Genomic DNA, 57,671 nt, shown 5'->3' with positions numbered 1-57,671 from the left:
ACACTTGTTAAACCCTCCGTAGCCCACCCGCTTTTGAGCCGGTACGAACTACTGAATGCACCCCATAGTAAGGTATAATATTCTTTTTGGGCGAAAAAACAGTGGTCACAAGCAGAATTTTAGTTCCCCACACGAAACATATTTTTTCTCCACATGTGGTAACACCTTACGTGCTCAGGTGATAAAAATGGGAGGGCAAAGACAAATCGTTGACTTTTAACGGTAAAGAGAATAGTTTTGCCCCATCAAATGAAGATCAGCATCCGTGCGGACCTTGCGTTTGATACATGTACGAAAACAAGAAGAGTATAAAACTAGTTGTTGGCTCACAGCTGCTTTTCCCGGCAGCTGTGCTGAGTATCGGAGGGCTGCTTTATGCAGTCCGGTTGATACTCATGCTGCATAAAAGGCTAAACCCTATGCAGTAAAGCTTCATGCAAAACCCAAAGGCATGAAATTCCCATGGACAATTGTAGCTGTTTTGGCAGTGAACAGCCTGACCGCTACGCCCAAATCTGACCCCTTCTCCGAACGATCGGCCGACTTTAATGCTCGCTGGTCTTCAGAGATAGAGGACAAAGTGAAAGAGCGGATCGACCGCCTCACTATTCCCTTCGAAGCCAGGTACGATCTGGAAGTACGTAACCGCATCAAGGATTACGTCACAGATGGCTACCGTGATACAGAGCGTATGCTTGGCCGCACAACGGCTTTTTTCCCCATTTTTGAGCACTACCTGAGCTTGCACGGGCTTCCCCGTGAGCTCCGCTATCTGCCTGTAGTTGAAACAGAGCTGCAGACAGCGGCTTCCTCTCATGCAGGTGCTGCCGGACTGTGGCAATTCATTCGGCCTACCGCACGCTTGTACGACCTCGAAGTGAGCCATCAGGTAGATGAGCGTTACGATGTGTACCGGTCAACGGAAGCAGCCGTCTTAATGCTATCCCGCCTGCATAGCCACTACAAGGACTGGTCGCTCGTGCTTGCGGCCTACAATTGTGGGCCCGTACGGGTCAATGCAGCGATTAAGCAAGCCGGCAGCCGGGACTTCTACACGGTTGCCAACTTCCTTCCGGAGGAGACCCGTCACTATGTGCCAAGGTTTATTGCTGCGGCCTACATCACCAACTACTACAGCCACCATGGCCTAAAGCCAGATTCCCGTGGCGTTTTCAACCAGTCAATCAGTGGAATCAAGCTTTACGAGCGCTTCACTTTTGGAGAGATTGCACACGCTTCAGGCGTAGCAGTGAGTGATATTCGCAAGCTGAATCCGGCTTACCGGGGAAGCATTATCCCCAAGCGTGAAGATGGCCACTATCTGTTGCTACCAGCCGCAGGGATAAAGAACCTCAAACCGCTCATCGCAGCTCGTTCAGGCCAGTACGCTCCGGATTATCAGTTGCTCTACCCCAATACTTTCCACATGGACTACAAGGTACGCCCGGGGGAAACCATTGGCGATGTAGCAAAGCGGTTCAACATCACCGAAGCTCAAATCCGGCAATGGAACCAACTCAGAGAGACCGAGGTATTCGTACACCAGGAATTATCGCTTTACGTGACCAACGATGGCTCTGGCTACATTAAACCCTAAGGATTAAAACTTCGCATAAATAAGGTTTATTGATTAAAAGGCTCTCCCCTTTGGAGGGCCTTTTTTGTTCCCGCCAGCATTATGCTGCTGTAGCCTGCGCAGCAAATTCGAGGTCGCACCCTTGTACAGGCGGTTGTCTTTCAGGCTGTAGAGAACGTAGAAGTAGTGCATGTCGTCGGTTGAATGGGGCTGCAAACACGAAAGCCTCCACCGGATCCGGTGAAGGCTTTGTAGCGTGAGCCCGTACGGGCGACCTCAGCATTATGAATACAGCGCTCTAACCTGCTTGCTATCCAGGCAGATTGATCTGGCCCTCTTCATTTAGCAAGCCCGCCGATTTTAATAGCTCCCGCAAAGCAGCACCGCCCTCCAATGACTTCGACCAGCGCTCTCGTGATAACGCGGCCGATTGCTCTGCATATTCTTCGAAGTACAGCAATATTAACGGCCGGCGGTGCTTCGTTGAGCGGGTCCCGCCCGCATTATGCTGCTGCAGCCTGCGCAGCAAATTCGAGGTCGCACCCTTGTACAGGCGGTTGTCTTTCAGGCTGTAGAGGACGTAGAAGTAAAACATTAGAGAGGCGGTTTTGAAAATTGAAAAGGCATCTCATATTGAGATGCCTTTTGTAGCGTGAGAGTTTTTTGAATATCTATAATAGATAATAATCCACAATATATATATTACACATTAACAGCACAATAAATAATATCTTAACTAATTCAGCACGTGTAAACCTTGTTTCATTTAGGCATTTTGGAGTTTAGGCAGGTGTTTATATATTTGTTCTAAACATCGAATAAATGAAGCCATACCGCCCGAAAATACCAACCCCCCGTTACCAGATCATTAACCGCCGCCCAAACGGTCAATGTCTGATACAACTACGGTTTAACATCAACGGAAGGCGCACCCACTTTTCAACCTCTATCAATATTGAAACCAAGCACTGGAACCCCAAGCGCCAACGGGTAAAGCAAGTACGGGGCAAAGAAGATGTGCACCGGGATATAAACCAACGCCTGGAACGCTTTGCAGAAATCGCCCAGGAAATCTTTGTGGACTACGACTACGGCAGAGACCTAACCCCGGAGCTGTTCAAAGAACAAATGGCAATACGTTGTGGAAGGATTGAAGACCCCAACGCCAAAGCCACCAACCTATTTCAATTTGCAGAGCAGTTTATCAAGGCAGAGCAGACCAAGCCCAACGCCAAGCGGGGCACCTGGAAGAAATACCTGACGGTATTTAACCACCTCCGGGAATTTGCAGCCGAGCACGGCAAAGACACCCTGGGCTTTTCAGATATAGATTGGCAGTTCAGAAACGACTTTATCAACTGGCTTTACTCCCCGCCCCGGAGCCATTCCCAAAACAACGCTGCGAAGATATTAGCCGTCACCAAACAGTTTATGAGGGAAGCCGAAAAACGGGGCTTACACTCCAACCGCATTTATACCCAGAAAGACTTTGGGCTTCGCCGTGTCAAGACTAAAGGAAAAGTAAGGCTGACATTTGAAGAACTGGAAGCCCTGGCAGAACTCGACCTGACCGATACACCGCACCTGGAACGGGTAAGGGACTTGTTTTTGGCGGGCTGTTTCATAGGCACCCGCTTTTCTGACTGGTACAAGGTGAACCGGGAAAACATCATTGAGGAACCGGAAGGGCAGTTGATCCAGATCCTGACCCAAAAAGTACGAAATCGGGTTGTGGTGCCTGTCTTCCCCGTGCTGGCTGGCATACTGGAAAAGTACAACTATCAATTGCCGGAAATGGATATACATACCTTAAACCGGAATATAAAGACCGTTTGCAAAATCGCTTTGAAAGATAGCCGCTTTCAGCGGATTTACTCCGAAGGCGGAGACACCAAAGCGGAAATAGTGAAGAAATGGGAACGGGTGAGCAGCCACGCCGCCCGCCGGAGCTTTGCCAGTAATTTTTGGGAAGCTGGAATACCCGCCGCCCTGCTTATGCAGATCACCGGGCACACTACCGAAAAGCAGTTTTTTGAATACATAGACGTAAGTAAGGAACAAGCCGCCAGGCAATTTGCCAAAATGGCTTTGGAAGTGCTGAAAAAGCGCGAATAAATGAGGAAGTAAAAACCCGCACCGCTGGTGTTGAACTTTGGCGAGTCTTCCAGCGGGCGGGTATTGTTAAACAAATAACCGTTAAAGTTATGAAATCCTTACAGAGCGCCCCAAAGGAGCGCGCATTTTTCGACGTGTACGCACGTTTAGCCAGATCAATCAAGGCAAGCGGGCTATTTGCCCAGATCGTTTCAGGTCTTACGGAAGTTGGCGGAATATACGCCGCCGCTTATACTGCCCTGCTGCCTGTCTTCCCTACCCTTGCCCTTTACTTTGCCGCCGCCGTTGCCGTTATCGGCACCGCTATCATTGAGCTAGGTTTGCGAGTGCTGGCACCACAGACCGTTGACGCTATACTTTACCGCAGGTACAAAGGGCTTCATTTGGCAATGACCATAAGTATTTGGTTACTGACCGCCGTACTGTTTACCGCTTCCGGTCTGCTTTCCTTCCGCAACTCAAAGACGATAGTAAACGAGTTCACGCCGGAAGCTACGGAACAGACCACCGCCCAGGCTGACAGTATTTACCAAGCTGAAGCCGCCCGCCTGGCTTCCGCCTGGGCAAATGATAGCGCCCGTATTGTGGAACAGTACGCCGCCCAGATCACCGCCGCCCAGACCGCCGGAGCCGGGAAGGTCAACGCCGCCAAACGGGAGCTGTCCAACTGGTACAACCGGGAGCGCCGCACGGGTGACAGCTACGGCACCCAGAAAGACCGCGCCCGCCAACTGATAGCAGACCGGGAAGCGGAAGCCGCCGCCGCACTGGCAGGACTCAAAGCACAGGAAGCGGAAGCCCTTAGCACTGCCCGCAATGACTACAAAGCCGCACTAGGCACCGCCCAGGCTGACCGCCGCACCGCAGCGGGCGAAGTGAAGGCAGCAAACGAAGCCGCAGCGGGCGAACGTGCCGCCACCGTTGCCGCCTATGGGGGCGGGCTGGGCTGGTTTACTGTGGTTGCATTGATCGTATTTGCCGCTTCCGTTGTCCTGGAACGCATACACCGCAAGGGCAGCGGGATAACGGAAACAGTGGAGCTTTCCCAATACGATGTTAACCCGCCCGCATTGGTGGAAGCCTGGGAAGCCCTCCGGGAACGGGTACAATACGCCCTCCGGTCAAAGATCACCGCCTTTGCCGAAAAGACCCCCGCCGCACCACTGCCCGCCCGCCCTGCTGAATTATACGACCCTACGCAATTGGCAAACATCGTTATCAATTTGCAGGTGGAAGGGGAAGACGATGACAACACAATTTACATACAGCCAAAGCGCCGGCAGATAGGATTTAAGACCGCCGGCACAGACCCGGAAGCCGCCAATACTTCCCGTGCCCTTTATAACGCACGAACACCACACACGAAACACGAACCGGAAGCACCGGAGCCACACACGAAAAGCAGTTATGAAACGCCCGACCTACGGCACCTCAAACAGCGCCTGAAAGAGTACAAAAAGCGCCTGGGCAAACATCAGCAAAAAGCACTCCGGTATGAGAAGGAAGGCAAGCCCGTACCAAAGCGCACCGCCGCCGCCCTGGACAACAACGCCCAGTGGGTGGAACACTATGCCAATTTGATAAACCAGGCGGAAGCCACAAAGCGGAAGGCATGAAAGTGAAAATACAGACCGACCGTAAAGAGCTGAAGCAGGAAGGGCGGAACATCTTACGCGATATTCTGATAGGTTCCGCCGTGCTGCTTATTCTATTCATTCTCAAAACAGTATAACGATGTACGTATATATCCAGACCGAACCCACCCTTTTCACCGTTGGCTTTCATTCCCCCAATGGAGAATGGCACCCAGATAGTGACCACCCCACCCGGAAGGAAGCCGCCCAGCAAGTGGCGAAGCTGAACGGGAGCCACGAAGCCCCAACAATAAGTAAAGAGTTGTTACCGCCTTCCCTGTTGGTCCTCAATATTGACATTTGCGAAGATGAAAATTTCCAATGGTTGCGGGGAATTGTCGAAGCCACCAACGGAGACCTGAAGACGGTGGACCACCTCCGAAGGAAAGCCAATACAGCCCGCAATACAAAGCAACTGATCGAAGCGGAAAAAGAGCTGAAGACCTTTATCAAAGATCATTTTACCAACCTCTAAAATAACTGACCAATGACTGACCAATGTATTAGAGACCTGGAACGCGGGTTTGACAACCTGGACAAAATGCCCGCTTGCGAGTTGTACGACCTTATCACAGAGCTGCTTTACCTTCCTGGGCTAAAGGAACAATCAGGAATGGTGACAAACAAAACTTATCTAGTTACCGCACTGATAACTGACCTGACTGCAAAAGCCATTCTGAAAGCCCACTATGAAGGAATCGAATACGAAGAAAAAAGACGGGCAAGGGAAGAAATTTCAAAAAATCGTTAAGTCAATCGTATTTCGGGCTGAAACCCTTGCCAGTGCTGGGCGGAAGCCCGATTGACCCAAAAAACGCCTGTCCTGAAATTTAACAGGCAAACTTTTTGGCAACTTTCGGTAACTCAACAGTATTTCGGGCTGAAACCCTTGCCAATACTGGGCGGAAGCCCGATTGACCCCAAAAACGCTTGTCCTGAAATTTAACAGGCAAACTTTTTGGCAACTTTCGTTAGCGCGATCGTATTTCGGGCTGAAACCCTTACCAATACTGGGCGGAAGCCCGATTGACCAAAAAAACGCCTGTCCTGAAATTTAACAGGGGCTATATATCAAAGCCCTATAAACGCTTTTTATAGCCCTTTTTGATGCTCAAAACCTTGTCCTTTCAGGAAATACCAAACCCCAATATTTTTGAACTATCAATTTTTTAACAACAAAAACTCTTTATCCATGACCAAGCAATTAGTTATCAAAGACGCCACCTACGTAAAAGACGTGCTGATTAGTATGCGCACAAACAGCCTGATCAAAAAGGAGCTGGAAGCAGTGGCGAAGCGCAAAGGCATGAACCTGACGGACTACATCAATGCAATGATGATAGACAACCTGAAGCAGGAAGGAATTTCAATAACTGTGAACCATCAACTTTAACCATTAAACCCACTGTGAAAATGAACCGGATTATTGTACTAAGCGAGCAACAAGCCGCACAGATCGTAAAGGAAGCCGCACAAATAGCCGTTGCCGCTGCCCTCAATGAATGGGAACGCCTGGCGAACGAACAAACAGCCAGTGACCCTTTACTGACCAAAAAGGAAGCGGGGCAATTGCTTAGTGTTTCCCCTTCCACCGTTGACAAACTGTATTATGATGGCAAGCTGAAAGGCTACCGGATTGGTACGGGTGTACGTTTCAAACGTTCCGAAGTGTTAGCGTACATAGAGCGAAACAAAATTGAGAACTAAGCCTAAAAACGAAGCCTGCCCCCGTTGCACCAGGGGCAGGCTATTGATTTGTTTATCAGGTCTTTAACCTTCAAAACATGATGATGTCCACAATATACAGCAAAACAGAATCCCCCGCAAATAGCGAAGTAATAAAGGGCTTAGATCAAGCCATAAACACACACACAAGCCCAGACCCACCCCATCCAATCACCAAAGCCCAGGCGAACGACAAAGGCAAATACTTAGATCAACTCAAAGCCATTGAGGAAAGATTGAGGGAAGCCAGTAAGGCAGATATACAATTTGCCCCTGAAATCATAAGCTTTGGAGAACTTCCCATTATCAGGAAGTACACTATCAACACTATCCAGGGGCGGGAAGGGAGCCACAAAAGCCGCCTGGCTGAATTGCTGGTATCTCTTTTGCTCAAAAGGAGGGAAGTACACAAAGATCACTTTGTAGGCTTTGCCAAAAATCCAATGGAGCGCCCCGCCGTTGCCCTGGTTGATACCGAACGCAATTTAAAAGACGAACTCCCTTTTGCAATCCAAAGTATAAAGGGTAAAGCTGGATATAACAAAAAAGAAGACCCGGACAACTTCAAATACACCTCCCTAAAGCCATTTCCCAGGCAAGACAGGCTGGAAGTGCTCAAAACATGGATTTTACACATAAGGGAGACCACCAAACAACACCTGGTTATCTTATTGGACGTTGTGACCGATTGCGTAAGCAGTTTTAACAACGAACAGGAATCAATGAAGCTTTTTGACTTCATTGGCAATCTGTGCGAAGATCAGGAATGTACTTTCATTCTGATTATCCATGAGAACCCAGGGGGCATTGAAGCAAAGGCACGGGGGCACCTGGGCACGGAAGCAATGAATAAAGCCAGTACCGCTTTGCAGATCGGGTTTAAGAAGAAAAGCAACGGTGAGCCTTCCGAATTGATACAGGTCAAGTTTAGGAAGCTGAGAAGGGGGAAGCGCCCCGCACCCCTAAACCTTACGTTTTCACCCCAGGCTAACGGGCTTATAATCGCCCCGCCGGAGCTGGTAGCCGAAGTCAACCAGGAACATCAGGAAAAGGCACCTGTAACGGAAGTGAAAGACGAACTGTTTTGGGCATTGGGAAGGGCTGAGAATGGAGAAATCAGCCGCAACGATGCAACACAGGTAATTACCGAAGAAATCAATAAAGATAAAGCGCCTGACGCAAAGGATAGCACAAGTGACAAAACGGTAAAAAGAAGACTTATTGATTTGGAAAAAGAGCCGCCCGCCTGGCTGGAAGTCTTCACAGGTGCTAGAAACGCCAAAATGTACCGATTAGTGACCGATACAACCACTACTGAAACCACCGAGCGCGCGCCTGTAAATGAGTGACCCGACCCAACCCAACCCCTATATAGGTAGGTGGGTTGGGTCAGGTGGGTACGCGCGCCCCTATTTATTGACCCGCGAACCTTCCGAATATGACCACCGCACAACACCAATTTATCCTGGAACCATACAAAGGGAGCCGCACCCGGCACCGCTGCCCAGGCTGTGGCAAGCCCAGGGAGTTTACCCGGTATATTGATACCCAGACCGGGCAGCACGTAGCCGCGCACGTTGGCAAATGCAACCGGGAAAACAAATGTGGCTATCATTACACGCCCCGCCAATACTTCCTGGACAATCCCACGGAAGAAGCGCGCGCCTGGCTGCAATCAGATCAACACCTGAAGACCTACACACCACCACCACCGCCCCCAGTGGATTACATACCGCCCCGGTATTTGGAGCGCACCCGGCAACAATTGGAGCACAACAATTTTTACCGCTTCCTGGTCAAGCTGTTTGGCGAAGCCGAAGCCGCCCGCCTGGCTGACCTTTACAAGCTGGGCACCTCAAAGAAGTTTAAGAACCACGACGGGTACGCCGCTTTATTTTGGATGATCGACAAAGGCGGGAATATTTGCCGAGCTAAAGCAATGGCATACAACCCCGAAACAGGGAAGCGGATAAAGGCACCTGTCAACGCTGTGAAAGTATGGGGGAAGAACGGGTATTATAATTGCCCAAAGGATAGAAATCCCGTTGCCGATATTTCAAAACAGATATTGGGCAAAGACAACGCTAATACAAAAGCCTGTTTTTTCGGAGAGCACCTTTTGAGCGCCGCCCCTTCCGCCCCCGTTGCCATTGTGGAGAGCGAAAAAACCGCTATGATAATGGCATCTATTAAGCCAGATCAGGTCTGGATAAGCACAGGAGCAAAAAGCGGGGCAAAGTGGAAGACTGACCCCACCGTTTACCATGCCCTGGAAGGGCGGAAGGTAATACTATACCCAGACCTTAACGCAATTGAAGACTGGGAAGAAGCCGCCCGCAATATTGCCCACGTTTGCGCCCAGGTATCAGTTTTCAGAGAGCTGGAACAATACGCCACACCGGAGCAAATACAGGAAGGTGACGACATAGCAGATTTTTACATACCTGCACTATTGGAGCGCCGGAGCAGAGCCGCCCAGGCAGATCAGGAAGCCCAGGAAGGCTTTACCCTTCCGCCTGGCTGGCAGTGGGAAACCTTCCACTTTAAGCACGGCACACACCGCCAACTTATGGACAGTGACGGTTTGCCCGCTTCCTGGAACCTTGCCCCCCAAACAGATCAGGAGAAACAAGCCGTAGCAATTGCCCTGGGACAGTTAGACTATTTTTTGACCCACTAAATGATTTACAGTTATGAAACTAGGACTAGGTTTAGGAATCAACAAAATGAGAGGCAGACCACCACGGAAGCCGGAAGGGGAACCCCTGGCACTTCGCAGCGCGCCCACACCGGAGCCGGAAGCCCAGGCAATGAGCGCCGCCGCACCCGCACCAAACGAACCGCCAAAGCGTAAAGGTTTGATTTACAGGATATGGCAGCGCATTAAAGCCACTGTAAAACCTTGTCCTTTCAAATTGTGTGACAGTGTACGACATTTGTACCAACAACAACAAATTAAATATGGTAGGGGCACCAAGCCGGGAAGGCGGAAGGAAGTACGGGAAGATCAGTGTAAGGATTGAAGCCGCTGTAAAACGCGAGCTGAAACGCCTGGCTTTTGACTCCCGCCTGAGCCTGTCCGAATATGTCCAGCAAATGGTTTACCGGGAGCTGGCAGAGCACGGGCGGGATAACTACCACAAAACCGAAGATCATGGAACAGCAACTAATTGAACAGTTCAACAACTTGAACAGCGCCGCCCAGGAAGCATTGGTAAACTTCCTGAAGGCAGTAAATGAAGGCACCACCGGAGCAGAGACCCCGGAGCAAAAGAAAGCCCGCGCCGAATACGAAAAGACCATGCGGGATTGGCATAAAGGAACCCGCCCCACTGTATTCAGGGGCTAAAGATGAATGTATCGATAGACAGCGGGGGCGGTCCCTCTAATATTTAACCGCCCCTGCATTTATCCTAAATTCATTTGGGCCACAATTGCAAAACACGACAGGCGAAGTCGGGTATCTAACGCTATCAGCGGTTTTACTGCTTCGCTACAAACGGACACAAACAACACCTAAACACTTGATAAACAAGTGTTTAAAGGTTTTAAAATTTCTTTGTGTCAAAACTGAAAACCAAGTTATCAAATTACACTTATTTATAATTTATTAAATTTCGTAATATGAATGTTCTGGAACCCACCGTTTTTGAAATAAGGGAAGATCAAACAGACCGGGAAATAAAGGCTTTGCAGGAACGCCGCCGCCTAAATGCGGAAGCCCTGGAAGCCCTCCGGGAAGCCGTATGTAAGTTGTACCGGAAGGATAATGTACCTTATCCAGACATAGAGCAGTTTTTGTTATTCAGCCAGGTGCCAGGCAGTACGTTTTGGCTGGAACGTGACAAACTACGCACGAAGATCAAAACCGAAGCCTTTGGGCTTTGGCTGAAGCTGGAAGGCGGGAAGCATAAAATAAACCCGGAGTATGCGGAAGCTGCTTTGGGCTTTACTCCCGATGAAGTTACCGGACTGGTCAACGCCTGGGAAGCTGTTGACAAGTTAGCCACGCAAGACCCCCGCCGCTATTGGTCAGATACCGCCCAGCAATTTAAGCCCGTGCCCGTCAGCGCCCAGGAGCAAAACCAGATCGAACGCCGCAATACAATGATGGTGAGCAAACCAGAGCTGGCACAGATCATTAAGAAGCTGAGAACGGAAGTACAATTGATAAACCTGGCTAATGTCTACTATGACAAAATGATAACAAAAGCCAGACTGGCACAGAACCGCCCTGAGCTTATCCCCTTCCTGTCACACAGGGAGACCCAGAGCGCCAAAGGATTGAAGACCTACGAATATTTTTTGCAGGATAGTGTTTTAATGCAATCAGCGAACCCAGGCTATAAAGCATTTGACGAGCAATAAAGCGCACTTTATTTTTTCACAGAGGGTTTTAGAATGTGCTTGCCGTGCCCCCTTCATTGCGGGGCACGGTTTTTTTTTATTAATTTTTTTTTGGCTTTCTTTTTGGAGTTCACAAAAACAAAAAGCCCTGTAAATCAATGACTTACAAGGCTAAATTGTAGCGTGAGAGTGACTTGAACACTCGACCTCAGCATTATGAATGCTGCGCTCTAACCAGCTGAGCTACCACGCCATTTTTTCTCGTTGAGGCGGTCCTCTATTGCTGAACTATCGCTTCCCATACGTGAGAGGGACTTGAACTCTCGACCTCCCGTACGGGCGCTCTAACCAGCTGAGCTACCACGCCATTTTTTCTCGTTGAGGCGGTCCTCTATTGCTGAACTATCGCTTCCCATACGTGAGAGGGACTTGAACTCTCGACCTCCCGTACGGGCGCTCTAACCAGCTGAGCTACCACGTCATTTTTTCTCGTTGAGGCGGTTCTCTATTGCTGAACTATCGCTTCCCATACGTGAGAGAGCGACTTGAACTCTCGACCTCCCGTACGGGCGCTCTAACCAGCTGAGCTACCACGTCATATCAAATAAAAGCATCATTCTGCTTTTTGCGGTTGCAAAGATAAATTTTTAACTCTATTCCATGCAACCTTTTTGGCGAATATTTTTTCAAATAGGAAAAGTGTAAAATGACAGACGATCAAAAAATCAGTATACGCCCTGAGGTCCTAACTAAGGATATTGAAAGCACCCCTGCGGAGCACTTCCAAAATGCGACGCTCCGACCTGTGCTGAAACTACAGAATGAGCTGCTGCAGGCTGTTTTTCTACACATGATGGACAAGCGCAAAGTCAGTTTCCGACAGCAGTCCCCACAGGATCAGGCGGCACAAATTAAGCACAGCCTCAGCAAAGATAAGCGGCTGCGCTTTCAGCTGCTTGGTGTGGTAATTGGACAGTTCACCACAGCCGAATATACCGAGTTTCTTGCATTAGAACAGGAAGCCGTGCGACGGATATTCACCATGATGGCACAGCGGCTGAAGGACGGACTCATCAAAACCACTTAGGGCCCGCATCTTTCATTTCGCTTTCCCGGGGCGCAAAGAGTAGATTTAAGCCAAGACGCAGGTGACTGGCATTGCTGTCTTTGGGCTGGAAAACGGTCAGAATATTATCCGTGGCAGCAAGCAGTTGAACCGGCCCGGCTTTAAGGGTAGCATTCAGCCCCAGGTTATCAAAGCGGTTGTTGCGCCAGGAGTAAATCCCTCCGACATTTAGAAATGGCAAAACCTGCAAGTTAGAGGATAGGGCGGCGGCCGGGTAGGTGTTGCCACGATAGCTTTCGCTAAAAATAAGTCCCCCTACAGTCCAGTTTTCGCGCAGTCGCAACGTAGCGCTCAGGTAAAAACGGGTAGGCAGGGTGGTCCGAAAACCTTCTGAACCTTCCTCTATTTCATAAACGGTTTCAAGTGTATCCAGAACGGAACCGAAACTTGTACTATCATCAAAGATCCGCTGGGCAAAGTCAAGCCCCTCATATTCATAGGTGCCGTTAAGACTGTAATTGTTAACTTCCTCATCCCAGTCGATTCCGCCAATATCCAGCACACTAGCCGCCAGCTCAAGCTTGCCGAGTTTCACATGCGCTCCCAGGTCAAAAGCAAACCCGGTGTTGCCCGTAAACAGGCTCTCTGCAGAGAACGTCCCAAAATCGAAGTTGGTCTGAATGTCATCAAAGCCATCGTAAGTAAGAGAAGAAGCGCTGTTGACCTGATAATCAGCATTCAGCGTCAACTGGTAAACCTCGCTGTCCGTTCGAAGCCGGAGTTGATTCCGGCTACTGTTGATGCTGCCGGCACCTGAAAGGAGCTTAGCCCGTCCACCGATGACCACCGCATCACTGACTTCAACCATTGCCCCCACCGCAAATTCCTGATAGCCTAGCACATCTATATCGGGGGCGAACTCAATTTCTTCTCCTATAAACTGAGCATTGCCCTGCCAAATGAGCTGCGGCAAGGTCTTTGGGTAGTCCATAAATGCGTTGAAACGAAAGGTATGGGAAATGCTGAGCCCTAATGGCCCAAATCGCGCGCCCAGGCTTAGGGTTTCAATATCGAGGTTCTCGCGTATGGCATTGCGGTCCTCCATCCCGAGAATAGCCTGATCGACATTCAGCACCCGGTTCCCATTACCATCCTCAACGAAAAGCGTATTGTAAGTCAGGTTTTCCACCCAAAGGCTGTTGTAAACGCCTGGCAGCCCAATCACCATCTCATATTCCGGGAAAAATGCCGGATTCGTGCGGTTCGCCTGCCAGGTATGCCGCAAAAAGTGCGTACTCAAATCTTGCTGGGCTAGCAGTACAGCCGAAGGCAAAACGGCCAATGCCAAAACGCCCAAAAATAGCTTAATTCTCATGGTAGCTTTTGATTTCAAAGATTCAGGATTGGGTGTGCGGATGGTTGCAAGGGCAAGAACGGTATTTTCAACCGGAGAATTGTACAAATGGACCAGCCACTTGCCGACAAACAGTAGAATAGCTGCCGCTAAATCAACGGCGATAAAGACAGGCCCGATACTTACAGGGATTAAACACTAAACAGAAACCGTAGCTCCGGCACGGGCTCCTTTGACAAAGTACATATCGATCAGGCCTTTATTTTTAGCCTGTACTTTGCCCCGGTATTCACAGTCGAACTGGTATTTGATCAGGTTGTAAGTCGCCTCTGAAATGTTCACCCGACCGGCCTGCCCGTTGGTCTCCATGCGGGAAGCAGTGTTTACCGTATCGCCCCATATATCGTAAGCAAATTTATTCACACCCACCACACCTGCTACGGCAGGGCCCGTGTGTATGCCAATCCGAGCCTCGAAGTAGGGCTTGCCCAGGCGCATACGCTCCTGTTTTTGTTCCTCCAGGTACTCCTGCATTTCCAGTGCTGCCTTGATCATACTGCCCGGCATGGTTTTTCGGTTATCCAAACCGGAAGCACACATGTAGGCATCGCCTATCGTTTTTATTTTTTCGATTTCCGGATAGTTGCCGATGATAAAGTCGAAGCCCTTGAAACAGCGGTCGAGCTCTTCCACCAATTCTTCCGGTGAAAGCTGCTCAGAAATCCTGGAGAAGTTGATAAAGTCGCTGAAAAGCACAGTGACCTCATCGTACTTGCGGGTTTGCGCTTTGCCATACTCTCGCAGTTCCTCAGCAATGTTAGCAGGCAGGATGTTCAGCAGCAGTTCGTTGGACCGCTCCTTCTCCTGTTCGATCATGCGGTTCTTGTCCTTCAGCTGGCGTCGGTTTCGGCGGCTGATGAGGAAGAGTACCAGCAAAAGCAAAGTCAGTAGGATACCCGAACCGGCGAGGATCATAAGCTGGTTGCGCTGCTCTTTGTTGCGCTCCGCTTCGCGTTGACTACGCTCCGCCTCCATTATAGCCTTGTTCAATTCAATTTCCTGGGTTTTCAGCACGTTATCCTGCTCCAGTTTTTGCCTGGAAAGCTGTTTCACTTTGACTTCCTGAAGCTGAGCCAGAGAATCCGCTTTTGCCTTTGCAGCCGAGACATCAGCAAGGCGCTCCTCCTTTTTATTGACCTCTTGCTCCACTTGCTGTTTTTCCTGCACGAGGCGCTGCTGCTGCTGTTGCAACTGGTCACGGTCGGAAGACAGCAAGTCCTTCTCTTCTGAAAGACGGTCAATTTCAGCCTGCAGACGCTGCCGCTCCTGGTCCAGTGCCTTACGCTGCTGTTCATATTTGCGCTCCAGATCACTGATACTCGTACCGTTCTGACTGAAGTAATTGAACGCCTCTTCTACAATCTGGTAAGCCTTGCGATAGTTACGATCTTTTTCGGCGAGCCGGCTGCGGCGTTCCACGCTTTTGATAATGAGGTCAGAATCCCCGGCGTCCTTCGCCTTAGCTAAAGCAGTACGGTACCAAACCTCGGCGTTCCGCTCATCGCGATCGCGCTCATAGCCCCGCCCCACCAGGAAAGCGGCTTCTGCACCCATGCTCGAATTATTGATCTCCGTGGCTAAGCGGTGCGCCAGTTTAGCCTGCTCAATAGAAGCCTCCGTATTGCTGCGCAGGTAAGCCTCAGCCAGGTCGTAGTGCAGGTACATTTTTTCTTTGCTGCTACCCGCCTGCTCCAGCTGCTTTTTCAGGTCTTCAATAGAATCCTGACCAAAAGCAAACCCCACAAATAAGCAACAAGCAAAAATGATCAATAACCTCATAAAAAGAAAAGCAACTGTTTAGATACCGGCAAGTCTCCGGCTGATATCAGGTCAAATAGAGAAAACAAAAATACAAACTCCGCGCTAGAAAAGAAGGAAAACCGTATAATGATGAAAATCATAAAACTGCTATGACGGATGTCAACAGCCCTCAACGATGTTTTGCGCATATTAGCAGTGTAAAAGCCAATTGCCTCATTAATACGAAAAAACTAAAACAATGAACGTCCTAGATCCTGTCAAGAGTATCATGACAACCAAACTCATCACTGTAAGCACCGGTGATAAGCTAACCGCCGTGAAGGAAATTTTCGACAACAACCGCATCCACCATGTTCCGGTAGTCCGCTACAAGGAATTGGTGGGCATCATCAGCAAGACTGACTTCATGCATTTCCTGCGCGGCTTCAACCGCAACCAGGAAGACCGCTTTGTGAATGAAGCGCGCATGCGGGCCTACAACGTGGAAGACATTATGACTAAGGGGATTGCCAAGCTTTCTCCAGATGACCGCATCAACGTAGCACTGGAAGTTTTCCTGGAGAACCGCTTCCATGCCGTTCCCGTAGTCAGCGAAAATGGTGAGCTCGAAGGCATTCTAACCACCTTTGACATCATTAAAGCCATTGCCGCTACCAAAGTGACACCAGAAGAAATTCTGGAAAGCAAGAAACAACATTAGCAGTCATTACAGGGGCGCAACAGCTTTGTGCCCTCCTGCGCCCGCCTGAAGCTCACGCGGGCGCAGTGTTTTTTGACTGCTCCTTTATTGATTAAATGCCCTGCCTTATGAGAAAGATACTGGTTCCCACAGATTTTTCCGCCATCGCTGCTAATGCCTTCCAATTTGCACAGGTTGTTGCAGAACGGCAAAACGCGGAGGTAGACACCATGCACGCCTACCACCCTTCCTTCGACTACTCCAACCCCTATCTCGACATGCCCGCTGCCGAGTTTGACAGCATCAAACGGGAGCTGCTCGATCAGTTCATCGAAGGCAATACCCGGGATAGCGGTAGTAGTGTGGCAACGCTGCCTAAACCCATCCTGAATATTGGTTTCGCTTCTGAAGAAATCGTAAGGATGTCAAAAGGGTACGATCTGATTATCATGGGCACTACCGGGGAAGGCAACTTTTTGGAAAAAGCCTTTGGCAGTGTTTCCACCCACGTGGCACGCTTTGCCCACTGCCCGGTCCTGCTTGTTCCCGGTAACTGCAAGTGCGGCAACTTCGAGGAGGTGGTTTACGCCAGCAATTATCAGGCTGCAGATGAAGCAATGGTAAAAAAACTACTCACCATTACCGGCCCCGAAATCAACAATATCCACTTTGTACACATTGATAACGAAACCAAGTCGCCCTACCACGTAGAAGAAGTCTTGTACGAACAGGCTCAATTGTATGGCACTTCGACCATCGGCTTCAATTCAGTGGAGATCGAATGCCCCAATGTGCAGGAGGGTATTGTTCAGTATGCCAGCGATATTCGGGCAGACCTTATCGTCATGGGCACAATGCACCGCAACTTCCTGGAGCGGCTCTTCCATAAGAGTGTGACTCAGCAGGTTGTCTTCCACACCACGGTACCGTTACTGGTGATGCACTACGACGATTAAAGCCTTCATTTAGGCATCTTTTTGCAACTCAATAAGCGTAACTTCCGGTAGAATACCTACACGGCCAGGGTAGCCGAGGTAGCCTAAACCACGGTTGACGTACAGGAATTGCCGCCCGCTTTGGTACAGACCTGCCCATTGCGTGTAGACGTATTTGATGGGGCTCCACTTAATCCACCCGGGGATTTCCACCCCAAACTGCATACCATGGGTGTGCCCGGAAAAGGTAATGGCGATGTCCTGATAATCATTCGTGACTTCCCCTTCCCAATGCGAGGGGTCATGCGACAGCAGCAACTTGAGGTCAGCCATGCCAAGCCCTTCGGTGGCCTGCTTCAGATCGCCGTATTTGGGGAAGCGCGGATGTGTCGAATAATTTTCCACACCGATAACTGCTACTTTGGCACCGTTCACCTCCAGGGTACGGTGTTCGTTCAGCAGGAGGTCCCAGCCGATACGGCGGTGGGTATCTTTCAGTAAATCCATATTGGCTACTTTCTCTGAATCAGTACCCCATCGCACGTAGTCTCCATAGTCATGATTGCCTAGAACCGAATAGGCTCCGTAGCGGGCGTTGATTTTGTCAAACACATCCACAAAGGGCTGGGCTTCCTCTGCTTTATTGTTCACCAGGTCGCCCGTAAAGAAGACCAGGTCCGGCTGCTGTGCATTGATTAGGTCTACGGCGTTACGGACCGGTTCCTTGTGCAGGAAGCTGCCGGAGTGTATATCTGAAATCTGTACAATTTTGAGCCCCTGCAGCGCATCCGGCAAACCAGGAATACGGACTTTCTCCGTAAAGAGGCGGTAGCGGTAAGGATTGCGCACCATACCATATATAAGACTAAAGAAGGGTACTGCACCAAGCATCAGCCCCAGCTGAGCCAGGAAGCGGGAGCGGCCGGCGCTAAACTCCACACCACTGCCCAACTGAGTTGCCAACCAGCCAATGAGCCGCCGAAGGTCATCGACCACCATTACAGCAGCAACCAGCATTTTGGAAATGTAAACAATGAAAAACAAGGTGCGAACGACAGTTACCGTTGATTTTGGCCAGTTTTCAAACCACCCTGCATCACTGCCCAGCATCCAGGTCAGCAAAAGCACTGGCACCGCCCAGTAAATACCGTATAGCAGGTACCGCAGGCTCGGCTGCCAGCTGTGGGCGAGCGTGCGCACAGCCATAAAGGCATAACCATCAAAAACAAGTAACAAAATGAGCAGGATAAGAAGGCGCATAAACTCCGTATTTCTATGTACAAAGAGGGCAACTTTGATATTGTTTCAGCAAACTGATGAATGTCATGATTTTTTCGGCCACTCTTTGATTTTAGTCAGTGCCCGGCACCTTAATTTGCTTTTCATTAGCAAAAAACAGCCACCCTATACTAAAGTGTAAACGGGGGCCGTTAATAAGCGGAAATAAGGGCAAAAAAATTAGATTTCGATTCTTCCCCCCCTGCCTATTTTTATATCGAAATTTAATTTTGCTAAAAATTAAACCCACTGAATTCCATCTTTTGTTTAATTAAATTTTTCAACAAGATTTAAATAAAGGTTAAATCAAAATAAAATTCTGCCTATTGACTTGACTCCTACACCATTTGCACCTACATTTGCGGCAACAAAACCGCAAAAAGCTAAAAACGAGAATCCGATGAAAAATCTAACCCTTATTTGCACCCTGGTGTTGGCAAGCCTCACTACCCTTTCTGCTCAACTTTCCTTTAAGCCTGGCGATATAGAACTGGCGGCTGGTGTTGGCGTAATTTCCACTTATGCTAAAGACGGCGCGACCACTATCGCTCCTCCGGTCAATCTGCGCATGGACGTCCGCCTGTCTCCCAACTTCAGCCTGGGTGCCTATGCTGCTTATGCCTCCTTTGAGCGCAACGGCCGTATCCTTCCTACCGGTGCGGTACAAGACATTTCCAATGAATCTTTCCAGGCCGGCCTTCGTGCAACTGCGCACGGGCAGGTAGGCGAAAAGTTTAACATCTACGGTGGCGGAATGCTCGGCTACGATATGGCAACCGTAGAAGAATCCATCGACGGGCAGCCTAAGAGCAAAGGCGACGAGCCTTCCTTTATCCGTCCGGAAGCTAATAACAACGCTCTGATCTACAGCGCTTTTATCGGTGCGACTTATTACCCTAAAAGCAACCTGGGCTTCTTTGGCGAGGTTGGCTATGGCAACAGCCTGCTGAACGTAGGCGTTAGTTTCCGTCTGTAGGAACTTTGCGCTGGCATTCCGGGTTTTTAAATGACCCTTTGCTAACAAAACTCCTGCAAGCAACAATAACTATGGAACTGAAGCATATTCCAAAACTGAAATTCACCGACGGGCAGTCTTTTTTTCTAATCGCCGGCCCTTGCGCCATCGAAGGAGAAGATATGGCTTTCGAAATTGCCGGGCGGGTCAATGCCATTTGCGAAAGACTGGAAATTCCTTACATTTTCAAGGGCTCCTACCGCAAAGCCAATCGCTCCCGCATCGATTCCTTTACTGGGATTGGTGACGAAAAAGCACTTGGCATCCTGAAAGCCGTTGGTGAAAAGTTCCAAATTCCGGTCACTACAGACATCCACTCTGAGCCGGAAGCAGCTTTGGCTGCCCAGTATGTGGATGTGCTTCAGATCCCGGCTTTCCTTTGCCGCCAAACCAGCCTGCTGGTCGCAGCGGCTGAGACCGGTAAAGTGGTTAACATTAAAAAAGGCCAGTTTCTGAGCCCCGATGCTATGCAATTTGCTGCTGATAAAGTGCGGGGCGCTGGCAACGAGCGGGTCCTTCTCACGGAACGGGGCACCACTTTTGGCTATCAGGACCTGATCGTTGATTTCCGGGGTATTCCGACTATGCAATCCCTTGGCGCTCCTGTCGTTTTAGACTGTACGCACTCCCTGCAACAGCCCAATCAGACTTCCGGAGTAACCGGAGGCCGCCCGGCTATGATTAGCACCATCGCCAAAGCGGGTATCGCTGCCGGTGTAGACGGCTTGTTCATAGAAACGCACCCCACTCCATCTACTGCGAAGTCTGATGGCGCCAATATGCTACCGCTAGATCAACTCGAGCCTTTGCTTGAACGGCTGGTCAATATCCGAAAAGCTATCATTTAAAACCATCTGGCAGGCAGCGTTCTTGACATAAGCCGGGTCTGTATTGTAAAGCAGTGATTACACTTCGCTGTTGAACGCGATTGCGCTCACAATGAAAATCACAAAATAATACACTACCCAAGCCTTGTTTTTAACAAAAAAATTGTGTATTTTACTCTTAAACCCAAACCAAAAGGAGGAACTATGAGAAAAAGCAATATCTACAATTCCACACTGACCATCCTCCTCCTGTTCGCCACCACCACCCTGATTGGGCAACAGGTGGAGAAGACGTTGGTCAAATCCTTTAATTTAGGCGGGCTGCAAACCGTATCCCTGAATGTTGATGCTCCGGTAGAGGTCGTTGACTGGGATCAGCCCTTCATGCGCGTACAAATGCACATTGAGCTCGACCGAGGCTCGGAAGCCTTGTTGAAGTCACTCGTACGTGCGGGGCGGTACAACCTGAACGCCGACGAAGCCGAAGGTACTTTCAATATCGTAGCGCCCAATCTGGGCCGGGAAATCACAATTGGCGGGCAACCTCTGAATGACCGGATTTCTTTTGTCATAAAGAAGCCGCGCAATGTAGCTTTTTCGCCATTACAGAGTGAAGAAATAACTGAAGAGACTGCCTCCTCACTGTAAACTCAGGCCGAGCAACTTTTGAAAAGAGTTGAACGTTATAAAAGGTGTGCTGCCGAAAAACCGGAGCACACCTTTTATTTTTGCCAGAGTGATGTTCATATTACCTTTGGCGCTCAAATTTGCAGAATCAATGAGAATCGGTTGGATAATAATAGGGCTGCTCCTCTTGGGCAGTCAGGCTCAGGCACAGCTCAAAAAGACCCTTCACAAGGTTTTTGAAGTACCGGAAACCGCCAACCTGTTGGTGTTCAATATCTATGAAGGCGACTCCTACGATGTGATCCCCTGGGCTGGCAATACTATAATGACGGAAACACAGGTGGAGATGTCCAAGGCTTCCCGTGGCGTGTTTGACTTCTTCCTGGAAGAAGGCCGCTATGATTTCATCACTGCCCCTCAGAGCGACAGCCTGATCATCAGCAGCAAGGACTTGCTTCGCCGGGTGATTAAACTGGAAGATGTGGAAGCTGAGGAGAAGGTGCACAGCCGGATTTTCATCCCCGATTACTTTGTGCAGCAGTCTACCACTGTCTGGGAAAAGCCGGAAGCACACCAGGAGCAGCAGCCCCAGCGCAAAAAACTCAACCGGGAAAAAATGGACGTGGACAAGCAGCTGCACGAGGCGGTACAGCCCAGCCCTGCCGATTCCACCAATACAAGCACTGCACCCCGCACGCAGAACGACGACAATGGTTAAAGAATCAGAACTTAAGCTGAGCCCCTCTGAAGCTCAGGACGAATCAATCATACGCAGCCGGGCTATACAAAAATGCCGCCTGCCTGCAGATACCGTTGAAGAGATACGCCTGCTCAGGCGGTCAATCGATGCGCGGGGTAAGCGGCCAGCTATCCGGTTGCGCGTAGCTGTCTATGCGGGCGAGCGCTATCAGCCGGAACCCGCTATCCTCGACCGCTTTCGGATGGTGGATGAAGCTCCGGAAGTCATTATAGTGGGTGCAGGGCCTGCAGGCTACTTCGCTGCACTTGAGCTTATCGAGCTGGGATTGAAGCCTATCGTATTTGACCGGGGAAAAGATGTCCGTGCGCGGCGCCGGGACCTCCGTGCTATTCAGCAATTCGGTGAGGTAAACCCTGACTCCAATTACTGCTTCGGAGAAGGTGGTGCAGGCACCTATTCGGACGGCAAGCTGTATACCCGTTCTCATAAACGAGGTAATATCGAAAAAGCCATGCGCCTGCTGGTGGAACATGGTGCCAAATCCGATATTCTGATTGATGCTCACCCGCATATTGGTTCCAACAAACTCCCTAAGATTGTCGGCAATATTCGCTCCACTATCGAGCACTATGGCGGGCAGGTACACTTTGACAGCAACGTCACCGATTTCCTCATTGAAGACGGTGCCATCAAAGGCGTAACCGTCAACAATAATTCAGAGCACACCGCAGAAGCTGTCATTCTGGCAACAGGGCACTCTGCGCGGGACATTTACTACCTGCTTCATCAAAAGGGAGTCAGGCTTGAGGCCAAACCTTACGCCCTTGGCGTGAGAATTGAGCATCCCCAGCCACTAATCGACCAGATACAGTACAATCAGCGGCAGCGAGAGGCAGCACTGCCGGCTTCCAGCTACCGGCTGGCCTGCCAGGTGGGCGACCGGGGCGTCTTCTCCTTCTGCATGTGCCCCGGAGGACTGGTGGTCCCGGCAGCAACGGCACCCGGAGAGATCGTCGTCAATGGGATGTCTATGTCCAAACGGGACTCCCCCTATGCCAACTCGGGAACGGTAGTCGCCGTGGAACTGGAAGACCTCGCGCCTTTCCGGCAGCACGGTATTTTCGCCGGGCTGGCTTTCCAGCAAAGCGTTGAGCAAGCCCTTTTCAACCACGGCGATGGCAGCCAAAAAGCCCCGGCACAGCGCCTGACTGATTTTGTAAAGGGCAAAGTGTCCGGTAATCTGAATGGCTCTTCCTATATACCCGGGCTCTATGCTGCCCCACTCCATGAATTGCTGCCACCCTCCATTGCAGATAAATTGCGGCAAGCCGTACAGATTTTCGGTCAGAAAATGAAAGGGTACTACTCTGAAGAAGCGAACGTGATTGGTACAGAAAGCCGGACAAGCTCGCCTATCAGAATCCCCCGGGACCGCGACACTTACATGCATAGCGAAGTCAGGGGGTTTTTCCCTGCCGGTGAAGGTGCAGGCTACGCAGGCGGGATCATCTCTGCAGCAATGGATGGCCAGAATGTAGCCCGTGCTGTAAAAAAATTCCTGGTCCCTGTACTGCGGTAAGCTCATTCATCCCCTAAAATACCCTACCTTGCGGCCGCTAAAAAATAACAGCCGATGAAAGATATTCTGGATTTACTGGGCAGAGGACTATTGGCCTTTATTTTTTTATATGAGGCCTACGACTCCATTTTCTACTACGAAGCCACCAAACAGAAGATGACGGCCTATGGCCTGGAATGGCATCAGGACCTCCAACTGTTGGGCGCCATCGTTTTGCTCACGCTGGGCGGCACCCTGCTGCTTATTGGCTACCGGACAGGCCTCGCGATGTTCATGCTCCTTTGTTACTGGATCCCTGTCACCTTTATTGTACATGCTTTTTGGCTGGACCCGGAACCAGAACGCCGGCTGGAATCTATCATGTTTATGAAAAATATTGCCATCGTGGGCGGGCTCCTCATGGTCTGGGCAAACGGTGTTGGCAAATACAGCATCAAACGATTGTTTGCCACTACTCATGTGCCTGGAAACTGATCGCTCACACTTCAAAACCTAAGACTGCCGGCTTTCACCCGTGACAGGAGCCTCTTTCCGGGAGGTACCCTGTGCGCCAATTTCAGCGCTTTCTTCTGCTCATTTCAAACCTGACTTGATTTTTATTCCGAAATTATCCTATATTGAGTGGGTCTTTATACAACGCAATAGAAAGATTGGTACGCCCTGTAATTGAGGAAACGTTGCACAAAGCATTTAGCCGATTCATTAAAGCCATAGTAATAACCGATGTACATTTAACCACATTATGACCGCTTAAAAAAAATTACCGTATAATCAGCTATACCTAACATCAACCAGCCTTATTAAGCCAGCCTTCTGTTGACCGCCCATATTTAAAGGCCTCCAATAACTCAAGACTGATGCAATAAGAAGCTTTTCGCACCATATGTGCGCCCGGTATACGAGGGTAGTAAGCCCTGATTTTCATTTTCAACCTTTTCCTAATCACTTTTTCAACTTTTTTGTGATGAATATTTTTGTTGCTAAGCTTAATTTTGATACAGACAGTGACGGTCTGCGCACTGCTTTTGAAGCTTACGGAGAGGTGGACTCCGCCAAAGTCATTAATGATCACTTTACCGGTAAATCCCGGGGCTTTGGCTTTGTAGAAATGCCAGATGACGAGCAGGCTATGAGTGCAATCGAAGCGCTTAACGAGTCTGACCTGGACGGCAACACAATTGTAGTGAAAAAAGCAGAGCCTCGCGAAAAACGTGGTGGTGGCGGACGCGGCGGTTTCGGCGGCGGCGGCGGTGGCCGTGGCCGGGGTGGCTACGGCGGGCGCAGAGATGACTACGGTGGCGGACGCGACCGTGGTGGCTACGGTGGAGGTGGCGGCGGTGGCCGCAGAAATGACTATGGCGGCGGGCGCGATCGCGGCGGCTACGGTGGCGGGCGCAGAGATGATTACGGTGGAGGGCGCGACCGCCGGGACCGCGATGACTACAGTGGCGGACGGCGCGACGATTACCGAAAGGACAATGACCGGGATAACAATAACCGGTATTAATAGATTTTATTAAAGTAAATTTTGTATGCCCCTGAATTGCCTTTTTCGCCAGCTCTGCATCACGTCCTCACCTTCGTAGCTAAGGCTACGAGGTTCCGGGTGCTCTTTGATCTGGCAAAAAATCCTAATCCATGGTCTATACAAAACCTACATTAATAAAATCTAATGAAAATTGCGATAAGCAGGTGAATTCATAAACTTGCTTACCCTTAATAATCCATTTTGGGGGGTGCCTTCCGGGGCATCCCCATTTTTTTGTCCGGTATACCATATGAAAAAGCCAGGCGCACATTCTGTACGCCCGGCATCATCATGAAACACTATATTTATCGTTTGGCACAGGCCCGAATCCTTAGTCTGCCAATATCATCATGCGCTTTGTTCCCACATGCGTTCCGGCCTGCAAGGTGTACTGCAATATACCTTCGGGTAAGCCCGCTTTATTTAGCGTGACCGCATTGTACCCCTTTTGGCCATCCTGCTCGATCGTCTTGACCACACGCCCCGCTATATCACTGATGGTCAGTAAATAGCGTACTGCCTCAGGCAATTCAAAGCCAATTACGGTTTCGTCGCGGAAGGGGTTAGGGTAGTTTTGGTGCAGCTCAAACCGGTTATTGGCATTAGCTCCGTTTATGCGGCCGTAAAACTCAAGCCCGAACTCATACAAGTCACCACGCTCGCTGTAGGCTTCCGCAATGGTCACCCGGGAATTTGTCCGCATTACTTCACTGAGAATCAGGTTTGACTTTGCCCGCAGCTTGATGGAGAATAAGACGTCATTCGGCCCAAAATAGTCGGCCAGTTCATCTTCTGACTTATTCCAGCTCAGGGTAACCATACCGTGGCTCGTGAAGGAGGTACCGATATACTTCGAGTCCATACGGCCCGGGATGACATCCATAAGCTCTACCGCCTCTTCTTCGAAGAAAAGCGTACCCTGGTAACCACCTACTGACTGGATATCCTCGGATGTGATATAGATGGTGTGCTCATCGCCGGCTTCCAATCGACGGTCTTCCAGGTTGAGGACGAAGACCCCGTCAAAGTCTCGCTCATCAATACCTACCAGGTTGTTAGGCTGGGCATCGCCATTGACATCCCCAATCTTAATTGCTACGAAGTTGGCATTAGCAATGCCTGCCTGAGGGATATCATTGATGTTCAGCACCTCGGGGAACTGCTCTGCCCAGGGGTTGGATGGATTGGGGAAGATGTAATCTGCCTCTACAAACCGCCAGCTGCTGTTGTTGGTCAGTTCCACTTCGTCGCCCAAGATGAGCTTGCGCAGTACGATCATGTCAAGTGTGGACACATTGCCCGAGTTGTTGACGTCTGCTGCAATAATCTGGTAAGGCGTACTAAAGGGCTGAATACCCAGAATATGCTTATTCATAAGTAGGAGGTCGAAGGTGGAAACGCCATTCAGGTCATCGCCATCCCGTGACGGGGTGACAGTGTAGTCCTGCCCCGGTGTGAGCCCTTCAAAGGTAAAGGAACCATCTGCACCCGTCACCAGCCATCCGCCGTTCTGTCCGCTCAGGTTAATTTCCACTTCCTCCACATGGGCGCCTGCCGGTGTTTCAATACTGCCCGCTGCGGCAGCAGTAGGCTGAGCACCGCTGCAATAATTAGCATTATCCTGCACAAAGAGGAAGGTTTCACAGCTTGTGCTGTTGCCAACAGGATCCCATGCATAGACTTCCACCATAACGAGACCAGTGTCTGCACAGCTGAAATAGATGCCGGTGCTATCTATGTTAGGCTGATCGCCCAGGCGGTTGATAGAATAAGTGACTTCGCCGGAGCAGTCTGTAAGATCCCCGATCACAAAGTCATCTGCCCATACATCACCGATACCGCTATCTGCCACGCCATCACCATCAGAGTCGTAGGCATCAAGCTCTACTGCCAGTCCGTTCAGGCAAGACAATGTAGGTGTTGCACAATCAACCACTTCAAAAGGCAGGCTCTGTACCGTGCTATTGCCACAACCATCGCTTACCTGCACCTCAAAGCGGTGGCTACCGATTGGAAAGGACCCGGTGATTTCATAGCTCGGGAAGTTGGCTACTACCATATCGGTTAGTGTAAGCTCCATATCCAAAGAACCATTGTTTCCGGCATCCAGGAATACACGTACTTCCAGGATATCGTTATTGGCCGTACCCATCACGCAATCGTCGCTGACGCTGAAGGTGTAGTCCACCTGGCCTTCACAGGTCTCGTTGTCCAGGCTACAGAAAGGAGAAGCCGGTGTAAAGTTGATCGTTGGTGCAGCTTCGTCAAACACAGAGATAATCTGTGTGTACTGGTAGAAACCGCCATCGTAGTCTGCCCGCTGCCAGTAGTCGTCAAAGCCCTGGCAAAGGTTTTCGCTGGCAAGTGGATTATTGTTAGGCTCCGTTTCGTCATTATCGCGGTCGATGTAGGTAAAGCCATCCGGGCGGTGAAGGACAAACACGGCTTCCTCTCCATTCTCCGTATCGCAGTCCGGATCACGGCTCACGATGAAAGGATCGCTTACGCCATCGTACTGGCACCAGTTCATTACCCGCCAGGTACGGTAGATTTTGTAGCACTCCCCGTTGGTAGGTTCAAAAATTTCATCTTCTGAACTAACGGCAAGCATATCGCAACCCAAAGCACTATAAGTAACGGTATCAGCCTGAGTAGCCCCGCAAACCGCGGCATTGTCTGCCGGGAAGCGAATTTCATAATTGTGCACCTGTTCTACTGTGATCAGCTGCTGGCAGTCACCGGTGCTCACGTTACCAAATCCATCTGTGGCAGTGAAACGGCGTAGAATGGTGCCGGCATTGCAGTTCATGTTTACAATTGGTGTCAGTTCCGTAGTGATGGCACCGCAGTTATCGTTGGCGGTCGCCGTGCCAAACAGCTGCTCAAGCGCTACAGGGTTTTCTACGTCAAAAGCCAGTGGCAGGTCTGTACAATCAACGGTAACATCAGCCGGAGCAATACAGTCAGGCACAGCAAGTTCCCCTGGTACCACCTGCACCATGCAGGTATTGATGTTGCCATTGACATCCACAACCCGTAATTCTACCATGACAGGCTGCCCGGCATCGCAGCAGAAGAAGTCTACGTAGGGGCCAAAGTTGGAAAAATCGTTCCCACAGCTGGCGGTTTGATTGTTGTAGCCATTGCGGCGGACTGCCAGGTTCTCTACACCGCAGTTGTCCCATGAGCCATTGTTGATATCTTCGGCGTAGACACGGCCGTAGTCCTGCCCACCAATGGAAACGACTGTATTCTGATCACAAACTGCCGTCGGCGCTACATTGTCTTCCACTACGAAAGGGAAGAACCGCGTTGTGCTGTTGCCACAGCCATCCGTTACGATGTAGCGGAAGAAATAGTCTCCAATGGGTATGCCAGAGACTACACGGCTCGGAGCATTCCACCCGATGACTCGCACCACTACGGTATCTGTTTCTGTACCGATCAATTGACCGTTGCTGTTAAATGTGCTGTCGATATCTTCCCGCACAATAGCGGTATGCACTTCATAGTCGGAGCAGTTCTCCTCCACTACGGGGAGTGGCGCCTCAAAGGCGGCCTCACAGCTGAAGGGGCTGTTAGAGAAGACCGGCATATCAATTTCGCCATCTCCGTTGTAGTCGATATCCGGTGCGGTTACGATAGGTGCGGAAAAGTCGCCGACCTTGATCCACTGCTGATAGGTATAGAGCGTGCTCATGTCGCACCAGTCAAATATTTGCCAGGTGCGGGCAAACTTATAAGCGCCTGCACAGAGTGGAATCTGGGCCCCATCCTGAAAAGTAGCTGCTACATCGCAGAAGGCATAATTGAGCTCTACCACCCCAAAAACAGTATTGATATAAGGGTAGCCTGTGACTGTCGGCGAGGGGTAGCCGTTAGGCAGTGTCGCGTAAGTTGCCTGGCAATCAATAGGCAGGTTGTTGGTTGGCAGGTTGACATCCACTTCAGGATCAGGGCGTTGCAGGGTAATGGTTTGCACCGCAGTAGAACTGTTACCCGCTGCATCAGTCGCAGTGAAGGTCCTGGTAATCACCGTGACGCCACAGTCGCCTCCAATATGGCTGTAGGTATCTTCGAAAGAAAGCGCCACATCCCCGCAGTTATCTTCAATAACCGGTGAACCGGTGTACTGAAGGCTGTTCGGGTTATTGAGCAGGGAGTCCAGGTCTTCACAAAACAACGGTTGATTGTACGTCACGGGAGCAAGGACAAATGGTGAGAACGTCACGGTTTCTACCATCGCTGAGTTGAAAGTGGTGTCGAAAAGCCCGGCTTGACCTGGTCCGTCAGCAAGGATAGTATAGGTGTAGTTACCGGTTTGTGCCGGCTGCTGAGAACTTGTGAGCAGGGTATAGGTGGTACCTTCAGTCAGCAGTATATTTAAAGCAATATAAGGAATGCCCGTGCCGGTCGTACCTTGCAAATTTGTGCCCTCCGCGACAATATTGTGACAAGGGTTAGAAGCACTGTAGCTCCCCTCAAAAAGCGCCATGGCTACGAGCCCGTCTGCAAAGTCGGAAGTCACCAGGAAAGTATAAAACCCGGTTGCGTCCACTTCCACCGTTTGCAGGTTGTAGTAACGGGTACTATTGCCGCTCAAGCCATCCAGGCAAATGTAAGTGGGCGCATTGAGCGTAGGCATGGTATTTGCCAGGCTCCCTTGCAGCACAAATCCATTAGTGCTAATGACAGCCTCATCGGTATCAGCAGGGGCAGTAAGTTCGGGCGCTTTGTTATCAATGCCTTTAACATAGCCCCAGCAGGGGATAAAGCCGTTACCAACATCCACACCAGGTGCGAGTTCAATTTCATAAGAGAATAAGCCATGACCATCGAGAATCCCCCCGTTGGAAGGGTCCACGTCGTCGATGCTAATGCTAAAGTCCGCATCCGTGAGGCAGCCAAAGTTGCCGTCGAGCAGCATATCTGGCGTAATCAGGCGCTGGCACTGCGCGTCTGTAACTACGTTGATCTGATCATTGCACGCCAGATTAACCAGCTGAGCAGTGTCTTGTGTAATTCCAATACTGAAGGACTCCTGCCGTGTATTGCCGTACTCATCGGTAGCAATAATATTCACGGTGTAAAGGCCCGGGTTGATATTGGCACAGTAGGTATCGCCTACCGTATTGGTCACTGGAAATAAAGAACCTCCGGAGCCAATAAGCTGAATAAAGGGGGGGACCTCATCAGAGCAGTCATCCACTGCCTTCACCTGGAAACACACTTCAGTCAGGCTTTCTGCACAGGCATTTAAATGCTGTTGCAGGTTTTGATTAGGATAAATGATGATGGGGGCAATCGTATCTGGCTTGTTGGTTACATTGAGCCGGGTGAATGCCTCTGTGGTATTGCCCGCTCCATCGTTATAAATAACCAGTAGTTCTGCGCTGTCTAAATCTGGCGTCAGCAATATCGGGTAGACAAAATTCCCCTGCTCCGAAAGGTCGGCATCAAAATCAAGGGGATTGCCGTTGAGGGTAGTGGTAAGATCATCGCTGCTGATGACTTCATCGCAATCATCAGTAACCTGCACCTGCATGTTGATCCAAAGAGAATCCTGGCAGTAAGGCAATGCGTAGGTGAAGTTACCGGGTAAGGCAATCTCCGCCGGAAGATCTGCTTCCTGCACAACTTCCAGCAGGATGTTGCTCACTTCCACGCCCTGATAAGATACATTGACACCGTAGAACCCAGGGTCCAGAAACCCGGAAAGCTCAAAGTAGGCAAAGCCGCTTTGCACATTGGTATACCCTACATTCAAAGACGCACCTGTTACTTCAATATCGGGCTGCACGTTAGTGCCGGGCGTGATGTTGCAGTCAAAAATATTACCGGAGAAGATGACAAATGCATCCGTCTCACAGGCTGTTACCGTATACTGTGTATTGCCGCTTACGTCCACGATCGGCGCCGGGCTGTCTCCCTGTACCACTGTAATATCAAAGCTGTAGATAGCCGTATTGCCATAATCATCAAAGGCTTCATAGCCGACAGTGTAGGTGCCAGGGTTCAGATAAGAACCAGAGGCAGGGCCCTGCGTTTGAATGATTTCGGCATCTATATCGCAATCATCAATAGCGATGACTGACCAGTTGACGGGCACTTCATTATCACAGGAAGGGGTCTGTACCAACAGGCCGTCAGGGCCCTGAAAGACCGGAGGCCGGTTGTCTACAATCTCGATTTCGAATTCAGCCGTAACCTGATTGCCATCCTGATCAGACGAAGTGATGGTGAGTATATTAGTACCAATGGCAGCGAACCCCTCCAACACATAGGCATCGCCGGTATTAATCAGGCTGACACTGCCCCCTGGAAATACAGCTGTATTATTGGTAAAGGTTTGAATGGTAGCACTCACCTGAGCATTGTTGCAGTTATCGCTGGTAGTAATCAACCACAAGAACTGTAAGCCACAATTGCCCTCCGGCAAGTTGAAGGTAGAGGTAGCTGGTGGTGTAATACCGATATTGGAGGTAATATCAAGCGATGGCATCTCGTCATCTGTAGAGGCAATAGAGAAATCTACGCTTATGCCATCCACACAGCTGCTGTTCAGGTTGCACGTACCTGGGTCAACTAACGTTAGCGTCGCCGTATAGCTTCCTACGGCCAGGTTACTAAAAGTAACGAAGTTACTGCTCGTTGTACTCTGCGTCACTCCATTAACCGTGATGCTGTAAACAGCACCGCAGCTTTGATCATTGACCACGAGCATGGCCATACCATCCGTTGCCTCCGGGCAGGATGTCCCTTCTGAGCCGGCAACGCTCAACACCGGCAGCAGGTTTTGAATCTCACCACCCTCAATAATGCCCTGAATGGAAGCCGCAGTGCTGTTATCGCACTCTGAGGTCACTGCGAAGGTGTAATCCGTGCCGGGTGTAAGTGAGCCGGGAGCTACCGTAAAGAAGGTATCCGTCATATTCGCAAAATCAAGGACAGGATTACCCTGATTCATAATATCGGCAGAATAGGTATTCGCACCAGGAGCTGATGCCCAACTTATTGTCACCGACCCGTTGCAATTGTACTGTACCGGGTTCAGTACAGGTGCCGAGCAAGTAGGCATCTGGTAAGCTTCCGTACCATGATCAGTGGCCCGGGCCTGGTTGATTGCGAATAGCATAATCGCCAGTAACAGGCTCATCAGAAGCGCAGGCTGTGGGGGGTACTGCTTTTTTCGAAGGTTAAACAAGTTGTGCATGGTTAATTGATTTTGACAATACGGTTTACAGGCAATACCGGGTCAGTTGACCGGTTTGCTATCAATCGGTTAATGAATAATGGCCCTTCCGGGCAATGAAGACGGTCTGGGAGGGGGGGGACTGAAGACCGCTGAAGAGGGCTGTAAAATGCCCTGCACGGAATATAATTCAACAACCGTGCCAAAAACGCACCTTTGGGGTTTTCTCTAACCTATTGCTAGGAATTTTGCACCATAAACAATATCTTACCCATCAACCTGTTTGCTGATTTGCCCATGGATACCTCTTTTAGAATATTCGTCGTAGAAGACGACCCAACATATATGCGCATGCTCCGGTACTTTCTGGAGCTCAACCCTGATCATGAAGTGCACGTCTTCGATACGGGTGCCGCTTGCCTGGACAAACTGAACCTCAACCCCCACCTTATTTCTCTTGACTACTCTCTGCCTGATATGACGGGCGAGGAAGTACTCGAACGCATCAAGCATTATGACCAGAATATACCGGTGGTTATTTTGTCTGGACAACAAGATGTTGAAACGGCGGTCAAGCTCATCCGCAATGAAGGAGCCTACGACTACATAACGAAGAGTGAGGATTTCCGGGCCCGGCTTGAAAATGACATCAAACAGATCAAGCAAAAGATCGACCTTGAAGAGGAAGTTGATCAGTTGCGCCGTGAGGTAGTAGCCAAGTACGAATTCAGCAAGTCTGTTATCGGTGCGAGCCCAGCTATGCAGCGGGTATTCCGGTTGATGGAAAAAGCCGTTCGGACCAATATTACCGTTTCTATCCACGGAGAAACCGGTACGGGCAAGGAGGTCGTTGCCAAGAGTATTCATTACAACTCAACACGCCGGGACGGCAGTTTTGTGGCTGTTAATATGGGAGCCATTCCCCGAGACCTTTTGGAAAGTGAACTTTTTGGCTACGAAAAAGGGGCCTTCACCGGTGCTGTGACACGGAAAAAGGGACAGTTCGAACTTTCGGATAAAGGCACATTATTTCTGGATGAGATTGGCGAGGTGGGCCTCAACCTCCAAGCTAAGCTGCTCCGGGCTATTCAGGAGCGGGAGATCGTACGGGTAGGAGGGGAAGAACCGATCCCCTTTGATGCCCGGATCATTATTGCCACTCATAAAGACCTGGGCGAAGAAGTCAAAGCCGGACGGTTCCGGGAGGACCTCTACTACCGTCTTCTGGGGCTGACTATTGAGTTGCCTCCGCTCAGAGACCGCGGCAACGATGTCTTTCTGCTGGCCAATTCCTTTTTAAAGGAATTCAGCAAACAAAATGGGCTGAGCAGCCTTTTACTGACCAAAGAAGCCAAGAATAAACTACTGGGATACAGCTTCCCGGGAAATGTACGGGAACTTCGCGCGGTTATCGAGCTCGCCGCTGTGATGGCAGATGAATCTGAAGGCATACTTGCTGATGATATTCAGTTTAGAAGTATCCGGAAAGAAGATGCTTTCCTGACTGAAGAGTTAACCCTGGAGGAATACAAACGGTTGATCATTCATCACTTTCTGAAAAAATATGAAAATGATGTCATTAAGGTCGCCGAAAAACTCGATATTGGTAAATCAACGATTTATCGCATGCTAAAGGAAGAGAAAGAAGAGGTCGAACAGGCTGGATAAACCGCCAATCGAGCAATCAGGTCATCAGATATGCACCAAATAGAAAGAACCGAGCTGGAGCGTTTCTTTGAGCTCTCGCTCGCGATAGGAACATCACTCCATGCTCAGGAGAATGCCAGATTTTTCCTGAGTAAGCTCGTTGAGTCCACCAGCCTTACTTTTGCGGGGCTGTGGCTGCGCTCCCCTTCTGGTGCCTATCAACTCGAATTTGCCTACCCGGAGCAGGCCGATCACACTTCGGCAGTCGTATCAGAAGACCATTCGACCCCAAAAACACTAGAAGACCGCCCCTTTTTCACTAAAGTGTTGTCCAAAAAAACCGAGGAAGAGCCTTTCGTATACAGCGCCCACCTGGGGAAAGGCGCCTACGGGTACTTCCAATTACCTGTTTTCAGCTTTGTGCAGATTTTCGAAGCTGACAGAGAGCGGCCATTCGAATTAAATTCTATGCAGGAGCTTTCCAAACTAATCGTAAAGTTCGGGATTTCCATGGATGCCTGCATGGTCCATGCCCGCCTGAGGGAACAGCAACAATTAGTCAGTCAGGTGCAGGGGCAGCTCGAAAAAAGCGTTGCCCAGTACAGTGACCTGTTCGAGAACATGTCTGACTCACTGGTCATTCTCAACAAGACCGACCACATCGAAAAAACCAACCGGTCGGCACAGGCTTTACTGGATATTGCGGCAGATCAGAGCGGCACAGCGCCTTCCCGGTACAAGCTAACCAATTTCATCCACCCTGACGACCGGGACAAGTTTGAATATTTTTTGCAAAAGTTACTTGACTTCGAGTCCGACCGCAACTTCAGGTGCCGCATCCTAACCTCTGGCCAACTGGAAAGGTATGTTACTTTTAATTCCACCCTCATACGCGATATAAATGGCCACCGGGCAGGATCGCGCCACATTGTACGCGATATTACCAGTCAATACGCATATGAAAACCGGCTCAGCCAACTCAACACACAGCTTAGTGCGCTTGTGGCCAACCTTCAGGCCGCCATACTTTTTGAAGATACCGAACGTAAGACCTTGCTTGTAAACAGAGTGTTCTGTGAGTTATTTAAGATACCTTATGCCCCGGAAGATCTGATAGGGGTGGATGCCACCATACTGCTTCAGGAAGTGGCTCTGCAACATACAGAGCCGGAAGCCTTCCAAAACTGGACCAGCCAGACACTCAAAGCGGGGGTATTGTCTACGGATCAGAAGTTTACCATGCCCGATGGGCAAATTCTCTGTTTCGATGCTATTCCTGTCCATTCCGGAACGGAGCACCTTGGCTTATTGTGGCAATGCCATGACATCACAGCCCGCGAAACGGCTAAAACCCGCCTTCAGGAAAGTGAGGAGCGCTACCGGGGCATCCTTGAAAATATGGAGCTGGGCCTGCTGGAGTTGAATGAACAAGGGCTCATCACACGAGCGTTTGACCGTTTCTGCACCATGTTAGGCTATGAAGAGTCCGAACTTACCGGCAGGAAACCTGAAGATATCTTTGTGGCCTCTCCGGAAATTTACCGCGATGAACTGTACCGGGCAGAACGGGCAGCTTCAGAAGCTGTTATCTATGAGCAACAGTTTATGCGCAAGGACGGCAGCACCATCTGGGCGATAGTCAGCAGTACGCCTATCCTTGACCGGCGGGGCCAACTGAAGGGCTACATCGGTATACATTACGATATTACAGAGCGCAAACAACTGGAAGAACGGCTACAAGCTGCAAAAAACCGGGCAGAAAAAGCCATACAGGCCGAACGGCAGTTTTTGGCTAACATGAGCCATGAAATCCGGACACCTATGAATGCCGTAATCGGTATGACGCACTTACTGCTCAATACGCAGCCTACCCCGGAGCAGCGGGACTACCTGGATTCGCTCAAATTTTCAGCAGACAGCCTGCTGTCCCTTATCGACAATATACCGGACCTCTCCAAAATTAAAGCCAGCCAGCTCAGCCTCGAATCAAGCCCCTTCAGCCTTCGCCGTATTCTGAACAACCTCAAGCAGAGCTTCCAACTTAAGGTGAAGAATAAACCAGTAAGCGTCAATCTGGACCTCGATGAGCAGATAGACCGGCAGCTTATTGGTGACCCTACCCGCCTGAGCCAGGTTTTCACCAACCTGCTCGGCAACGCCATTAAATTTACCAGCCGGGGCACCATTGGCATCAAAGCCCGGCTTACAAAGCGCACAGATACGCACATGAGCCTGCAGTTTACAGTATTCGATACCGGTATAGGTATCGCCAAAGAAAAGCTGGAGCTCATTTTTCAGAACTTTAAGCAAGCAGACTCGGATATTACCCGTAAGTACGGAGGTACCGGGCTGGGGCTCTCCATAGTCAAACAACTTGTTGAGCTCATGGGAGGCAAAATTTGGGTAGAAAGCGAGCCAGGCAAAGGTACCGCTTTCATCTTTAACCTATCGATGCCCATGTCTGAACAGTCAGACGAAGGTCAGGAGGCAACCCCGATTGGGCAGGCTGTCCATCAGGGCCTGCTCCGTTCTCTTTGGGTACTCCTTGTGGAAGACAACCCTATGAACCAAAAGCTGGCCAGCCATATCCTAAAAGACTGGGGGTGCCACTTTATGATTGCGAATGATGGGGAAGAGGCTCTGGAAAAAACCAGGCAACAACACTTTGACATCATCCTGATGGACATTCACATGCCCAAACTTGACGGTTGCCAGGCTACTGCTCAAATCAGGGCTGAAGAAGGCAACCCCAATCAGCACTCCCTCATTATCGGGCTAACCGCAGCGGCCCTGCTGGACGAAAAGCAGCGCGCTATCGAGGCTGGCATGAACGAGTTTATCACCAAACCCTTTTCTCCGGCTGCACTATCAAAACTTATCCTTAACAGCTTACAACTGAGCCATTCAACTAGCAAAAAGCAATTAGCTATGAATACAGAGCATGATAATAGCCAGGCCCCTGTCAAAGTCGACCTCACTTACCTGCATGAATTCAGCGGAGGAGACGAAAACTTCGTCAAAGAGATCGTTGAAACCTTTATTCAGGAAGCACCGGAAAACATCGCCAAATTATCAAAAGGGCTGATACAGGAAGACTGGGATACGGTATACAGAATGGCTCATCAGTTAAAACCTAACTATATGATGCTTGGCATGTCTGCGCAGCAGGAAACTGCGCTCTCTATTGAAAAAATAGCCAAGACAGCACCGGCAAAAGACCAAATAGACCAGCAGATCAATCAACTTGTGACAGATACGGAAAAGGCTATACCGCTGCTCAGAGAAAAACTTTCAAAGTTGCAGGCATAAAAAAAGCTAGCCACCATTTCTGATTCTCAATTAAAACTTTTTAACCCTCGAGTTAATATTCGCTCTCTTATGAATGAAATCAGTACCTGGCGGCTAGCTACAAATACACCTAAAAACCCATTTATCTTGATCGCAGCACTTTTGCAGCGTAATAATCAACAGTTTGGAGAGCGTTATGGGGAGGAAGCCTCTGTTGTGATTCCCCATTATAATTGCGAAGCTTCCTCCAACATAACTTAAATGAACGTTGCCTGATTTTCAGACAGATTCGCTCTCATTACCGGTTTGAACTACAGCATAAGCTATGCCAAAAGACACAAACACCTGTAATACAATTATTTAATTCCAAACCCTCGCTCCAGGTTATCCCAATTTGAGACTAATTATTCAAAATGGGAAAAAATCCCCTTTTGAGATATCTTGCCCGGACTACGGAACAAGGCTGCCATTACATATTTTTCACATTTTAGAACAACCCAATTCTTCGTTTCTTTACCGACATCTTGTTCAAAACAAGAGATAAAGATTTAAATGTGTTGGGAGAATTGTAGCCCTCCGAGCCACGTTGCTCAGAGGGCTTTTTTTATGATGCAGCGTGCTTATCGGCAGACCACTTCGCCAGATAGCCAAAGCCAAGGGTAGTAAAGAAAGAAAACATGGCGTACACTAAGGTGGGTTCAGCCATCTGTTCGTCACCAATCATCACGGTTGCCACTAACAGCGCCAGCGTAGTGTTTTGCAACCCCACCTCAATACCGATCGTAATGGCATCATAAGCACTTTCTTTCACGATACGATTGGCGGTCCAGTAGCTCATAAACATCGTAAACAAGTGGAAACCAAGCATGACCGGGGCGAGCACAGCGATATCTGCCCAACTGATTTGGCTCCCTCCGCTTTCTTCGCCTCCAAAGAATTTAATGGCAAAAACAGCTGCCAGCAAAAGGGTGGTCACCACTTTCACTGGCTGCTTAAAGTGCTCTGCAAGTACCGGGAACTGCCTGTGGAATATAAGCCCCAGTGAAACGGGCAGAAGCACGATCAGCAGTACATTTAAAGACGTCTCTGTAACCGAAAGACTGAACGAGGCTGAGGTATGCATAAACACTTCTGCCCCGAGGTTGACCCCCACCGGGATGGTCACCAAAATCAGCAGGCTGTTGATCGCGGTCAGGCTTATAGAAAGAGCGGTCTTAAGCTCCAGTAAATAGGAGATAAAATTAGAGGTTGCCCCGCCTGGGCAAAGCGACAAAATAATGATGCCCAATTTCCAGGTATTGCTAACGGGCAACAACAGACAGACCAGAAAAGCCACAGCTGGCAGAAACAGCATTTGCAAACTCAATCCCAACGCTACCAGTTTGGGCCGGGCTACAATCTCTTTGAAGTCTGAAAGCTCCAGAGAAGTCCCAACGCCAAACATCGTGAGCGCTAACACCACCGGAATAAGGATATCTATAAAGGCCATATTCGTTTGAAAATATGCAAAAGGCAGGTCAATCTGCTATCTTCGTGCAAAGAAAGATAAAAGTTGAAAATTCAAAATTAAAAATTGGACGAGGCAAAGAAAACAGAACGCTGGCGGCTTATTCTGGGAAAACAGTCAGACCCTTCCGTTTCCGTCCCGTTGTCAGGGAACGCGAAGGGCATGGACAAAGTTCTGGAAGCCCTTTACGATAGTGACCGTAAGGGCGGCCTCGGCAGCTCTGCCCCAAATGTCAATCGCTGGCTGGGAGATATCCGCCGTTACTTCCCCACTCCTGTGGTCCAACTCATGCAGCGCGATGCTCTACAGCGCCTGGGCCTGGAACGCATGCTACTGGAGCCGGAATTACTCGAAGCGATTGAGCCTGATGTGGAACTCGTTGGCACTCTGCTGAGCCTGAACAAGCAGATGACTGATGAAACCAGAGCTTCAGCAAGAATCGTAATCAGAAAAATTGTACAACAACTGGAAAAACGCCTGGAGTTTCCACTTAAGCGGGCCATCCGGGGCAGCCTTGACCGGGCGACCCCCAACCGGCGTCCCCGCCTCAACGAAATCAACTGGCACCGCACGATCCGCACCAACCTGAAACATTATCAGCCGGACTATAAAACGATTATCCCTGAGCAGCTGCACGGGTATGGACGAAAGCGGTCACGGCTGAAGGATGTTTTTATCCTGGCTGACCAAAGTGGCTCTATGGCTGCTTCTGTGGTTTACGCAAGTATCCTGAGCTGTATTATGGCTTCTGTATCGGCCCTTCAAACCCGTTTTATTGCCTTCGACACCTCGGTTGCAGACCTTTCTGAGCACCTGCAGGACCCGGTGGATTTGCTGTTCGCCACTCAACTGGGCGGTGGCACCGACATTGCCAAAGCCGTAGCCTACGCCCGCCCGCTTATCCGCCGCCCCAACGATACCATACTTGTGCTTATTAGCGATCTGTACGAGGGGGGGCGCCCGGAAAAGCTCCTTGCCCATGCAGCCCAAATCAAGGCAGCCGGCACTCAGTTTATTGCATTGCTTGCCCTGAATGACAAGGGCGCCCCTGCCTACAGCAAGGATATCGCGGCGCAGTTAGCCGTGCTCAATATACCCTGCTTCGCCTGCACGCCAGAACAGTTCCCGGGCATGATGGCCGCGGCTATTCAGCAGCGCCCTATCACAGACTGGCTCGCTCAGGAAAACATCCCTGTCAAGAACTAATCAATCAGGTGCTCTACCAGGTCATCTTCCTTTTCTGCAAGCAGTTCCGTAACATCAGCGAATGCGGCATAATTGGCACACATCAGCACAGGGAATGCCACTAATACGCCCACAAAGAACACCAGAAAACCCAGACCGACCAGCAGCCCGAGGACCAGGAAAAAGAGAAAGAACAGCCCCCACTTTTTGCTAATGACTTTCCGGCTGGTTTCCATAGCATCCCAAAACTCCATCCCGTAAAACACAATAAAGTGATAAGCCCAGGAATAAGCTATACCAAAATAAACAGCCGGCGCCAGCAACAGGAAAGACCAGAAGGGAAAAGCCGGGGGTTCAACGGTAGCCAGGGGATTATCAATAGCATTCCATACCCATTCAAAGGTGCCCGTCAGATACCAAACGACAAGCATCGGGATGAAGGAAGCGAAAATGATCAGGTTCGTCACTAAAGCGGCTAGTGCGAGTTGCCCTACATAATCGAACCCCTTGAAAAAAATGCCAAATTCCAGTGGTTCATCCCGATGGAGCTTGTGGGCAGCAAGGTAGCCTCCTACCAAAAGGGCAGGTGTAAGAACCAGATTAGAAAGCAGGGACCCTATAAAGGGGACAAGGCTGGCAACAACAATGATCATGCCTGCCAGAAAGGCAAAGCCGATAAAGTTGCCCGCACTTTTCTGGAAGAGCGTAAAGCCCCGGCTGATATAACCGCTAAGGTCAAAGTGGTAGCCTTCCTCAATGACCGCATTGATACGATTGCGCTGTGATTCCGTCATAGATTTAATAATTAATTGGAAATAAGTTAAAGGATTTGATGTGCTCTGAAGCCTGTGAAGCTTTTGAGCGAAATGACTTCCCAGTTTTTCAGCACGCTGAGTACCTCCGCTTCCTGCCGGGCAGCAATAGCGACTAATAATTCCGGGGCCGTATCCCAGTTAAAAGCGTAGTACTCCGGCTTGCCCCCGGAATCCCGAACGGTAGCGGCCTGAGCTGCGTTGCCCCAAACTTCAAAGCCAAGGTTCTGCTCCAGGCACAGTTGCTGAAGTAGCTTGATATCGTCCTCCCCAGCACTAAGCAAAGTACAGGAATAAGCTCCGTAATGCCCGCATTTCTTCAGCCCCAGCTCATCATATATAGGCAATCGGTACATGCCGCTGCTGTGGTAACCGCGTACTACATTATCGATCAGCACCAGGTCTCCGTAACGGCGCCCGGATGCAGGCTGAGGGATGGAGCGGATATATCCAAGGCAAGGGCTGACCCTTTGGGCCCACATCACCTCAAACTGATTTTGGAATTGAAGCCTCACAGAAACCGGCTTCAGGGAATATTGCTTCTGAGGGCTCCAGCCAAATTTATCCCAGACCCTGCGTGCCTGTTTTAATTTTCCGATGGCCGTTGCAGCCAGTCCAACGTCCCACCATGCCTGCCGGTTGGACACATCAAGAGTAACAGCTCTTTTGTTGTAGTACAACGTGGGCTTCCATTCTCTGCGGTACTTGTACAGTTGTCCCAGCCGTAAATAGGGCTGCTCCCACTGGGGGGCTTCCCGGGCCACCAACTTGTAAAGTTTGACTGCGTTGTAGGGATCAGACCCTGCCTCATACTGCTGTGCCTGTTCGAATAACGCTCTATGTTGTTCTGTTGGTTGATTGCTCATCCTTGCTCCTCGGTCCTTTCCGAATAAAATAGTTGTTAACAGCCCGGCAATGTGGTTATTTTTCCTCAACCTCCGCTGGTGCCATACATTTCAAAGATTAATATAAGGCATACCTTGTTTGATTACAAATTTATCTGATCCGAAGCTCGGCCTAAAAGGAGCTTGAATCCGTTGGTATACGCCTCAACTATCTTGGTTTCTCAGGCGTTCTCAAGCCAATACCAATCTGTAAATCAACCATGCCAACGAAGAAATTCAAAACCAATATTAACTGTGGCAACTGCGTGAAAGCCGTCACTGGTTTTTTAGGCGATGTCCCCGGTATAGACCACTGGGAAGTAGACACCAGCAACCCGGACAAAATCCTTTCGGTCAGCGGCTCAGATTTTGACGAAGCGGCGGTGGTTGAAGCGGTTGAAGATGCCGGTTTTGACATCCACCCGGCGGAGGTAACAAACTGATTATCATTTTTTAACGATGAGTTGATGTGTTTCCGGAACCAATCCTGCATCTTTGCCTGTTGAGAAGCTAATTTGTTCATTTTTAAAATCAACCTCATGGCAGAATGGATCTCGTCTCTCGGATATATTGGAGCTTTCCTGGGTGCAGTACTTGAGGGAGAAGTAGCTTTTCTGACTGCTATACAGGCCACCCGGCTGGGCTACCTCAACTTCTATTATGTATTACTGGCTGTATTCCTGGGTGCTCAAGCTGTAGACTGGTCGCTCTATCTGGCTGGCCGCAAGGGGGGGCAGACCGCTATTGACCGGCGCCCTAAGCTGCAGCCTCGCTTCAATCAGATGGCAACTGCGGTTGAACAGCGTTCTACACTGTTATTGCTGGTTTACCGGTTCATGTATGGCTTTCGGATTGTCTTGCCTACGCTTTTCGGTGTAGCTAAAGTTCCAGTTATCCGCTTTGCGCTTTTCAGCTTCATCAGTACACTGCTTTGGGTGCTAATTGTGGGCAACCTGGGGTTCTTTTTTTCAGAACCGCTGCTTCATGGACTGGCAACGCTCAAGTCTTACCTGCCGGCAATGCTATTGCTCCTCACAGGCGGGGGAGCCTTCCTATTCTTTCGTTATCAAAGCAAACTGTGAACAGATTGCTTTAGAACGCCTATCTTTATCCTGTACAGGCCATAAAGAAACGGGCTAAGGTATAAAAATGAGGTTCCGTTTTTTGCTGTAAAGGCTGGGTGCCTTCCTATGGAAATGCCCAGATCGCGATGTATAGCTTAATTGATCTTCCGGGGAAGTTTTGGCCTGGCAAAAACCTCTAATATTCACTCATGCGGGAGTTGTTACCAGACACGTTCAGCAGGCAAACGGCGTACCGGGTCAAAATCTACCTGGCAGCAATACTACTCCTGTTGGTAAAAACAGGTCCGGGGCAAGGCTTCCAAAGTGCAATGGGGAGCATAAGTTACCGCGATGGCATAGAAGGGCACAACCCTCACACCAGCATGATCAGTTCCGACGGAAGGCTCTGGATTTACACCGAAAAGCAGCTCAATGGCTACGATGGCTACAGAATCAGTGCATTCTTAGATGAACAGCCACCGGTTGTTTCCAGATTCAACAACCTGCTATTCGAAGCGCCAGATGGGGTCATCTGGGCGGGTAGCTATAAGCTTGCAAGGCGAGCGCAGGTTGATTTTTGTGGCGAACTTGCCCTTAAGGTCATCAGCCAGGATGGAAAGCAACATGATTTTCAGGAGTACTACCGGAATAGCCTGCCTTTTTCCACCAGCGACATCATCAATATCTGCAGTGATGGCCGCCCCGGATCCCCTGTTTATCTCTGCACTCTTAAAGGAAAAGTTTACCGGTACGACGAGTCTGGCTTCCACGAAATACCTATGCCACCCTTATCCGGACAGCTGATCAACACGGTCTATCCCAATACAGATGGCTCCTACTGGATAGGAAGCAGTGGCCGCCTGTCACAAGTCAGCCCGGATGGGAAAATAACAGCTACCTACTCTGTTCCGATATCTCCCTTGCGGATCTCCAAGGCCGGGCCTCAAGTGTATTCCTTATATTTTTGGCCCGAAATTATCTATAACGGCCAAGCGATCCGGCAACTATTACTGCTGCCGGGGCAGGGTATTCAGCCCCACCTGACTGTTAACAAGGAGACGAAAGTTGACATCACTAATGCTATTTGCATTAAATGGCAGGAAGAAGAGAGCATCTGGCACATCGTTAGCACAGATGACTGGCGGGTATTCGACAAAACAGCGAGCCAGCCATTCTCATTCAAAAAGGCCTATCCGGAAGAAGCCAGAGGGTTTCTCGTCAACAACCTGCCCCAGGAGCTTTATTTTGACCAGGCAGGGGTGGCCTATGCTACGATGTACTCCAAAATACTGGCCCTTAAGGTTTTCAAACTGCCATTCCGGCAACTGCTCACAGAAGACGACGAGCTGAACAGTATGCGGGCTATTCTTTCTTATCGCGCAGATACTGTCCTGCTCAGTAGTTATTCCGGTCTGGCAGGCTACAACCCTATCACTGAAGAAATTTTCTGGATTCGGAAAGCCGAAGATGAGGTTTGGCTGGACGCCATCAAGCTGAGCCCGGATACCCTACTGACCTGCAGCCACCTTTCAGTTCTTAAACGCTGCAACAGTAGCGGAGACGTTTTCCAAACCATTCCTAAGGCTGATCCGGGCCGGTCATTCCTGACCATCTATACTTTATTTGAAAACTCATCAGGACAAATTTGGCTGGGGACATCAGCCGGGCTTGCAGCCTATCAAAAGGGAGAGGATCATTACCGGTTTTACACCGAAATTAATACAACCGGAGCGCTGGGGAGGTCCTCGGTGCGGCACATTACGGAGCATGACAACCGTCTGTGGCTGGCAACCGACAAGGGCCTTTACAGTGTAGATACAGCAACCCAGGCTGTGGTGCATCATTTTGAAGCCGATACCACCATTTCCCTGAATTACCTGTATTGGTCCTCACCGGATACCTGCTGGATGGCGACAAATGGCAGCGGCCTGTGGCGCTGGACGCCCTCCAGCCAATTGGTAAAAAAATACAACCGCAACACCATGGGCCTGCCCAATGATGTCCACCATGCGGTATACCCTGACCGCTCCGGCCGCCTTTGGGTGCCCTCCAATGACGGGCTGATCTGGCTTATGCCCTCTACCGGCGAGTTTGGCACTTTCACCCGCCAAAGTGGATTGCCCGACAATGAGTTCAACTACAATTCCCATCTTCAACTTGAGGACGGGCGCCTCATTCTGGGAGGTGTAGCGGGGGCTGTGGTATTCCACCCGGACAGTATTCTGGTTGACCTGGATCGAAATGCCTCCCTTAATGTGGTCTACTTCGGTGTGCCCGACAAGAAGACCGGTCTGCTCGTGGACCGGACAGCAACCTGGTCTCAAAGCCACCGAATTGAGCTTTCCCCCCTGACCAATATGGCCTGCCACCTAAAAGTGCATGTGGCTTCCTACCTCCCGCTTGAGGACCATCAGTATGATTACCGCATCGATGGGCAGCATGACAACTGGATTCCCATGAGCAGTAACGAGCTGGTCATTAGCGGCCTGCCATACGGCGAATATCAGCTGCGCATACGGGGCCGGACCAACACCTATGCCCATAACTCTGAAGAGCTGCGCATTCCGCTGCTTGTACGGAAACCCTATTACGAAAAATGGTATTTCTGGCTCCTGATTGCGCTCGGTACCACAGGGATTGGCTTCCTTGTATTCAGATTTAGGTTAAGGCAGCTGAGGCACTCAGAAAAACGGCTGCGCCAGGAAGTAGAACGCCGGACCCAAACCATCAATCAGGACCGGCAGACCATTCTGAGGCAAAACACAGAGCTCGAGCAATTGAATAAAGGGAAGGACAAGGTAATGTCCATCATCGGACATGAAATCAAAGGCAACCTGTTTTTTATTGGCAGCGCAACCCGGCAAATTTTGCAGACCATTAGGGTTGAAGACTACGATAGTGCAGAGGCGCTCAGCCGAAATATACACCATGCTGCACTCCGCATGGAAGGTGCTATCGAGAATCTCACGCGCTGGGCTACCCTACAAAGTGGCAAGATGGTCATCCAGAGAGATAAAGTCCGCCTGAGGCCACTCCTCGAACGCTTAATCCGGGAACAACAACCCGTAGCAGAGCGCAAAGGCATTGAGCTTTCACTGGATATTTCTGGCGACCCCACCGCTCTGGCCGATTTCAATGCCATGAATATTTGCCTGCAAAACCTCCTCCGCAATGCTCTTAAATTTACAGATCAGAGCGGCAGCATCCGGGTAAGTTGCTTCACGCGGGACCAACGTGCCTGCCTCGAAGTAAAAGACTCTGGTATAGGCATGGAACAGGAAATCATAAACCGGGTATTTTCAAGTACGCTGCAGGAAAGCCGGGTGGGCACATCCGGGGAAGTCGGCACTGGCCTGGGGCTGAATATCACCAAAGAGCTGATTGGGCTGCAATCGGGCGAGCTCGCCTTTGAAAGCAAAACCGGGCAGGGGACTACAGTCATCGTCACCCTTCCGTTGTATGAAGAGGAAAACTAAGAATTGACTACTTTCTCGATGAGTTCCCGCCGGCTGCTTACCCCGATCTTTTGATAGAGGCCTTTAACGTAGTGACGGACGGTATTTATGGAAATATGGTTATCGTCAGCGATTTCCTGATAGCTTTTCTCTTGCAACAACCCGTCCAAGACTTCGATTTCCCGCTTGACCAGGATGATGTTCAGGTTTTTGGATAATTCGCCAATATTAACCTGATGGTGTGGAAGTTTACGGTTTTGAAAGGCTTTAAGCAGATTGGCAGAAATGCTCGGCTCCAGAAAGGCTCCCCCCGCATAGGTAAGTTTTACCACCTCCGCTAAGTCTGGCTGAGGGTCAGTACGCTTCACAAAATAACCATCCGCTCCGGCTTCCACAGCTTTAGCCAACAGCTTAGGGTTATCGTGCCCCGTAACCATGATAACTTTAGCATCTTTCGTCAGCCGTTTGATCTTTGGCAAGTGAACAATGCTCTTCTCGCCACGGAGATCGAGGTCCAGAAGAATAATGTCCAGCTCAAGTTGTTCTTCAAACAACTGATCAAAAAAGCCTTCCACCGATGTAGACAGCAACGTACATCGGATGCCGTGAGCAGACAATTCCAACAGCATTTTCATTTGCTGTAGCAGCAACTCCTGATCATCAATAATAGCCGTTCGGATTACCTGACTCAATAATAACAGTGTTTTATCTGCTTAAAGTAGCTACTGATAAACGAAGAAAATGTAAAAAAGGATTAAAACAGCCTCTTTGCCGGGGCAAGCTTACATTTTTTCTACATGATAAGCATCCTGCTTTATCCCCTGAATTTACTTAATTTCCTTTTTCTATCGGAGAAAATATGCACAGTTTCCGGAAGCAGGCACGCCTGCTTCCTTTTAAAACCAGATGAACCTGCGCTTATTGAGTTGGATTTTGAAAAAGGGATTCGTCTTTGCTCCGAAGTCAATTGCCATCTGATTATTACCGCTGACATTAAAGTCCAAAATGACTGGCCGACCGGCGTGTTGCCGCACCAGACCATTAAACAAATGCGGCAGCGCGCCCACTGCTTTACCTTCGGGAGACACCACCGGCATGAAGCTTATGACTTTACCATGGCTGTATAGAAAAAAATTAACAGCCAGTGGATTCGCGTCCGTGTCGAGTACAGAAGAGGCAAACCCCCACCCCCGGTGCAAAGCGTTGTACATAACCCGCTGCATACCGTGAAATACCTCTTCCGATTGTTGACGGCGGGGGCGGTACTTTTTATAAAAACCGGCAATCTGTTCAGGTTTCATACTTGAGGTCAGCACCAGCCCGGCGTCTTCTGCCAGCTGCAACTTTTCCATGAGCGGCCGGCTGTAGCCATCGGTGATTTCTTCATAAGCACGGTTCAGGAATAACTGATAGTTGGTCTGCTTTTCTACTTTGAACCTACTCCCATCAGGTATAGGGTTTTGCTCATTGAGATAAATAGAGATGTGCTGATACTGTTCAGGAATAGCTGCCAGAAAACGCTCAACCCGGGGTTTTGACAAAACATGGATAGAATAGATACCAAGTTCCCGTATCAGCGCGGGCTGATGCAATTCCTTTCCGGAAATACGCCCGAGCCGCCAAACCAAAGGAAAGACCGATTCATAATCACCCTCCACCAGAGCGTCCCAGTCTTTAGCAATATGATCCAGGTACCACATATACCCGAAAATATTGCCGTTGGTCGCATAATGAACGCAGCTGTTCCACTTCACTTTGTCGATTTCCCCCCTAGGTACAAATTTGATCTCCATGCTTGTTTTTGATCCGTAATAAACCGGAGTGATGTCACACCCAGTATTTTAATTTTGTAAATAACCCGAATAAATCATTCGATGTTTTTGACTTTTATTGTAAATGAAGCTACTTTTACTCCCTAAACAAACAAAAATCATTTTCAGGCAAATTTATGCCTGTCAACTTTTGTTACTTTTTTGCTTTTCAAAGAGCTTGTCTATCTAAGCCCCACACTAACTAACTATCTTCCCAAACGAATAGAACGCGCAATTACAGCCCAACAACTTATGGTTTGTGAAATTATGGCGTAGCCAGTTTTCCAACTCGCAAGGCAACACCTGTCGTAAACGAAGGTGACGCCTGTACAAAAAACCAGGGGCAAAGGGGCTCCTTCTCTAATGCCAGTATTTTGCTTTTGTATGCAAATTACGGGGCGAAGCGAAGTGGAAACAGCAAGTCATTAAGCATACCATACAATTGACGCAAAGCGGGATTTCTGATTGCAGGCAATAAAACACAAAACATATTCGGGTAGCCTTTAGCCTACCCTTCACATGGTTAAGAGTTCTACAGCTTACTTACTCTTTCTTGAATTTTAAAAAATTCTTAGCCATGAGTATTACCCCCCAACGACTGGCCTTCCGGCCTGCACGTAACGTTAAAGAATTGGAATCCTTATTCCGGTTGCGTTACCAGGGCTATCTGGAAAGTCAGTGCGCCAGCCTCGTCACCGATAATCAACACGGTTTCGAGCTAGATGTTTATGATCATTACGCTCATCATATCGGGCTCTTTCAGGAAGGGCATTTCAATGCTCAACCTATTGGCTACCTCAGGCTGGTGCAGGAACATGCAGGTCCATTTTCAGACCGCATAGAAGCCATAGCCAGCCATTACGATATAGCGTGCCCGCTTCCTGAAGAAGGCCCTGGCCTTCCATTGCTCAGCAACTGTCCGGAAAAATCCACCATTAGTGAACACATGAACCTGCTACGGCCGGAGCGCAACGGCATAGTAGAGGCCAGTCGTTTTGTTTTCGCCCCCGAGGCTCGTTCGGGCGGCTATACAAAGTTCTTTGTCGAAGCCGCCATTGCCCGTATGCTGTACCATCACCGCTACAGCGGCATCATGCTGGCCTGCCACCCCCGCCATGCCGCCCTCTATCGGAGGTATGGCTTCAGGCAAATTGTGGATGGCAGCCAGAATGACTACAATGGCTTAGCCGCCAGCATCCTCAGCATGCAAATTTCTGACATCCGGTCTGCACTCCAATCAAAAATTCGGGATATGGGACTGGCTCAGCAGCGGCACGACGGCCTGCTGTTGCACCCTGAAACCAAAGCCTGGTATGCGTCTGTACCGGCCTCTAAAGAACGTCTTGTTGCCTAAACCTTCTAAAATTTTCAATCATGGGAAAGATCAAAAACACCGTCCTTTTTTTACTCTTAGCTTACTTCCTCCCGCTGGCATTACGCCCGTCATTGCTGCTGGACTACAGAATATTATTTCTGATGCTTGCCGCCGTCACCGTATTCCTTACCCAACCTGGCTTTGAAGCGAAGGAAGCCGAACGCGACCGTTCCGCCGATAATAACAGCGTACTGTTTATCCTGGCCCTCTCTGTCTTAGCGATCGCTATTCCAGTTGCGGAATGGGGGTATTTCCACCCGGACCGCGCGCACTTGCACCGGACAATTACCGGAGGCCTCATCGTCATAGCAGGTACCGGGCTGCGCATTTGGGCCATACAAACCCTGGGGCGCTTTTTCACTGCCACCGTACAGATTCAGGAAACGCACCAACTAATTCAGCATGGGCCCTTCCGTTACATCCGCCACCCGAGCTACACGGGAGCATTATTGACTGCTGCAGGCGGCGCTGTTGTACTGGAGTCCTGGTTTGGGCTGCTGATCGCCACCGCCTGTATGCTGTATGCTTATTATGTTCGGATTACTGCCGAAGAAACAGCGCTGGTCAGTAAGTTCGGACAGCGCTATCTGGACTACCAGAAGCAATCAAGCCGGTTAATACCCGGTATTTGGTAACCGGGCTGGTTGGGCTTCGGAAAAAGTTGCTAATTTCAACCCGAATCTGACATTACAGCATTATCCATTTGGATTATAATACTGTTGTCTACACAAATTGGCACCGACTATGAATGCGCAACTGCAGCAACTGCAAGCCCAGCTAGATGGCGAATTGTACTACGATAAGATGATGCGGCACCTCTACGCCACGGATGCCTCAGTGTACAGGGAGCTCCCGCTGGCTGTCGCACTGCCTATGCACGCTGAGGATATCCGCAAACTCGTCACTTTTGCCAATGAGAACGGCACCTCGCTCATCCCCAGAGCAGCTGGCACCTCTCTGGCCGGACAGTGCGTGGGCGATGGCATCGTAGTGGATGTATCCAAGTACATGAACCGCATTCTGGAAATCAACGCGGAGGAAGGCTGGGTGCGCGTGGAGCCGGGCGTCATCCGCGACGAGCTCAACCACGTACTGAAGGAATACGGCTTCTTCTTCGGACCCAATACCTCTACGGCTAACCGGGCGATGATCGGGGGTATGGTGGGCAATAACAGCTGCGGGACAACCTCAATTGTCTATGGCTCTACCCGCGATCATGTGCAGGAACTCGAAGTAGTGCTTAGTGACGGTAGTACGGCTGTGTTTCATGGGCTGGACGAGGCAGGCTTTCGCCAAAAACTAGAGGCAGAAGGCCTGGAGGGCAACATCTACCGCCATCTGAATCAGACCCTTTCTGTCCCTGAACGGCAGTCCGCCATCCGGGAAGCTTTCCCCAAGGCGAGCATTGAGCGCCGCAATACCGGATACGCCATAGACCTGCTCATCGAACAACAGCCCTTTGACAAAGCGGGACGGCCCTTCAACTTTTGTGAGTTGCTGTGCGGCTCCGAAGGCACCCTGGCGTTCACCACCGCCATCAAGATACATGTAGACCCGCTGCCCAAGCCAAAGGAAATCGTGGTTTGCGCCCACTTCAACAGCATACCGGAATCACTGGAAGCCGTCCTTATAGCGATGTCATTCCAACCTTCCGCCTGCGAGCTCATGGACAAGATCATCCTTGATCTGACCAAGCAAAACATCGAACAAAAGAAAAACCGCTTCTTCGTAGAAGGCGACCCCGAGGGCATCCTCATGGTGGAATTCCGTGGCGATACCTTCGGGGAAGCTCGTGATCAGGGCAAGGCAATGATTGCAGCGCTGGAGGATGCCGGGCTGGGTTATGCCTATCCCATTGTGGAAGCTCCCAAAACCAAACAGGCCTGGGATTTGCGCAAAGCAGGGCTTGGGCTTTTGGCCAACATCCCCGGAGACGCCAAGCCTGTGGCCTGCATTGAGGATACTGCGGTAGATATCAAGGATCTGCCTGCCTACATCAAAGACTTCGACCAACTCATGGCCAACTTCGGGCAGCAGGCGGTGTACTACGCTCATGCTGGTGCGGGCGAGCTCCACCTCCGCCCCATTCTCGATCTGAAAACGGCAGAGGGACAGCGCCTCTTCTACGAGATCACCAAAGCAGTAGCCGAACTGGTCAAAAAATACCAGGGCTCCCTGAGCGGTGAGCATGGTGATGGACGGGTACGCGCAGAGTTTATCCCCCTCATGATCGGCGAGTACAACTATGAGTACCTGCGTCAGATCAAACAGGCCTGGGACCCCAAGGGCATTTTCAACCCTGGTAAGATCGTGGATGCCCCGCCGATGAAAAGCAGTCTGCGCTATGAAGCAGAGCAGCCTACGCCCGTTCATGATACCGTATACGACTTTTCAGAAGCGGGCGGCATCCTCCGGGCGGCAGAGCGCTGCAATGGCTCCGGCGATTGCCGTAAGCTGAACTTCTCCGGCGGCACCATGTGCCCCAGCTACCGGGCTACCCGCGACGAGAAGGACACCACCCGGGGCCGGGCCAACATCCTGCGGGAGTTCCTTACCATGAACGTCCATGAGAACCCCTTCGACCACCCGGAAATCTATCAGGCCATGGACCTCTGCCTGGCTTGCAAAGGCTGTACAGCAGAGTGCCCTTCCAATGTGGATATGACGACCCTGAAGTCGGAGTTTTTATACCAGTATCAAAAAACGAATGGGGTGCCCCTGCGGTCCCGCGCCTTTGCCAATATTGGCCGCATCAACAGCCTGGCTATCCGTATACCGGCACTGAGCAATTTTGCACTGACCAATCCGGTGCTTAGCGGGCTGGCGAAAAGCGTCCTCGGCGTAGCACCAGGCCGGAGCCTGCCCACCGTTCACAACATCTCCCTGCGCCGGTGGACCCGCAAACACGCGGACAAACTAAAGCCACAGGGGCAGCCGCTCGGTGCCGTCTACCTGTTCATTGACGAATTCACCAACTACAACGATACGTCCATTGGGATCAAAGCCGTGGAGCTGCTCAGCCGGCTGGGGTACGAGGTCCGCTGCGTGAAACATGGTGAAAGCGGCCGGGCGCACATGTCTAAAGGGCTGCTGGAAGAGGCACGAAAGTTGGCTGTAGAAAACGTCAGCGCCTTCAAAGACCTAGTTAGTGCTCAAACCCCGCTGATTGGCATAGAGCCTTCGGCCATCCTTAGTTTCCGGGATGAGTACCCGAAGCTGGTTGGTAAAGAATTGCAAGAGACCGCGAAGACCCTGGGCCAAAATGCCCTGATGGTGGAAGAGTTCCTGATGCGGGAAGTGGAAGCCGGCCGTTTAAACGATAACGCTTTCACTACAGAGCCCCGGCAGGTAATGCTCCACGGGCATTGCCACCAGAAAGCACTGGCCGGCATTGAGCCTTCTGCCTTCATTCTCAACCTGCCCCGCAACTACACCGTGGAGACCATCCCTTCCGGATGCTGTGGCATGGCCGGTTCCTTTGGGTACGAGAAGGAACACTACGAGCTGAGTATGACGGTTGGGGAACAGGTGCTCTTCCCGGCAGTGCGGGAAGCTTCCAGGGAGCATATCATCGCTGCCCCGGGCACAAGCTGTCGTCACCAAATCAAAGACGGGACCAAGCGGGAAGCCCTGCACCCGGTGGAGGTGCTCTGGGGGGCGTTGAAGTAAAAGTCGGATTTTTACAGCTATGGCACGCTTGGCTCCTGCTTTTGCGTTACTAAAGCAGACCAAACTACTGTTTCATGCTCTATTTGCGCCACGCCCTTTTTTTCATCCTTGTTCTGAGCACTGCTTGTGGGTCTCAGAAGGCGGCATATCAGATGAGTGATACGATGATCGCCCGCCCTCAGCAGGAAGACGACCGCAAAATCCTGTATGATGCCTACCTGACGCTGACCGTCGAAACGCCAGACAGCACCAGTTTGTACATTCAGGCGATCGCCAAACGCTTCGGAGGGTATGTAAATGAAATCGGCACCGACCGGTCCATCATCCGGGTGGAAAGTCAATTGCTTGATGCAGCTATTGATGACATCAGTCAACTCGGCCGCCTCGACCGCAAAAGCGTACGCGGGCAGGATGTAACCGAAGCCTACCTTGATTACCAAATCCGGCTGGACAATGCCCAACAGGCACGTGGCCGTTACCTCGACCTCCTTGACCAGGCCGCCACCGTGGATGAAATCCTAAAAGTGGAAAAAGAACTGGAACGCCTCAACGAAACCATCGACTTACTCAAGGGCAAGATGAACCGCATCGATCATTTGGATACCTACGCCACGATTACGATCAACCTTCGGGAGCGGCAAAAGCCCGGGATATTGGGGTACATCGGGATTGGTTTGTACCGGAGTGTGCGGTGGTTGTTTGTGCGTGGATAGTATAAAGGGCGGCATTACTTTTCGACTCAATCTGAACTTCCTTGTGGCTGGATTGCATGAATATATGCCGGTGCTCTATCTTCTCAAAGTCGATATAGGCTTTGTTGTCATGAGCTACTTTTTCTAAAAGGTACTTTACAGCTGTGGTTTTGCCCACCCGACGCATGCCAGTGACCACCGTGATAAGTTTGCGGTCCAGATGGTCTTCCAATGCTTTGTACAGCACCCCCCTATACATAAAGTTTGACTTTTTGCACGAGTTCAATGCAAAAAGTCAAACTTTTCAACTTCTTCGGAAACACTTCTTCGGAAAACCATCCTAATGCTCTCCCAGCCCGCAATCCTCCGCACTCAGCTCCACTTCAATGGTGTAGTGTGCAAAGCCGTAGGGTTTCAAAGCCGCTTTCATCTGCTGCTTGATATGGAGCAGCGTGGCCAGCCCCTGGATTTCCTCCAGTTTGACGTGGGTGGTAAATACGTGCCGCTCCCCGTCGAGCGACCAGATATGGGTATGATGCAGGGAAGCGACATTAGGGATGGACAACAGTTTATCCTGAAGCGACTGCAGGTTGACGTCTTTGGGCGCGCCTTGCAAAAACAACATTAGGGTCTCACGCAGACGGCGGATGACATTCCAAAGAATATAGGCGGTGATGAACAATGATAATGCCGGGTCCAGATAGGGCGTTTGATAAAATTGCAGGATAATGGCGACGATCAAAACAGCTACCCAGCCCAGCACATCTTCCAGTAAGTGCCAGGATACCACACGCTCATTCATTGATTTACCGCTACTGAGTTTCCAGGCAGCATAACCATTAACCGCCACGCCGATCAGGGCAAAGACGAGCATCCCTGTAGCATCGGACAGTTCGGGCTCAAACAAGCGCTGCACCGCTTCCCGGATGACAAATACGGACCCCGCAATGAGCACCAGGGAGTTGATCAGCGCGCCAAGCAACGAAAACCGGGCATACCCGAAAGAGAAAGCGCGGTTCGCGCCCTGCTTCGACTTACGGTCAAGGTACCATGAAAGCCCCAGCGACAGGCTGTCTCCCAAATCGTGGATAGCATCGGAGATAATAGCTACGCTATTGACGTACAAACCGCCGAAGAATTCCAGAACGGTAAAGCCCAAGTTGAGGAAGAAGGCGAGTTGGAGGTTTCTGCCGGAATGGTGGTTTTGGTGTGACATCAGTCTGCTGTTTTTTATTGCCGCTACCTGGTGTAGTGATCAGTTGAGCCCTGCTGATTGAGACAGGCCAGCACGCTAGATGTTCGGTATATGGTGGGGGTTTACAGCTCCAGCGGTTCGTAAAGCGCCTTCAAACTGAACGTCCCTTCTTCCAGCACCGGTACTTCTCCTTCCAGCCCGGTAAATTCCTCGATCAGCCAGGTGCCTTCCTGATCCTTCCGGCGGTAGCTGATCACCGATGGCGACTGGCTATCAATATAAAGCACCTGTTGAAGGGAAGGTATGGTTTTGTAACGCTGGAATTTTTGCCCAAGGTCAAAGTTTCGAGTGGTTTTGGATAGCACTTCCACCAGGATAACCGGATTAGTGGTGGCTTTCATTTCGCCCCGGAGTGGAATATATTCTGATTTCCTCTTTAAAACAGCGCAATCAGCATTAAAGTATTGCTTTCCCGGTCCTGGTAGTGAAATAGCAAGATTACTCCCTGAGATACGGTAGTTTTTTGATCTCAAAAGATTTCCCAGAAGTCGGATAATTTCACCTACCAACACCTCATGGTCTTCCGTTCCATAACCCATAAAAGAGAGAATTTGACCCTCGTCGTACTGTACTGGATAGTTTCCTTCCTCCAATAAATCGAGAAAGGTATCCCAGCTTGCTTCCACAATCATGGTTTCTCCATAGGGCAGCCGTTCTTCTAGGGTACGCGGTATTGCTACAGCAGTTTCAGCCATACAAGTATTTTGAAGTATACTTCGTAAGATAAGGAAGTTTCAGGTAATAATCCAGCACACATTGCTGCAGGCATCTCTCATATTTACCGGGCATTTCCCCCTAAAACCGCTTCTGCCCAGAAAACTCCATGGCCTCTCCTTTGCCAAAGCCGTAGCTGAAGCCCAGGGTAATGAACCGCCCCCGCTGCCCAAAGCTATACAGAAAAAAGGTTGGTTGTTGTACCACGCTTTCCCGAATCCGTGTGGCGAAGACATCGCGTACGCTCAGGTTGATCACCCCCCTGCCCTTCATCAGTTTTTTGCGCAGCCCCAGGTCCAGGAAATAGTTTTCGGAAACCAGGCTTTGGACCGTTTGCACCCTTGATTCGTACTGACCCGTCACCTCAAAGTCAATCTGAGCAGGCAGTTTAAACTTAGTGGTCAGCTTACCCGACCACTGATCGCCCGTAAAGTCGAAAGAGGTAGCTTCCAGCTCACCCTGCCGGTTGAAGTAGTTGTAGTTGAAGTCACCGTTGAGTGTCAGCCAGGGCTTCGGGCTGTACTTGGCATTAAATTCCAGCCCGGTGGTTCGGTTGGTACCGATGTTCATGGGCATGGTGATGTTGACGTTGTTCTCAAAGACGGAGATCCGCTCGACTACCGCTTCGGTATACCGATAGTAAACGCTAAAGTTCATGGACAGTGGCCCCAAAAGATAAATGCTCGACACCTCATAGGAATCGGTGTACTCCGGCAGCAGATTAGGATTGCCGGTACGTACACTGAAGTTGTTGCGGATATTGAAGAAAGGATTGAGATCCCACAGCCTTGGCCGGAAAATCCGCCGGGAGTACCCCCCCTGAACGGACACCCGGTCACTGAGTTTGTAAGAGGTGTGCAGGGAAGGGAAAAGATTGGCAAAATTCTGATTATTGGACTCCCCAGTGGTGGCCAGCAGCGTTTTCAGATCGGTATGCTCCACACGCATGCCCAGCTTGATGCCCCACTGTTCGCCTTCGTAAGCCCCGGTGGTGTACACGCCCAGTACGTCCTGACTGTACTCAAAGATATTCGTAAGGCTGGAATCCACCACAAAATCGACACCCTCCAGGTTGCTCACCGCAAAATCGTTGCTTACATCATTGACCACGTACATAGCGCCCGTCTCCAGGGTCAGCTTATCGGAAAATGGCCTGGTGTAGTCCAGCTTGAAGGTGTACTCGGCTTCCTGAAAATTAGTCCGGGTAAGCTGATCGCCAAAGGCTTCCCCGTCAAGCAGGGAGGTATTGGTAAATTCGGAGGACTGATCTTTACCAAAAAAATTGCCCATAGCACTGAAAAGCAGCACATGGTCTTCGTTGTCTTCAAAGTCTTTTTTATACTGCAGCTCGTAGTTCCACTTGGGGTTGGTCGCTTCCGTCACTTCCTCCCGGTACCACTCATTGGCCAATAAGCCGTTTTCATCAAAGAACCGGAAATCAGTGCGGGAAGGCTGGTCTTCAATTTCATAGGCAAAATTACCGGAAAGGGTAATCACATTCAGGTCGTTGATGTAATAGTCTGTACCCAGGATGACATTATAAAACTGCTCATTGCGGTATTCCCGCCCTTCGCTGCGCACCTCTGTCCCGCTCACAAGATCCCGGTTAATGACCTCCCGGTCTCTGGGCAGCTCCCGGTAGCCCACCCCCAATTGGCTAAACAGGTTGAACTTCTCTGTACGGCGGTTGAGGCTCAGCCCCACGCTGTGGTTGTGGGGGGTACCGGTGTTGACTGTTACGGAACCATTGAGGCCTTTGCGTTCATCTTTTTTGAGAATGATATTAATGATACCTGAGGTACCTTCCGCTTCATACTTAGCCGATGGGTTCGTGATCACCTCTATGCTTTCAATCATTTCGGCCGTAAGCGTACCCAGCGCATTGCCCTGCTCACTGGCGAGCACCGAAGGCTTGCCATTGATAAGAATCTGCACCCCGGCACTGCCCCGCAAACTAACCTCCCCCTCTATACTGACATTCACGGAGGGCACGTTATTCAGCACTTCCAGCGCACTCGCTCCCGTACTGCTGAGGTCTTTGCCGACATTAAACACACGCTTGTCGAGCTTGAATTCTGTTTGGGAACGCTCCGCACGCACCAGTACCTCATCCAGGGTTTGCCCTTCGGCAGAGAGGTAGATATTGCCCAGGTCGACCTGCCCGTTCTGTGCCGTAAGGTCTGCAAACTCCCGGGCAGCGTAGCCAATAAAGCTGACCTTCACGGTGAAATCCGTTGCCTCTGCCGACAGCAGAAAGGTACCATCAGCACCGGTAGTGGCCCCGCTCAGTGCGGCTTTGCTTTGTTGGTCCTGAA

Annotated in this window: 47 protein-coding genes and 4 tRNA genes (1 of these 51 only partly in view); 32 read left to right on the top strand and 19 right to left on the bottom strand. The window is 50.2% G+C overall.

From position 1 onward, the window contains the following. The first annotated feature begins 451 nt into the window (after positions 1-451). Positions 452-1,597, top strand: coding sequence for a lytic transglycosylase domain-containing protein (locus IX84_RS09255; RefSeq protein WP_044219152.1), 1,146 nt, complete (start codon positions 452-454; stop codon positions 1,595-1,597). Positions 1,598-1,630: 33 nt separating this feature from the next. On the opposite strand, the gene IX84_RS32065 is transcribed toward IX84_RS09255, so the two are convergent. Together IX84_RS32065 and IX84_RS09250 are read right to left on the bottom strand one after the other, a co-directional pair. Further along, positions 1,631-1,768: a GIY-YIG nuclease family protein gene (locus tag IX84_RS32065; protein WP_081968674.1), complete on the bottom strand. Its 138-nt coding sequence runs from the start codon at positions 1,766-1,768 to the stop codon at positions 1,631-1,633. Between the two features lie 118 nt (positions 1,769-1,886). Beyond that, positions 1,887-2,171: a GIY-YIG nuclease family protein gene (locus IX84_RS09250; protein ID WP_044219149.1), complete on the bottom strand. Its 285-nt coding sequence runs from the start codon at positions 2,169-2,171 to the stop codon at positions 1,887-1,889. 227 nt (positions 2,172-2,398) lie between these two features. Between IX84_RS09250 and IX84_RS09245 the strand changes: the two genes are divergently transcribed. The 11 genes from IX84_RS09245 to IX84_RS09195 all read left to right on the top strand — a co-directional run bounded on the left by IX84_RS09245 (position 2,399) and on the right by IX84_RS09195 (position 11,418). Next, on the top strand, positions 2,399-3,691 hold the full coding sequence (locus IX84_RS09245; protein ID WP_044219147.1) for a site-specific integrase: 1,293 nt from the start codon (positions 2,399-2,401) through the stop codon (positions 3,689-3,691). A gap of 89 nt (positions 3,692-3,780) precedes the next feature. Next, positions 3,781-5,307: a hypothetical protein gene (locus IX84_RS09240; RefSeq protein ID WP_044219144.1), complete on the top strand. Its 1,527-nt coding sequence runs from the start codon at positions 3,781-3,783 to the stop codon at positions 5,305-5,307. A 118-nt stretch (positions 5,308-5,425) separates the two neighbouring features. Then, complete coding sequence (locus IX84_RS09235; protein ID WP_044219141.1) at positions 5,426-5,800, top strand: hypothetical protein; 375 nt, start codon at positions 5,426-5,428, stop codon at positions 5,798-5,800. A gap of 12 nt (positions 5,801-5,812) precedes the next feature. Next, positions 5,813-6,076, top strand: a complete 264-nt coding sequence (locus tag IX84_RS09230; protein WP_044219132.1) for a hypothetical protein — start codon at positions 5,813-5,815, stop codon at positions 6,074-6,076. A 441-nt stretch (positions 6,077-6,517) separates the two neighbouring features. Continuing rightward, positions 6,518-6,718 (top strand): hypothetical protein, encoded by a 201-nt coding sequence (locus tag IX84_RS09225; protein WP_044219130.1) that lies wholly within the window; start codon positions 6,518-6,520, stop codon positions 6,716-6,718. Between the two features lie 20 nt (positions 6,719-6,738). Beyond that, positions 6,739-7,032 (top strand): helix-turn-helix domain-containing protein, encoded by a 294-nt coding sequence (locus tag IX84_RS09220; RefSeq protein WP_044219128.1) that lies wholly within the window; start codon positions 6,739-6,741, stop codon positions 7,030-7,032. A gap of 77 nt (positions 7,033-7,109) precedes the next feature. Next, a complete protein-coding gene (locus tag IX84_RS09215) occupies positions 7,110-8,399 on the top strand; it encodes a hypothetical protein (RefSeq protein ID WP_152604976.1) in 1,290 nt (429 codons plus the stop codon). Positions 8,400-8,488: 89 nt separating this feature from the next. Beyond that, positions 8,489-9,730 (top strand): DUF6371 domain-containing protein, encoded by a 1,242-nt coding sequence (locus IX84_RS09210; RefSeq protein WP_052515898.1) that lies wholly within the window; start codon positions 8,489-8,491, stop codon positions 9,728-9,730. A 245-nt stretch (positions 9,731-9,975) separates the two neighbouring features. Next, positions 9,976-10,224 carry a hypothetical protein gene (locus IX84_RS09205; protein ID WP_044219123.1) on the top strand — a complete coding sequence of 83 codons (249 nt, stop codon included), beginning with the start codon at positions 9,976-9,978 and terminating at the stop codon, positions 10,222-10,224. Continuing rightward, positions 10,205-10,399, top strand: coding sequence for a hypothetical protein (locus tag IX84_RS09200; RefSeq protein ID WP_044219120.1), 195 nt, complete (start codon positions 10,205-10,207; stop codon positions 10,397-10,399). Before IX84_RS09205 ends, IX84_RS09200 begins: the two co-directional genes overlap by 20 nt. A gap of 275 nt (positions 10,400-10,674) precedes the next feature. Beyond that, positions 10,675-11,418, top strand: a complete 744-nt coding sequence (locus tag IX84_RS09195) for a hypothetical protein (RefSeq protein ID WP_044219118.1) — start codon at positions 10,675-10,677, stop codon at positions 11,416-11,418. Between the two features lie 158 nt (positions 11,419-11,576). Here IX84_RS09195 and IX84_RS09190 read toward each other — a convergent pair. The 4 genes from IX84_RS09190 to IX84_RS09175 form a co-directional block, all read right to left on the bottom strand. Further along, a tRNA-Met gene (locus IX84_RS09190) sits at positions 11,577-11,650 on the bottom strand. Between the two features lie 47 nt (positions 11,651-11,697). Then, a tRNA-OTHER gene (locus tag IX84_RS09185) sits at positions 11,698-11,765 on the bottom strand. A gap of 46 nt (positions 11,766-11,811) precedes the next feature. Then, positions 11,812-11,879, bottom strand: a tRNA-OTHER gene (locus IX84_RS09180). Between the two features lie 46 nt (positions 11,880-11,925). After that, positions 11,926-11,995, bottom strand: a tRNA-OTHER gene (locus IX84_RS09175). Positions 11,996-12,103: 108 nt separating this feature from the next. Between IX84_RS09175 and IX84_RS09170 the strand changes: the two genes are divergently transcribed. Further along, positions 12,104-12,484 (top strand): hypothetical protein, encoded by a 381-nt coding sequence (locus IX84_RS09170; RefSeq protein ID WP_044219116.1) that lies wholly within the window; start codon positions 12,104-12,106, stop codon positions 12,482-12,484. On the opposite strand, the gene IX84_RS09165 is transcribed toward IX84_RS09170, so the two are convergent. Next, positions 12,471-13,838: a DUF5723 family protein gene (locus IX84_RS09165; RefSeq protein ID WP_044219113.1), complete on the bottom strand. Its 1,368-nt coding sequence runs from the start codon at positions 13,836-13,838 to the stop codon at positions 12,471-12,473. The two genes, IX84_RS09170 and IX84_RS09165, sit on opposite strands and share 14 nt — an antisense overlap. Positions 13,839-14,015: 177 nt before the next feature. Further along, on the bottom strand, positions 14,016-15,656 hold the full coding sequence (locus tag IX84_RS30865) for an adenylate/guanylate cyclase domain-containing protein (RefSeq protein ID WP_052515897.1): 1,641 nt from the start codon (positions 15,654-15,656) through the stop codon (positions 14,016-14,018). Between the two features lie 220 nt (positions 15,657-15,876). On the opposite strand from IX84_RS30865, the gene IX84_RS09150 reads away from it, so the two are divergent. Beyond that, positions 15,877-16,338 (top strand): CBS domain-containing protein, encoded by a 462-nt coding sequence (locus tag IX84_RS09150; RefSeq protein WP_044219108.1) that lies wholly within the window; start codon positions 15,877-15,879, stop codon positions 16,336-16,338. Between the two features lie 107 nt (positions 16,339-16,445). Continuing rightward, positions 16,446-17,273, top strand: coding sequence for a universal stress protein (locus tag IX84_RS09145; protein WP_044219105.1), 828 nt, complete (start codon positions 16,446-16,448; stop codon positions 17,271-17,273). A gap of 9 nt (positions 17,274-17,282) precedes the next feature. On the opposite strand, the gene IX84_RS09140 is transcribed toward IX84_RS09145, so the two are convergent. Beyond that, positions 17,283-18,512, bottom strand: coding sequence for a metallophosphoesterase (locus IX84_RS09140; RefSeq protein WP_044219102.1), 1,230 nt, complete (start codon positions 18,510-18,512; stop codon positions 17,283-17,285). Between the two features lie 418 nt (positions 18,513-18,930). Here IX84_RS09140 and IX84_RS09135 point away from each other — a divergent pair, with 418 nt between their 5' ends. The 7 genes from IX84_RS09135 (at position 18,931) to IX84_RS09105 (ending at position 24,785) form a co-directional block, all read left to right on the top strand. Continuing rightward, positions 18,931-19,506, top strand: a complete 576-nt coding sequence (locus tag IX84_RS09135; protein ID WP_044219099.1) for an outer membrane beta-barrel protein — start codon at positions 18,931-18,933, stop codon at positions 19,504-19,506. A gap of 71 nt (positions 19,507-19,577) precedes the next feature. Continuing rightward, entirely contained in the window at positions 19,578-20,393 is an 816-nt protein-coding gene (gene kdsA / locus IX84_RS09130) for a 3-deoxy-8-phosphooctulonate synthase (protein ID WP_044219096.1), read from the top strand. 183 nt (positions 20,394-20,576) lie between these two features. Next, on the top strand, positions 20,577-21,020 hold the full coding sequence (locus IX84_RS30860; RefSeq protein ID WP_052515896.1) for a hypothetical protein: 444 nt from the start codon (positions 20,577-20,579) through the stop codon (positions 21,018-21,020). Positions 21,021-21,150: 130 nt separating this feature from the next. After that, the gene (locus tag IX84_RS09120) at positions 21,151-21,717 is read left to right on the top strand and encodes a hypothetical protein (protein WP_152604975.1); all 567 of its coding nucleotides are present in this window, start codon (positions 21,151-21,153) and stop codon (positions 21,715-21,717) included. Further along, positions 21,710-23,278, top strand: coding sequence for an NAD(P)/FAD-dependent oxidoreductase (locus IX84_RS09115; RefSeq protein ID WP_044219092.1), 1,569 nt, complete (start codon positions 21,710-21,712; stop codon positions 23,276-23,278). Before IX84_RS09120 ends, IX84_RS09115 begins: the two co-directional genes overlap by 8 nt. 54 nt (positions 23,279-23,332) lie before the next feature. Next, a complete protein-coding gene (locus IX84_RS09110) occupies positions 23,333-23,752 on the top strand; it encodes a DoxX family protein (RefSeq protein WP_044219090.1) in 420 nt (139 codons plus the stop codon). Between the two features lie 490 nt (positions 23,753-24,242). Next, positions 24,243-24,785 carry an RNA recognition motif domain-containing protein gene (locus IX84_RS09105; protein WP_044219240.1) on the top strand — a complete coding sequence of 181 codons (543 nt, stop codon included), beginning with the start codon at positions 24,243-24,245 and terminating at the stop codon, positions 24,783-24,785. 352 nt (positions 24,786-25,137) lie between these two features. On the opposite strand, the gene IX84_RS09100 is transcribed toward IX84_RS09105, so the two are convergent. Beyond that, a complete protein-coding gene (locus IX84_RS09100; protein WP_044219089.1) occupies positions 25,138-32,019 on the bottom strand; it encodes a T9SS type A sorting domain-containing protein in 6,882 nt (2,293 codons plus the stop codon). Positions 32,020-32,295: 276 nt separating this feature from the next. Here IX84_RS09100 and IX84_RS09095 point away from each other — a divergent pair, with 276 nt between their 5' ends. Further along, positions 32,296-33,666 (top strand): sigma-54-dependent transcriptional regulator, encoded by a 1,371-nt coding sequence (locus tag IX84_RS09095; RefSeq protein WP_044219085.1) that lies wholly within the window; start codon positions 32,296-32,298, stop codon positions 33,664-33,666. Positions 33,667-33,696: 30 nt separating this feature from the next. Then, positions 33,697-36,954 (top strand): hybrid sensor histidine kinase/response regulator, encoded by a 3,258-nt coding sequence (locus IX84_RS09090; protein ID WP_052515895.1) that lies wholly within the window; start codon positions 33,697-33,699, stop codon positions 36,952-36,954. A 583-nt stretch (positions 36,955-37,537) separates the two neighbouring features. Here the strand turns inward: IX84_RS09090 and IX84_RS09085 are convergent. After that, positions 37,538-38,422 (bottom strand): bile acid:sodium symporter family protein, encoded by an 885-nt coding sequence (locus IX84_RS09085; RefSeq protein ID WP_044219083.1) that lies wholly within the window; start codon positions 38,420-38,422, stop codon positions 37,538-37,540. An 84-nt stretch (positions 38,423-38,506) separates the two neighbouring features. Here IX84_RS09085 and IX84_RS09080 point away from each other — a divergent pair, with 84 nt between their 5' ends. Then, complete coding sequence (locus IX84_RS09080) at positions 38,507-39,646, top strand: VWA domain-containing protein (RefSeq protein ID WP_044219080.1); 1,140 nt, start codon at positions 38,507-38,509, stop codon at positions 39,644-39,646. On the opposite strand, the gene IX84_RS30855 is transcribed toward IX84_RS09080, so the two are convergent. Together IX84_RS30855 and IX84_RS09070 are read right to left on the bottom strand one after the other, a co-directional pair. Then, positions 39,643-40,419: a hypothetical protein gene (locus IX84_RS30855; protein WP_052515894.1), complete on the bottom strand. Its 777-nt coding sequence runs from the start codon at positions 40,417-40,419 to the stop codon at positions 39,643-39,645. The two genes, IX84_RS09080 and IX84_RS30855, sit on opposite strands and share 4 nt — an antisense overlap. A gap of 26 nt (positions 40,420-40,445) precedes the next feature. Next, the gene (locus tag IX84_RS09070; protein ID WP_044219076.1) at positions 40,446-41,303 is read right to left on the bottom strand and encodes a tetratricopeptide repeat protein; all 858 of its coding nucleotides are present in this window, start codon (positions 41,301-41,303) and stop codon (positions 40,446-40,448) included. A gap of 239 nt (positions 41,304-41,542) precedes the next feature. Here IX84_RS09070 and IX84_RS09065 point away from each other — a divergent pair, with 239 nt between their 5' ends. The 3 genes from IX84_RS09065 (at position 41,543) to IX84_RS09055 (ending at position 45,861) form a co-directional block, all read left to right on the top strand. Then, positions 41,543-41,764: a heavy-metal-associated domain-containing protein gene (locus IX84_RS09065; protein ID WP_044219074.1), complete on the top strand. Its 222-nt coding sequence runs from the start codon at positions 41,543-41,545 to the stop codon at positions 41,762-41,764. 96 nt (positions 41,765-41,860) lie between these two features. Beyond that, the gene (locus IX84_RS09060; RefSeq protein ID WP_044219071.1) at positions 41,861-42,403 is read left to right on the top strand and encodes a DedA family protein; all 543 of its coding nucleotides are present in this window, start codon (positions 41,861-41,863) and stop codon (positions 42,401-42,403) included. A 191-nt stretch (positions 42,404-42,594) separates the two neighbouring features. Further along, positions 42,595-45,861, top strand: coding sequence for a sensor histidine kinase (locus IX84_RS09055; protein WP_044219070.1), 3,267 nt, complete (start codon positions 42,595-42,597; stop codon positions 45,859-45,861). Here IX84_RS09055 and IX84_RS09050 read toward each other — a convergent pair. Both IX84_RS09050 and IX84_RS09045 read right to left on the bottom strand, forming a co-directional pair. Next, positions 45,858-46,532 (bottom strand): response regulator transcription factor, encoded by a 675-nt coding sequence (locus tag IX84_RS09050; protein ID WP_044219067.1) that lies wholly within the window; start codon positions 46,530-46,532, stop codon positions 45,858-45,860. The genes IX84_RS09055 and IX84_RS09050 overlap by 4 nt on opposite strands. Positions 46,533-46,736: 204 nt before the next feature. Beyond that, positions 46,737-47,633, bottom strand: a complete 897-nt coding sequence (locus IX84_RS09045; RefSeq protein ID WP_044219064.1) for a hypothetical protein — start codon at positions 47,631-47,633, stop codon at positions 46,737-46,739. A gap of 595 nt (positions 47,634-48,228) precedes the next feature. Here IX84_RS09045 and IX84_RS09040 point away from each other — a divergent pair. The 4 genes from IX84_RS09040 (at position 48,229) to IX84_RS09025 (ending at position 53,408) form a co-directional block, all read left to right on the top strand. Next, positions 48,229-49,005 (top strand): N-acyl amino acid synthase FeeM domain-containing protein, encoded by a 777-nt coding sequence (locus tag IX84_RS09040; RefSeq protein WP_044219061.1) that lies wholly within the window; start codon positions 48,229-48,231, stop codon positions 49,003-49,005. Positions 49,006-49,025: 20 nt separating this feature from the next. Further along, positions 49,026-49,661, top strand: a complete 636-nt coding sequence (locus tag IX84_RS09035; protein WP_052515893.1) for a methyltransferase family protein — start codon at positions 49,026-49,028, stop codon at positions 49,659-49,661. A gap of 109 nt (positions 49,662-49,770) precedes the next feature. Continuing rightward, positions 49,771-52,695 carry an FAD-binding and (Fe-S)-binding domain-containing protein gene (locus tag IX84_RS09030; protein WP_044219058.1) on the top strand — a complete coding sequence of 975 codons (2,925 nt, stop codon included), beginning with the start codon at positions 49,771-49,773 and terminating at the stop codon, positions 52,693-52,695. Positions 52,696-52,769: 74 nt separating this feature from the next. Further along, positions 52,770-53,408, top strand: coding sequence for a DUF4349 domain-containing protein (locus IX84_RS09025; RefSeq protein WP_044219054.1), 639 nt, complete (start codon positions 52,770-52,772; stop codon positions 53,406-53,408). On the opposite strand, the gene IX84_RS34520 is transcribed toward IX84_RS09025, so the two are convergent. The 4 genes from IX84_RS34520 to IX84_RS09010 all read right to left on the bottom strand — a co-directional run. Further along, positions 53,317-53,646 carry an AAA family ATPase gene (locus IX84_RS34520; RefSeq protein ID WP_072013652.1) on the bottom strand — a complete coding sequence of 110 codons (330 nt, stop codon included), beginning with the start codon at positions 53,644-53,646 and terminating at the stop codon, positions 53,317-53,319. The two genes, IX84_RS09025 and IX84_RS34520, sit on opposite strands and share 92 nt — an antisense overlap. A gap of 81 nt (positions 53,647-53,727) precedes the next feature. After that, a complete protein-coding gene (locus IX84_RS09020; protein WP_044219052.1) occupies positions 53,728-54,603 on the bottom strand; it encodes a cation diffusion facilitator family transporter in 876 nt (291 codons plus the stop codon). Between the two features lie 101 nt (positions 54,604-54,704). Then, entirely contained in the window at positions 54,705-55,337 is a 633-nt protein-coding gene (locus IX84_RS09015; RefSeq protein WP_044219049.1) for a Uma2 family endonuclease, read from the bottom strand. Positions 55,338-55,437: 100 nt separating this feature from the next. Next, on the bottom strand, positions 55,438-57,671 hold the 3' portion of the coding sequence (locus IX84_RS09010; RefSeq protein ID WP_052515892.1) for an outer membrane beta-barrel family protein. It continues 154 nt past the right edge of the window; only the last 2,234 of its 2,388 coding nucleotides appear in the window; its start codon lies off the right edge, out of view — the gene reads right to left on this strand; it ends in the stop codon at positions 55,438-55,440.

It is taken from the genome of Phaeodactylibacter xiamenensis (assembly GCF_000759025.1).
GTDB lineage: Bacteria > Bacteroidota > Bacteroidia > Chitinophagales > Saprospiraceae > Phaeodactylibacter > Phaeodactylibacter xiamenensis.
This window is presented reverse-complemented; position numbering and strand designations above follow the sequence as displayed.

Bases quoted from the DNA above. Each gene is read 5' to 3' on its own strand.
- IX84_RS09200 (WP_044219120.1), top strand. From the start codon at position 10,205: ATGGAACAGCAACTAATTGAACAGTTCAACAACTTGAACAGCGCCGCC.
- IX84_RS09015 (WP_044219049.1), bottom strand. From the start codon at position 55,337: ATGGCTGAAACTGCTGTAGCAATACCGCGTACCCTAGAAGAACGGCTG.
- IX84_RS09220 (WP_044219128.1), top strand. From the start codon at position 6,739: ATGAACCGGATTATTGTACTAAGCGAGCAACAAGCCGCACAGATCGTA.
- IX84_RS09150 (WP_044219108.1), top strand. From the start codon at position 15,877: ATGAACGTCCTAGATCCTGTCAAGAGTATCATGACAACCAAACTCATC.
- IX84_RS32065 (WP_081968674.1), bottom strand. From the start codon at position 1,768: ATGCACTACTTCTACGTTCTCTACAGCCTGAAAGACAACCGCCTGTAC.
- IX84_RS09230 (WP_044219132.1), top strand. From the start codon at position 5,813: ATGACTGACCAATGTATTAGAGACCTGGAACGCGGGTTTGACAACCTG.
- IX84_RS34520 (WP_072013652.1), bottom strand. From the start codon at position 53,646: ATGTATAGGGGGGTGCTGTACAAAGCATTGGAAGACCATCTGGACCGC.
- IX84_RS09020 (WP_044219052.1), bottom strand. From the start codon at position 54,603: ATGTCACACCAAAACCACCATTCCGGCAGAAACCTCCAACTCGCCTTC.
- IX84_RS09165 (WP_044219113.1), bottom strand. From the start codon at position 13,838: ATGAGAATTAAGCTATTTTTGGGCGTTTTGGCATTGGCCGTTTTGCCT.
- IX84_RS09115 (WP_044219092.1), top strand. From the start codon at position 21,710: ATGGTTAAAGAATCAGAACTTAAGCTGAGCCCCTCTGAAGCTCAGGAC.
- IX84_RS09245 (WP_044219147.1), top strand. From the start codon at position 2,399: ATGAAGCCATACCGCCCGAAAATACCAACCCCCCGTTACCAGATCATT.
- IX84_RS09105 (WP_044219240.1), top strand. From the start codon at position 24,243: ATGAATATTTTTGTTGCTAAGCTTAATTTTGATACAGACAGTGACGGT.
- IX84_RS09055 (WP_044219070.1), top strand. From the start codon at position 42,595: ATGCGGGAGTTGTTACCAGACACGTTCAGCAGGCAAACGGCGTACCGG.
- IX84_RS09240 (WP_044219144.1), top strand. From the start codon at position 3,781: ATGAAATCCTTACAGAGCGCCCCAAAGGAGCGCGCATTTTTCGACGTG.
- IX84_RS09140 (WP_044219102.1), bottom strand. From the start codon at position 18,512: ATGCGCCTTCTTATCCTGCTCATTTTGTTACTTGTTTTTGATGGTTAT.
- IX84_RS09085 (WP_044219083.1), bottom strand. From the start codon at position 38,422: ATGGCCTTTATAGATATCCTTATTCCGGTGGTGTTAGCGCTCACGATG.
- IX84_RS09025 (WP_044219054.1), top strand. From the start codon at position 52,770: ATGCTCTATTTGCGCCACGCCCTTTTTTTCATCCTTGTTCTGAGCACT.
- IX84_RS09040 (WP_044219061.1), top strand. From the start codon at position 48,229: ATGAGTATTACCCCCCAACGACTGGCCTTCCGGCCTGCACGTAACGTT.
- IX84_RS09145 (WP_044219105.1), top strand. From the start codon at position 16,446: ATGAGAAAGATACTGGTTCCCACAGATTTTTCCGCCATCGCTGCTAAT.
- IX84_RS09095 (WP_044219085.1), top strand. From the start codon at position 32,296: ATGGATACCTCTTTTAGAATATTCGTCGTAGAAGACGACCCAACATAT.
- IX84_RS09235 (WP_044219141.1), top strand. From the start codon at position 5,426: ATGTACGTATATATCCAGACCGAACCCACCCTTTTCACCGTTGGCTTT.
- IX84_RS09195 (WP_044219118.1), top strand. From the start codon at position 10,675: ATGAATGTTCTGGAACCCACCGTTTTTGAAATAAGGGAAGATCAAACA.
- IX84_RS09255 (WP_044219152.1), top strand. From the start codon at position 452: ATGAAATTCCCATGGACAATTGTAGCTGTTTTGGCAGTGAACAGCCTG.
- IX84_RS09110 (WP_044219090.1), top strand. From the start codon at position 23,333: ATGAAAGATATTCTGGATTTACTGGGCAGAGGACTATTGGCCTTTATT.
- IX84_RS09065 (WP_044219074.1), top strand. From the start codon at position 41,543: ATGCCAACGAAGAAATTCAAAACCAATATTAACTGTGGCAACTGCGTG.
- IX84_RS09250 (WP_044219149.1), bottom strand. From the start codon at position 2,171: ATGTTTTACTTCTACGTCCTCTACAGCCTGAAAGACAACCGCCTGTAC.
- IX84_RS30855 (WP_052515894.1), bottom strand. From the start codon at position 40,419: ATGACGGAATCACAGCGCAATCGTATCAATGCGGTCATTGAGGAAGGC.
- IX84_RS09035 (WP_052515893.1), top strand. From the start codon at position 49,026: ATGGGAAAGATCAAAAACACCGTCCTTTTTTTACTCTTAGCTTACTTC.
- IX84_RS09045 (WP_044219064.1), bottom strand. From the start codon at position 47,633: ATGGAGATCAAATTTGTACCTAGGGGGGAAATCGACAAAGTGAAGTGG.
- IX84_RS09170 (WP_044219116.1), top strand. From the start codon at position 12,104: ATGACAGACGATCAAAAAATCAGTATACGCCCTGAGGTCCTAACTAAG.
- IX84_RS09030 (WP_044219058.1), top strand. From the start codon at position 49,771: ATGAATGCGCAACTGCAGCAACTGCAAGCCCAGCTAGATGGCGAATTG.
- IX84_RS09210 (WP_052515898.1), top strand. From the start codon at position 8,489: ATGACCACCGCACAACACCAATTTATCCTGGAACCATACAAAGGGAGC.
- IX84_RS30865 (WP_052515897.1), bottom strand. From the start codon at position 15,656: ATGAGGTTATTGATCATTTTTGCTTGTTGCTTATTTGTGGGGTTTGCT.
- IX84_RS09120 (WP_152604975.1), top strand. From the start codon at position 21,151: ATGAGAATCGGTTGGATAATAATAGGGCTGCTCCTCTTGGGCAGTCAG.
- IX84_RS09090 (WP_052515895.1), top strand. From the start codon at position 33,697: ATGCACCAAATAGAAAGAACCGAGCTGGAGCGTTTCTTTGAGCTCTCG.
- IX84_RS30860 (WP_052515896.1), top strand. From the start codon at position 20,577: ATGAGAAAAAGCAATATCTACAATTCCACACTGACCATCCTCCTCCTG.
- IX84_RS09070 (WP_044219076.1), bottom strand. From the start codon at position 41,303: ATGAGCAATCAACCAACAGAACAACATAGAGCGTTATTCGAACAGGCA.
- IX84_RS09135 (WP_044219099.1), top strand. From the start codon at position 18,931: ATGAAAAATCTAACCCTTATTTGCACCCTGGTGTTGGCAAGCCTCACT.
- IX84_RS09100 (WP_044219089.1), bottom strand. From the start codon at position 32,019: ATGCACAACTTGTTTAACCTTCGAAAAAAGCAGTACCCCCCACAGCCT.
- IX84_RS09060 (WP_044219071.1), top strand. From the start codon at position 41,861: ATGGCAGAATGGATCTCGTCTCTCGGATATATTGGAGCTTTCCTGGGT.
- kdsA (WP_044219096.1), top strand. From the start codon at position 19,578: ATGGAACTGAAGCATATTCCAAAACTGAAATTCACCGACGGGCAGTCT.
- IX84_RS09225 (WP_044219130.1), top strand. From the start codon at position 6,518: ATGACCAAGCAATTAGTTATCAAAGACGCCACCTACGTAAAAGACGTG.
- IX84_RS09215 (WP_152604976.1), top strand. From the start codon at position 7,110: ATGATGATGTCCACAATATACAGCAAAACAGAATCCCCCGCAAATAGC.